The following is a 56622-nucleotide window of genomic DNA, read 5'->3' on the forward strand; positions in this document are numbered from 1 at the left end:
CCGCGCGGTCAGGCTCAATTCCTGCGCAGCGGCGACACTCTCATTCTGGCTCGCCGCCAGCGTCGCCATATTGGCCTGCAAATCGGCCAGATGCGCCGAATCCCCCTGAATGCGAAGATTGAGCTCGCTCAGATATCCAGCCGTTTCGCTGCACTGCAATGCGATGTCGCCTGACCGTTCCCCCAGGTCAGCCAACAAGTCCCTGTTTTCCAAGTGCGCCCCGCCGAAATCTATTATGACTGGATGATGACGGATTAACCATGCGCTGCAACACTTAATATTCGGACAATCCCGGCTCGCCGCAGCAGCTTGCATCCCCGCTGCCGCTGGCCGACAAGCGACCCATGCTGCTCAACTTTCTCGACGCGCTTCGCGCCGCCGGCATCAACGCCAGCATCAAGGAGCATCTGCTGCTGCTGGAGGCGCTGGACCGCGACGTCATCGCCCGCCGGCCGGAGGATTTCTATTATCTCGCCCGCGCCACCTATGTGAAGGACGAAGGGCTGCTGGACCGCTTCGATCAGGTGTTCGCCAAAGTCTTCAAGGGCGTGCTCGATCAGGACGGCCTCGAAGCCGACATTCCCGAAGAATGGCTGCGTCTCGTCGCCGAAAAATATCTCAGCCCGGAGGATATGGCGCAGATCAAGTCGCTGGGCGACTGGGACACGATCATGAAAACGCTCAAGGAGCGGCTGGAGGAACAGAAGGAGCGGCATCAGGGCGGCAATAAATGGATCGGCACCGGCGGCACCTCTCCCTTCGGCCATGGCGGCTATAATCCGGAGGGTATCCGGATCGGCGGCGAAAGCCGGCACAAGCGCGCGATCAAGGTCTGGGAAAAGCGCGAATTCGCGAACCTCGACAGCATGAAACAACTCGGCACCCGCAACATCAAGGTGGCGCTACGCCGCCTGCGCCGCTTCGCGCGGGAGGGCGCGGCGGACGAACTGGACCTCGACGAAACGGTTCGCGGCACCGCGCGGCAGGGCTGGCTGGACATCCGTATGCGCCCGCAGCGCCATAATGCGGTGAAACTGCTGCTCTTCCTCGACGTCGGCGGCTCGATGGACCCGTTCATCACCCTGTGCGAAGAACTTTTCTCCGCCGCGACCGGCGAATTCAAGAATATGGAATTTTTCTACTTCCATAATTGCCTGTATGAAGGCGTGTGGAAGGATAATCGCCGCCGTTTTTCGGAACGCACGCCGACTTGGGATATCCTCCACAAATATGGCCATGACTATAAGGTGATCTTCGTCGGCGACGCGGCGATGAGCCCCTATGAGATCGCCCATCCGGGTGGCTCTGTCGAACATATGAATGAAGAAGCCGGCGCCGTCTGGCTGGACCGCGTCACCCGCACCTATCCCGCCACCGTATGGCTCAACCCCGCGTCACAGGCGCATTGGGGCTATAGCCAGTCGACGCAGATGATCCGCGACCTGATGAACGACCGCATGTACCCCCTCACGATCGAGGGCATTGACGCCGCGATGCGGGAATTGACGCGCAAGCGGTAGCGGCTTGCCGTCCAACAACTTATATCCCGCCAGACCCGTTTTCCGGAGGAAGTTCGCCATGTTCACCCGCCAACAGGCAGCCCGCGCAGCCTTCGCCCTCCTCGCTTTGACGCCAGCCGCCGCGCTCGCCGCCGCTCCGCCCACCGAAGGCACCATGGCCGTCGAGGCAAACGGCATCGATGCAGGGCAAGACCTGTTCCGCGACGCCACCGCCAGCGCTTTGGCGGACAAGGGCTTCACCCTGCTGGACGGCGCCGGCCACGCCGCTTTCACGATGGATCTCGCAGTGTCAGTGACGCAGGTCGGGACCGTAGACGCAAAGGTCGCCACCACAGGCCCGAAGATCGAGAATGGCGGCCTGAGGAGCGGGGTCGGATCGGCGGTCAAGATACAGGTGCCATCGGGCAAATCCCGCCGCGTGGCCCTGGAACGCACCCAACTCGACATGACCCTGCGCAAACGCGGCGAAACGGACGTGATCTGGCGCGGCTCCGCCGTAACGGTCCGCAATTCCGCGACGCCGGGCAATATCGCGGCCGACCTTTCCACCGCCCTGCTGCGCCAATATCCGGCCCAATCCGACGCCGTCATCGGCGTACCCTGAGCGCCAACTCCACCATTTTCGTTCCCCGGCGTAGGCCGGGGCCCAGTCCCACGGCTTCAACTGGACCCCGGCCTGCGCCGGGACTTCCCGACAGGATCAGCCCGGCATAACGAAATGTCGCATCCGGCGGGAAATATGCGAAGTTAAGCCCGAAACAAGACCCCGCCGGTCATCGGCTCCGGCACCCCGGTCGTCCCCGGAAAGCTGATCGCCAACCCCCGCAAATGCCGCACCGCCATATAGGCGAAACCCTGTGCCTCCAGCGCATCGCCATCCCAGCCAAGGCCATCGACGCTCAACACCTGCGCCCCGGTCCGCGCCGCCAGCATCGCCATCAGCGTTGCATTATGCCGCCCGCCGCCCGCGACATGGATCTGCGCCGGCCGCTCGGGCAAATGGTCCACGGCCCGCGCCACCGCCTCAGCGGTGAAAGCGGTCAGAGTCGCCGCGCCATCCTCCAGGCTCAGCCCCCGCACCGCCTCGATACTGAACTGCTCGCGGTCGATGCTCTTGGGCGGCGGCACGGCGAACCAGGGATCGGCCATCATCGCCGCCAGCCGCGCCGCATCGACCTGCCCCCGCGCAGCCGTGGCGCCGCCCTCATCATAGGCCGCGCCACCATGCGTCTGCATCCAATTGTCGATCAACCCGCTCGCCATGCCGGTATCGAACGCGATCAGCGTCCCGTCCGACCCGATGAAGCTGATATTCGCCACCCCGCCCAGATTGAGGATCGCCGCCGGCTTGACCAGCCCGTCGGCCAGCGCCCGATGATAGACCGGCATCAGCGGCGCGCCTTGCCCGCCCGCCGCGACGTCAGCGCTGCGCAGGTCGGCCACGACCGGAATCCCGAACCCGCCGGCCAGCCCCGCGCCATCGCCGATCTGCCAGGTCCAGCCCCATTCGGGCCGATGCGCGACGGTATGGCCATGAAAGCCGATAACGCCCACATCTTCGGCAATATGCCCGCTGCGCCCCAGCAGGTCCGCGACCGCCTGCACATGCCGTTCGGTCAATTCCACCTCGACCGACGCGATCAGCGGTTCGAAGCCCGGCTTCTCCATCGCCATCGCCCTCTGGCACGCCTCGGCCAGCCGCAACCGGAACCCGTCATCATAGGCCATGGCATGGAAAGCGACCGGCCGCGTCACCCCTTCCCCATCCGTCTCGATCAACGCCGCGTCGATCCCGTCGCGCGAAGTGCCGGACATCAATCCGATGGCGAGCATGGGGGCGTTGGTCACGGATGATCCTTATCAAAGCGGAGATGAACGGGATGACTTCCCCTCCCGTTCGCCCTGAGCCTGTCGAAGGGCCGTACTTCCTTATGAAAACTGCCAGGCTTCGACAAGCTCAGCCCGAACGGCCGGGAGGGAAGGCGCCTCGCACTCCAGCCGCACCGCCTCCATCTCCGCGAAGAAACAATCCCGCGCCTCCGCCGAGAATGGATTGGCCTGCTCGATCGCCCGGCTCACTCCCACCGCATCATGGCGCACCATCTCCACCGCCTGCCGGATCAGGTCGAAACTGCGCGTGGTGATCCGCTCGGGCAGATGCTCCATCCGCAGCATCGCCTTGGCGATCAGGTGCGTCAGCCCTTGGGTGAAGGCCGCCTCGCGATCATGCTCCTCCGGCGTGGCGAACAGCACCGCCAGCCCGAACGCCCTGCGCAGGAAAGTCGCCACCCGTCGCGCCCTCGTCCCCCGCAACGGGCACAGCACGATCTTCAACCCCGCCATCCCCTGCCCCACGCTCTGCGGCCCGAACAAGGGATGAGTGGCGATCAGGTCGACATGCGCGGGCAACTCTTCCCGCAATATCGCCGCCGGCTCGACCTTCACCGACCCCACGTCCATCACCAGCGCGCCGGGTTTCAGATACGGTGCCATCTCCCGGCAGACCGCCCGCATCGCCGCCACCGGCACCGCCAATATCACGATATCGCACCCACTCACCTGCGCCAGCGACGCCGGCTCGACACCCACCGGCATCTCAACCGCCCGCGGATCATGGGCCAGCACCGCAACATGCGGCGCCAGATACTCCGCCATCAACCGCCCGAAGGCGCCAAGGCCGATAATGCCCAAGCTGGGCCGGACAGGAGGGGAAAACAGGATCACGCAAAGCCTCGCTTCTTTTTGAAGAGAGCCGCGCAAATCTTTGGTCAGGGATTTTTCAGGATCAACCGCTGATTGGCGCAGCGGTTGAAAGGACGACAAGAAACCCACCGCTTATGTCAGCGGCGGTAATAGCTCCGGAACAGGGCGCAAAATGAAAGGGGGTTTCTGGCCATGGCCGCCGGGCTAGGCCGTTCGGCGAACCATGTCAACGCGAAGCCTTTTCGTCGCCCGGCCGCGATGCTACAGGCCCGCGCCATGAGCAACTATCAGTCCGATCTCCTCCGCCTGCTGGAAACACGCGGCTACATCCACCAGATGACCGATGCGGAGGGGCTTGACGCCCTTGCCGGCAAGCAGGTGGTGCCGGGCTATATCGGTTTCGATCCGACCGCGCCGTCGCTGCATGTCGGGCATCTGGTGTCGATCATGATGCTGCGCCAATTGCAGAAGGCGGGCCACAAGCCCATCGTCCTGATGGGCGGCGGCACCGGCAAGATCGGCGATCCCAGCTTCAAGGACGAAGCGCGCAAGCTGCTGACGACCGATATCATCGCGGACAATGTCGCGAGCATCAAGCGCGTGTTCGAACGCTTCCTGACCTTCGCGCCTGAAGGTGAAGAGGGCGGCCCGACCGACGCGATCATGCTCGACAATGCCGAATGGCTCGACCGCCTCGAATATATCCCCTTCCTGCGCGACATCGGCCAGCATTTCTCGGTCAACCGGATGCTGAGCTTCGATTCGGTCAAGACACGGCTCGACCGCGAACAATCGCTCAGCTTCCTCGAATTCAACTATATGATCCTCCAGGCCTACGACTTCCTCGAACTGTCGCGCCGCTCGGCCTGCCGCCTGCAAATGGGTGGCTCGGACCAGTGGGGCAATATCGTCAACGGCGTCGAACTCGCGCGCCGCGTCGATGGGCAACAGGTGTTCGGCCTCACCACGCCTTTGCTCACCAATGCCGACGGCACGAAGATGGGCAAGACCGTGGGCGGCGCCGTCTGGCTGAATGAGGATCAGCTTTCGCATTACGATTATTGGCAATTCTGGCGGAACACCGCCGACGCCGACGTCGCCAATCGCCTGCGCCTCTTCACCGACCTGCCGATGGACGAGGTGAACCGTCTCGCCGCGCTGGAAGGCGCGGAAATCAACGAAGCGAAGAAGATCCTCGCCAACGAAGCCACCGCGCTCTGCCGTGGTCTCGACGCCGCGCAGGCTTCGGCAGAAACCGCGCGCAAAACCTTTGAAGAAGGTGCGTCGGACGCCAACCTGCCGACCGTCAGCCTGGGCGCCGAAGGCCTGACCGTGGTGCAGGCCGTCACGGGCCTGGGCTTTGCGACGTCGAACAAGGAAGTGCGCCGCAAGCTGGGCGAAAATGCGATCAAGCTGAATGGCGAGGTCGTCACCGATCCCGCCGCGACGCTCAAGGCCGGCGACAAGCTCAGCTTCGGCGCGAAGAAGCACGGCCTGATCGTCACCTGACCACAGAATCGGGAAAGAGCGTTAGCCGGCGGTTAACGCTCTTCTTTGGTAAAGCATCCATTTTCGAAGGCGTAGAGGATGGATCATGTCCGTCTTCGCCAATCTCGGCCACGTCCTGCGCTCCCGCGACCCTGGGGTCGATCAGCGGCGCGCGGCGCGCGATCTGGTCGATATGCTCAGCCATATCACCACCGGCGGCCGCACCCATGGCATCCGGATCATCAATATCTCCGCGCTCGGCCTGATGTGCCGCAGCGACAGCAGCTTCATGGCGCACGAACAGGTCAGCGTCTGGCTGCCGATCGTGAAGGATATCGCGGCTGAGATCCGCTGGGTCGAGGATGGCCGGCTCGGCATGGAATTTCTGGAGCCGATCACGCCACAAATCTACGACGCGATGCTCGGCCTCATCCCGCCGCGCCGGACGGCATGGTGATTGCGGGGCTGGTAAAGCCCTCCTCCGCCTCCAGCTTCTGACGCCCGCGGACCAGCGCTTCGGGCATTTCGGTGCGCAGGAATGTCAGCATCACTTCCCGCACCTCGCAGCGCAGGTCGAACGCGATGCCCGCATTGCGCGCCGACAACAGCCCGCGTAGTTCCAGCGCATCGGCGCGATGATCCGTCACTTGCAGGATCGCCACCCGCCCGTCCCAGCGCCCGTTCGCCTTCACCGCCTCGACGAAGCGCGTACGTATCCGCTCGATATCGGCGGTCGGATCGACATAGAGGAACACCGTGCCCAGCAGGTCGGACGTCTTGGTCGTCCAGTTCTGGAAAGGCTTTTCCAGAAAATAGGATACCGGCACCACCATCCGCCGATCGTCCCAGATGCGCACGATGACATAGGTCAGCTTGATCTCCTCGATCCGCCCCCATTCGCCTTCGATGATGACGACATCGTCCAGCCGGATCGGTTCGGAAAAGGCCATCTGGATGCCCGCGATCAGGTTCTTGAGCGCAGGCTGCGCCGCCGCGCCCACCGCCAGTGCTGCCAGACCCGCCGACGCCATCAACGACACGCCGATCGTGCGCACACCCGGAATGGCGATCAGCATCATCGCGATCACCAGGAACCCGACGATACATTGGCATATGCGATAGAGGATGCTGATCTTCGTCCGCCGCCGCCGGGCTTTCAGATTATCCTCGACACTGATGTCGGCGCGCACCTCCAGCATCGCCTTGCCCGCGCGCATCAGGCGGAACACCAGCCATCCGACCAGCCATGCGAAGACCATCCGCCCGCCGATCGACCATATATCCTCGGTGCGCGGCGCCAGGTCTAGCGACTTGAATCCCGCCCCCAGCGCCAGCAACACCACCAGCCAGCGCGTCGGCTGAAAGATGGCGGGCAACAGCACCGGCTCGATCTTGGAATGTTTCGCGACCCGTAGCGCGATCCAGTAGAGCGCCCAATGGATCAGGAACGCGGCAGCCACCGAAATGGCGATCGACATCACCGCCATCGGCGTGATGTGGGTTAGGCTGATATCGGTCATGCCAGGGGCAACGCAGGCGCGCCGCAGTTTGTTTCGCAAGTGCGAGATGTTTCACCATCATCCCTCTCCCCATGGGGGAGAGGGATGCGCAGACTTGGCAGCCTGCTGCCTAGTCGGAGCTGGGTGAGGGGGTCAGCGCCCCATCGAACACACGCGCCGAAGTCACCCCCCCCTGAGCAACCCCACAGCCGCATCCTTCTCGAACAGATACAGGCACGTCCGCGCCGCCTGCCCGCGCGCGCTGTCCAGTCCGCCGTCCCGCTCGATCAACAGATGCGCGTCATCCCGCGCGCTATCCACCAGTGCGGCGACATGTTCCGGCGTCGCGACCTTCAGCTCCGCCTCGCCCGACTGGCGCGTGCCCAACACCTCGCCCGCGCCGCGCAGCTTCAGATCTTCCTCCGCGATGCGGAACCCGTCATTCGTCTCCCGCATCAGCGCCAGCCGCGCCCGCGACGTCTCGCCCAGCGCATTGCCGCGCAGCAGCAGGCAGGTAGACGGCTTGTCGCCACGCCCCACCCGCCCGCGCAACTGGTGCAACTGCGCCAGCCCGAACCGGTCCGCACCCTCGATGATGATCAGGCTGCTGTTGGGCACGTCCACGCCCACTTCGATCACCGTGGTCGCCACCAATATCTGCGTCCGATTGGCCGAAAAGGCCTCCATAGCCGCGTCCTTGTCCGGTCCCTTCATCCGGCCATGGACGAGGCCGACCCGCTCCCCGAACCGCGCACGCAGCGACTCCGCGCGCATTTCCGCCGCCGCCTGGTCGCTCGTCTCGCTTTCCTCGACCAGCGGGCACACCCAATAGGCCTGCCCCCCGCCCTCGACATGGCGGGCCAGCGCCTCCACCACCTCGTCCAGCCGCGTGGCGGCCATCACCAATGTCTGGATCGGCTGGCGCCCCGGCGGCATCTCGTCCAGCCGCGACACTTCCATCTCGCCATAATAGGTCAGCGTCAGCGTGCGGGGGATCGGCGTCGCCGTCATCACCAGCAGATGCGGCGATCGCTCCGCCTTGCTCGCCAGCATCATCCGCTGCGCCACGCCGAAGCGATGCTGCTCGTCGATCACCGCCAGACCCAGCGCCTTATATTGCACCGCTTCCTGAAAAATGGCGTGCGTGCCGACGAGAATGTCGATGCTCCCATCCGCCAGCCCCATCAGCGTCGCCTCGCGCACCTTGCCCTTCTCACGCCCCGTCAGAATCGCAATCTCGATCGGCAGGCCCGACCCCATTTTCCGCAGCGTCTCATAATGTTGCCGCGCCAGGATTTCGGTCGGCGCCAGCATCGCGCCCTGCATCCCGGCCTCGACCGCGTTCAGCAGCGCCATCAGCGCCACCAAAGTCTTGCCCGACCCGACATCGCCCTGAAGCAGGCGCAGCATCGGCGTCGCCTGCGCCATGTCGCCCTCGATCTCGCCGATCGACCGCCGCTGCGCGCCCGTCGGCGCGAAGGGCAGCTTGAGCATATCGCGCAGCCGCCCGTCGCCCTGGATCGACACGCCCCGCCGCCGCCGCGACGATTGCCGCACCAGCATCAGCGCCAGCTGCCCCGCGAAAATCTCGTCATAAGCCAGCCGCTCGCGCGCCTTGGCGTCCGACGGATCGGCATGAACCCGCCCCAGCGCCTCGCGCCACGCGGGCCAGCCCTTGCGCGCAAGCAAGCTCGGCTCGATCCATTCCGGCAATTCCGGCGCCCGCGTCAGCGCCTGCGCCGCAATGTCGCGCATCCGGTTGTTGGTCAGCCCTTCGGACAGGCCATAGACCGATTCGCGCGCCGGCACCGTGTCCGCTTCTTCGGGCGGCAGCACATAGTCGGGATGCACCATCTGGAGATTGTCGCCATAGGCCTCCAGCTTGCCCGACACGAATTTGGGTTCGTTCAAAGGCAACAGCTTGCGCGGCCAGCCGCTATTCTTCCCGAAATAGACGAGGGACACGACATTAGCCCGCTTGTCGATCGCCTGCACCCGAAACGGGGCGCGCGGGCTGCTGCTCGCCTTATAATCCACCGGCGTCAGCATCGTGCCGATCACCCGCCCCGCGTCGGCCATATCCAGTTCGTCGGTCAGGTGCCGGTCCACCCAACTGACCGGAATATGGAAGGCGACATCGGCCGCGCGCGCCAGCCCCAGCCGCTCCAGCGGACGGGCAAGCGCGGGGCCGATCCCCTTGAACAGGGATATTTCGGCAAAGAGCGGATTGAGAATATCGGGTCGCATGGCTATCTGCTGCGCTCTAACCTAGCCGGGGCGGTCATACAAATCCCCGATCGGCCATTTTGCCATGCCCGCAAAAGGAACAAATTGTGAACGACAATCCCCAGATGCGCCGCATCAAATTCCGGGCCTGGCATCGCGGCACGCGGGAAGCGGACTATACGGTCGGCGGTTTCTTCGAACGCTATTACACGACATGGAACCCGGAAGACATCGCCTGGTTCGAACGCTTCATGGAGGAGCAGGATGCCGACATCATCGGCTGGGCGCTCGGCACCATCCCCGTTCCCGAAGAATGGAAAGGCCCGATGATGGACAGTTTCCTGAAACTCGATTTCGTGAAGATCGAAAATTGACACATCCTCCCCTGCAAGGGGAGGTGGCAGGGCGCAGCCCTGACGGAGGGGTAGCAACCTCTCGATAGCATGACACCCCTCCACCGCCTGCGGCGGTCCCCCTCCCCTTGCAGGGGAGGAATGATGAGCGAAATGATATGACCGATCTCCAGAAAATCCTGAAGGCGAAGGCGCCGCTCACCTTGTCGGGCGTGCCCGCCGGTTTCCAGCCCTGGTTGCTGGCCGACATCGCCCGCGCCGCCGGCGCTGCGGGTGGCCGCGCCGTCTTCATCGCGTCGGACGAGCAGTTGATGCGCGCCGTCGCGGACACGGCGCATTATTTCGCGCCGGAGATCGAAATCATCGAAATCCCCGCCTGGGACTGCCTGCCCTACGACCGCGCCAGCCCTTCGCTCCGCGCCGCGTCCGCCCGACTCGCGGGCCTCCACGCGTTGCAGGCCAAGCCCAAAGGCCCGCAACTGGTCGTCACCACGCTGGCCGCCATGACCCAGCGCACCCTGACGCCCTTCCGCGTCCGCCAACTGGTCGCCAAACTCGCGCCCAAGGAACGGATCGCGATCCAGAAGCTGGCCGAAATGCTGCAAGCGAACGGCTATGTCCGCACCGACACGGTGCATGACCGGGGCGAATTCGCCATTCGCGGCGGCATCGTCGACCTCTTCCCCGGCGGCGAGGAGATGCCGCTGCGCCTCGATTTCTTCGGTGACGAGATCGAAACCGTCCGCCGCTTCGACCCGTCCGACCAGCGCACGATCGAGAATGTCGACGGCTTCACCCTCCTCCCCGCGTCGGAAGCCCTGCTGGACGAAGACACGATCAAGCGCTTCCGTGGCCGCTACCGCGAAACATTCGGCGCGACCGCGACCGGCGACCCGCTCTATCAGGCGGTCAGCGACGGCCGCCGCCTGGCCGGCATGGAACATTGGCTGCCCTTGTTCGAGGAAAAGCTGGTTCCCCTGACCGATCACCTCGGCGACGGCACCGTCCTCATCCGCGACCATGGCGTCGCCGGCGCGGCGGAGAGCCGGTTCGAGGCGATCCGCGACTATCACGCCAACCGCGTACAGGCGAAATCGTCCGACCCCGGCTCCTACCGCCCGCTAAAGCCCGACGCGCTCTACCTGAACGCCGCCGAATGGGACGCCGCCGTCGCGACGCTCCCCATGCACGGCACCACGCCCTTCCATGAACCCGACAGCGCGACCGTCCTCGACTTCTCCGTCGATGGCCCCCGCGACTTCGCCCCCGAACGCGCGCAGAACACGAACATCTACGAAGCGGTCGGCAAGCACATCGCCACGCTCCGCCGCGACAAGAAGAAGGTCGTGATCGCCAGCTATTCCGGCGGCGCGCGTGAGCGCCTGTCGGGCCTGCTCGCCGACCATGGCGTCGCCCGCCTCGCCGCCGCCGACAACTGGCAGGAAGCGTTGGGCACCGCCGCGAACGGCAGCGTCACGCTCACCGTCCTGCCGCTCGACCATGGCTTCACCGCGCCCGACGTCGCCGTCCTCACCGAACAGGATATGCTGGGCGACCGCCTCGTCCGCCGCGCCAAGCGTAAGAAGAGCGCCGATGCTTTCCTGCAGGAATTGGCCACCCTCTCGCCCGGCGACCTCGTCGTCCATATGGATCACGGTATCGGCCGCTATGAAGGGCTGACCCAGATCCCGGTGGCGAAGGCCCCGCACGACTGCGTCGCGCTCACCTATGCCGGCGGCGACAAACTCTACGTCCCTGTCGAAAATCTCGAAGTCCTCTCCCGCTACGGCTCCGAAAACGAAGGCGTCAGCCTCGACAAGCTGGGCGGCGAAGCCTGGCAGCGGCGCAAGGCGAAGATGAAGGAGCGCATCCGCGAAATCGCGGGCGAACTCCTGAAAACCGCCGCCGAACGCGCCCTGCGCGCCGCCACCGTCGCTGAACCCGATCAGGCCGGCTATCCCGCCTTCGTCGACCGCTTCCCCTATCAGGAAACCGAGGATCAGGACCGCGCTATTACCGATGTCGTGGAGGATCTGGGATCGGGCAAGCCGATGGACCGCCTCGTCTGCGGCGACGTTGGCTTCGGCAAGACCGAGGTTGCTTTACGCGCCGCTTTCGTCGCGGCGATGGCGGGGATGCAGGTCGTGGTCATCTGCCCCACCACGCTCCTTGCGCGCCAGCACCACATGAATTTCGAGGAGCGCTTCCGCGGCTTCCCCGTCAATATCGGCCGCCTTTCCCGCCTCGTCCCCGACAAGGAAGCGAAAGCGACCAAGGCGGGTCTGGCCGACGGCACGATCGACATCGTGGTCGGCACCCATGCCCTGCTGGCCAAGGGGCTGGAGTTCAAGCGCCTCGGCCTCGTCATCGTGGATGAGGAACAGCGGTTCGGCGTCACCCACAAGGAACGGCTGAAGTCGCTGAAAACCGACGTCCATGTCCTGACGCTCACCGCCACGCCGATCCCGCGCACGCTGCAAATGGCGATGTCGGGCCTGCGCGAACTCTCCGTCATCCAGACCCCGCCGGTCGATCGCCTGGCGGTGCGCACCTACATCATGCCCTGGGACGGCGTGGTGATCCGCGAAGCCTTGCTGCGCGAACATTATCGCGGCGGCCAGAGCTTCTTCGTCGTGCCCCGCATCGCAGACCTCACAGAAGTCGAGGAGTTCCTGCGCACCGAAGTCCCCGAAATCAAACCCATCGTCGCCCATGGCCAGATGAGCGCCACCGATGTCGAAGAACGCATGTCCGCCTTCTACGACAAGCGCTACGACGTGCTGCTATCGACGACCATCGTGGAATCCGGCCTCGACATCCCCAGCGCCAACACGCTGATCATCCACCGCGCCGACCGTTTCGGCCTTGCCCAGCTCTACCAGCTGCGCGGCCGCGTCGGGCGCTCCAAAACGCGCGCCTATGCCTATTTCACGACCCCCGCCAACCGCATCATCACCGAAACGGCGGAAAAGCGGCTCAAGGTTCTCTCCGACCTCGACACGCTGGGCGCGGGCTTCCAACTGGCCTCCCACGATCTCGACATTCGCGGCGCGGGCAACCTCGTCGGCGACGAACAGTCGGGCCATATCAAGGAAGTCGGCTTCGAACTCTACCAGTCGATGCTGGAGGAGGCGATCATGGACGCAAAGGCTGGCGGGGTCGGTATCGAGCGCCGCAGCGACAGCTTCTCGCCCCAGATCAGCGTCGATGCGCCGATCCTGATCCCCGACGATTATGTGCCCGACCTTGACCTCCGCATGGGCCTCTATCGCCGCATCAACGAACTGGAGGATCGCAACGGTTTGGAATCCTTCGCGGCCGAACTGATCGACCGTTTCGGCAAGCTGCCGTTGCCGACGCAAAACCTGCTCAAGATCATAGAGATCAAGCAAAACTGCCTGATCGCCAACATCTCGAAGATCGACGTCGGGCCGAAGGGCGCGCTGGTCAGCTTCTTCGAGGATCGCTTCCCCAAGCCCGCCGGCCTCGTCGCCTATGTCCAGAAACTCAACGGCGTGGCCCGTCTGCGCCCCGACAGCAAGATCGTCGTCGAACGCGCCTGGCCCGACCCGCAAGCCCGCCTCAACGGCGCGCTGCAATTGTCGAAGGGGCTGATGAAGGCAGCAGGGTAACAACTGACAATGGCGTGAACCTATCGCTCCATGTTCCCTATGACGCAAGCCGATCGCGTGTCGCTATCCGAGCGCAGACATCTTCCTCTGTCCTACTCGACATTTCTCTGATCTATCCTGCCGGATGGACCAGCCCCGCCATAGCCCCGGCCCGACCCGCCGCCCCAGCCAAAGCTATGACCTGCCTGTGACCTATCCGGCGCGCAGATGCCGCGTTCCGATGATCCAACCGACGCCTCGATGCCGCACCACAGGCGCATTGCCGTCGCACACCCGTCGCACTTGCTCTGAAAAACGGCGAAAACACGTCACCAGCGACGCTGTGAACTTCGCCGGTGACGCGCCACGATGACCTTCCGATCCGACCCCCATGTCGCCATTCCTCATCGTCGGGAAACGCGACAGCAACAGTGGAAATCTAAATCTTGCCCTGACGACCGGGCGGCAAAGTCCGGCGTCGCAGCAGGAGAATGAATATGAGCATCACCCTCATCGCGCTGGCCGCCGCCGCCGCGTCGCACAGCGTCACCATCGACCATCAAGGCCAGCAACTGGGCGCAACCTACACCGCGCGCACCGAAATGCGCACCAAGACGATCGGCGCCAAGACCCCCAACCGCATGGACAATCAGCGTTGCCAGTGGACCGCGACCGTCGTCGTCGACCGCAAGCTGGATCATGGCCCGGCGCTGGCCCGCACCATCGCCACCGACAAGCAATTTTCGGGCAGCGAAGCCGGCGCCTGCACGCCCGGTCGCAATTCGGGCGCGCGCAACCTTGCCCAGCATCGCGAAAAGATAGAAGCGCATCTGGTCGCAGTCGCTCAGGCCGACCGCGCGCCTCTTCTGGCTGAACTGGACTCGGTACGTAATCTTGCATCCAACTGATCGTCTTCGCCGCTCGGCATGGCTGGGAGCGCTCCTGCTCGCCGGCCATGCCCATGTGGCCACCGCCCAAAACGCACCCGGCATCACCGCCACGCTCGAAGCCGCCAGCGACGAACGCCGTCGCGGCCTCAGCTGGAGCGATGGCGAAGCGGTGCTGCGCGGCTCCGTCTCCGTGCCCGTCGCCGATGGCCTCAGCCTCGACGGCACGGCCACCACGCTCTGGGGCAGCAACCGCCATGGCGGCGCTGACGCCGTGCTGGATCTTGGCGCCACCTATGCCAGGGATCTGGGCGGTTTCCGCCTGACCGCCGAAGGCCGCTACCACCTCTTCCCCGGCGCCTCGAACCAGGGCTATGGCGAAGTCGGCGCGATCGCCGGTTTCACGCTCGGCCCGGCCAATCTCGATCTCGGCGCCCGCTACGCCCCGCGCCAATCGGCGATCGGCGGCGACAATCTCTATCTCTCGACCAGCGCGGCGGTCGGCATTCCCGGTACGCCCTTCACCCTGTCCGGCCATGTGGGTCGGTCATCGGGCGACGTGCGCGATCCCCTCCGCGCCGCCCGCCTGCGCCCGGACGGCAACTATTGGGACCATGGCGTCGCGCTCGACTGGTATCAGGGCCGCTGGTCCGCCGGCCTGCGCTACGCCGATACGGACATAGACGCGCCCAACAGCGTGCATGCCGGCGCCAGCCTGATCGCACGGGTCGGCTTCACGCTCTAAGCCACCCCGTTCGTTTCGAGCCTGTCGAGAAACGGAAAGCACGGCCCTGTCCTACATCCTCCCGCCTTGCTACAAGTGCGGCGGGAGGACATCATCATGCCTGTAGAACTGACCATCATCGCCTGGGGCATGATCCTGCTCCTCGTCCACATCTTCGCCGCCGCGCATGTGAAGACGAAGCAATATGGCCCCAAATGGAATATGGGCGCGCGCGACGAAAGCCTGCCGCCGCTCAACCCCATCGCCGGCCGCCTCGCCCGCGCGGAAGCCAATTATAAGGAAACCTTGCCCATCGCCATCGTCGCGCTGATCGGCGTGGTCGTGGCCGGGCGGACGAGTGAATTGACGGCGCTGGGCGGCTGGATCTGGCTTAGCGCGCGTGTCGTCTACCTACCGCTCTACGGCTTTGGCGTACCGGTCGTACGCACCATCATCTTCATGGCCAGCCTTGTCGGGCTGCTGATCGCCCTCTGGCCGCTGCTTGGTTTCTAACCCGCCAGCACCAGATTGATGAGGTCGGCGGAAGACACACCCGCCGACCGCAGGAAGCCCTGATAATAATCGCAACCTTCCCGCGACAGCAGCGCCAGCTGCTCTTCCGTCTCGACCCCTTCGGCAATCACCTTCAGCCCCAGAGACTTGGCCATGTGGATGACCCCGCGCACGATGATCCGGTCCCGCGCGGTCCCGGCGATATCCTGCGCCAGTCCGCTATCGATCTTCAGATAATCGAGCGGCAGGTTCTTCAGGTAAGCCAGACTGGAATAGCCGGTGCCGAAATCGTCGATCGCAACCCCCAGCCCTTCGGCCCGCAGCGCCGTCAACAGTGCAGACGCCGCGCCGACATCCTCGATCAGCCCGCTCTCGGTTATCTCCACCGTCAACCGCGACCGGGGGAAGCCGCTGCGATCCACCAGCCCCAGAAAATCGACCATGAAACCCGGCTGCGCGATATCCGCCGCCGTCACGTTGATCGACAGCCGCAACTCCGCCAGCGCCCGTGGCCAGGCCGCCGCCTGCCGCAGCGCCTCGGCCTGAATATGCGCCGACAGCGGCAACATATAGTCGGACCGCTCCGCCGTAGCGAACAATATGCCCGCGCCCAGCGGGCCATAATGCGCATGATTCCACCGGGCCAGCGCCTCGACACCGCTGATCTTGTCGGAATCGACCGGATATTGCGGCTGGAACACGATGCTGATCTCGCCCCGGTCCAGCGCCAGCCGCAGGTCGGTTTCCAACCGGTCGGCATCCACCTGCCGGCTCTGCTTTTCGGCCGACAGGATGCGGATGCCCTCGCCCCCTGCCTGCCGCGCGTCTGACAGAGCGGTCCCGGCGCGGCGCAGCAATTGCGTCACATCATCCTCCGCCCGCGCCTGCGCGATGCCGCAACGGGCGATCAGGCGAATGAGGTGATCCCCGGCGCTGAACGGCTGCCCGACCGCGCCGATCAACTGCCGCGCCAAAAATGTCGCCCGGTCGCTGCCCGCCACTTCGCCGGTCAGGCCGACCAGAAATTCGGTCCCGGCGATGCGCGCGACCATGGTGCCGGGCGCGACATCGTCCACCATCCGCTCGATCCGCCGGGCGATCCGCCCCAGCAGCGCGTCGCCCACCACCTGCCCATAGGCCGCGTTCATCCGGTCGAACTGGCTGATCGACAGCAGCAGGATCGTCGTCGGCAATCCCGCCCGCCGGTCCAGCCAGTCGAGCGCCGCCTGCCGCGACCGCAATCCGGTCAGGTGATCGCGGCTGCCGCCATCCTGCGCCTGCCCGTCCGACAGCCATTCGACATCGGCGGCAATGGCGCCATCGGCCTCCCGCAGATGATGCACCAGCCGCTGCCCCGGCCGCGCGGGCAATCCATGCGCCAGCACCGCCGGGCGGCCCGACAGCCGCATCATCCTGAGCGCCGCCAGCAGCGTCCGCCGCTCCACCCTTGGCAGCCGCCGCACAAGAGCCGCCGGCGCGATCCGCGCAGCATCCACGCCCAGATGCTGCGCCAGACTGTCGCTCAGCCGCAGCAACCCGTCATGCCCCAATGCCCAATAGAGCGCGTCCCCGCGCCTTATGCGCTGCGCCCGCTGATTATGGGCGACCCCGCCGCCCAGCCGCTCCACCAGCCGATGCGCGGACGTCAGCGCGGCATTCAGCCGCAGGTCCGTCACCGGCCCGGCCAGATAATGGGTCGCCCCCACCGCCAGCAGCGCGGGCACCTGGTCCAGATGGCGTTCGTCGATCAGGATCAGGATCGCGCCGCCACCAGCCTCCATCGCCGGTACCAGCGGCGCCAGCAGATTGCCGACGTCGCCGCCGCCACGCAGGTCGACCAGCGCGATCTGCGCCTCGCTATGCAGGTACCGTTGCGGCGCATCCTTGGCCCGCCGCGCGCCGATCGCGCGCCAGCCAAGGCTCTGCGCAATCTGGATCAGCCCGTCCCGGTCGCCCGGCGACAGGATGAACAGGCTGCGCTGGCCTTCCGCGCTCTGATCCCCGCTTGTCAATATATGTCCCCGGCACCGCGCATCGCGACGTCTTTATCAAACAGGCGTTACCGACCTCTTGCCCCGCCTGCAACTTCCGTGACGCGCGACCGGGGCAGCTGCGCTGGCCCTTGCACCGGCCCTGTCCATCGCCTAGCTAGTCGGCATGGTTATGGCCGACCCTTCGCGCGCGCCGATGACCGACGGCCTTGGCCGCCGGATCAGCTATCTGCGCATATCGGTCACCGACCGCTGCGACCTGCGTTGCCGCTATTGCATGGCCGAACGGATGCAGTTCCTGCCCAAGAATCAGGTGCTGACGCTGGAGGAGATCGCGCTGCTGGCCGATCTCTTCGTCGCGCGCGGCATCGACAAGATCCGCCTGACCGGTGGCGAGCCGCTCATCCGCCGGGACATCGGCGATCTGGTGCACCGTATCGGCCGACATCTGGGCCATGGCCTCAACGAACTGACGCTGACCACCAACGGCACGCGACTGACCGAACATGCCGCCATGCTGGCCGATGCCGGCGTGCGGCGGATCAATGTCAGCCTGGACAGCCGCGATCCCGCCCGCTTCGCCCATGTGACGCGCGGCGGCCGGATCGAACAGGTGATGGACGGTTTGAACGCCGCGCGCGCCGCCGGTCTCGCGATCAAGATCAACATGGTCGCGCTGAAGGGCGTCAACGACGACGAAATCCTGCCGATGCTGCGCTGGTGCGGCGAGCAGGGGTTCGACCTGACCCTGATAGAAACGATGCCGCTGGGCGATACCGGCGAAGACCGCACCGATCATTATCTGCCCCTGACGCAGGTGGCCGACATGATTCGCGCGCAGCATGCACTTACCCCGCTCGCCCACCGCACCGGCGGCCCCGCCCGCTATCATGCCGTGGAGGGCATGGACATCCGGCTCGGCCTCATCACCCCGTTGACGCAGAATTTCTGCGCCGACTGCAACCGCATCCGCATGACGTGCGAGGGCAAGATCTTCATGTGCCTGGGTCATGAAGACCATGTCGATTTCAAGACCGCCTTGCGCGAACAGGGCGTTGCTGCCGTGCACCCGCTGATCGACCGGGCGCTGCGATTGAAGCCCGCCGCCCACGACTTCCGCATCGGCGTCGGCATGGGCGCCGCCACGCAACGGCATATGAGCGTCACCGGCGGATGAACAGCGAACCACGGCGCGCACTGGTCGCGTCCCCCACGCAAGCGGCCCGCGCGGCGGAAGAGCGGCTCCGCGCCGCCTATGATTTCGTCCCGTTCGAACAGGCCGACATGATCATCGCCCTGGGCGGCGACGGCTTCATGCTCCAGACGCTCCATTCCATGCTGGAGGCGCGGCGGATCATCCCGATCTTCGGCATGAACCTGGGCACCGTCGGCTTCCTGATGAACGAATGGCGGCTGGAACGACTGGACCAGCGACTGGAAAAGGCCAAGAGCTTCAAGGTCAATCCGCTGCGCATGACCGTCGACACGGTGGATGGCGAACGTTTCTCCATCCCCGCCATCAACGAAGTGTCCTTGCTGCGCGAAACCCGTCAGACCGCCAAGCTGGAGGTGCAGGTTAATGGCCGCCCCGTCCTGCCCGAACTGGTGTGCGACGGCGTGCTGGTGGCGACGCCGGCCGGCTCCACCGCCTATAATCTGTCCGCCCATGGCCCCATCCTGCCGCTCGGCTCGGGCCTCGTCGCGCTCACCCCGATCAGCCCCTTTCGCCCGCGTCGCTGGCGCGGCGCGATCCTGCCCGAAAATACCGCCATCCGCTTCACCGTGCTCGATCCGGTCAAGCGGCCGGTCAGTGCGGTGGCCGACCAGCGTGAAGTGCGCGATGTCGCGCAGGTGGAAATCGGCATCGACCGTGCGACGCCGCTGACCCTGTTGTTCGATCCCGAACATACGCTGGACGACCGCATCGCCGCGGAACAATTCATCGCGTAAAAATTCCGTCATTTCGCGCTTGCCATATTTGGAAAACCGCTGCTATAGGCGCGGCCTGCCCAGCGGAAGCGGGTTGCTCCCCGATAGCTCAGCGGTAGAGCATTCGACTGTTAATCGAATGGCCGTAGGTTCGAATCCTACTCGGGGAGCCACATTTTTCCGGACACAGCTTCCGGCCTCCTGACATGTCCGGCGCCTTCGACAATGCAAGGCAGCTCATCCCAGCACCCCCATTCCATCGTCTTGCTTTCGCGTGGAATTTTTTGCGAATTTAACCATTTAAGCCCCTTGCCATTCCTGTCGGGCCAAGGCATAGGCGCGGCCTGCCCGGCGAAAGCCGGCTGTTCCCCGATAGCTCAGCGGTAGAGCATTCGACTGTTAATCGAATGGCCGTAGGTTCGAATCCTACTCGGGGAGCCACCTTTTCCACCAGCATCGACACACGCAGCGCCCGGCCCTCGCCGCCGCACCTCCAGTCACGCCCAAGAAAAAACGCGCGAAGCCCGAAGGCCCCGCGCGTTTTCAAGGTCATGCTTGGGAGATCAAATCAGCGCGATGCGAACTGGCGCCCCCGGCTGGCCACGGCCCAGCGCTGCGGGGTGGCACCAGCGGCACCTTCCCGCACGAAACACTGGCCATGCTGGGCACGGATCGTCCGGCACGCCACCATCGCATCCGCCCGGCTGCCAAAGCCGCTAATGGCCAGGCGGTGATAGGCCTTGCCATTCACCGTCGCCTGGCTGGTCAACACCGGGAAAGCCGCCAGCGTGCTGCTACGCCCGGCCATGCCCTGCCATTTTTCCTTGGCGATCGCCGCATTGTCATAGGCGCCCAGTTGCACCACCCAATTGCTGGCGCCATTGGCGACCGGCTTGATGAAGGCGGCCTGCTGCATCCGTGCGACCGGCGCGGCGACGGCATATTGCGCCGACGACGTCTTGGCGCGGCCCTTGGGCGCGTTATGATCCTCGACGATGAAATCGCGCGCGGCAACGCGCACCGGCTTGGCCGACGCCTTGATGATCGGTGCGGCCGCGACCGACGGCTGAGACACCGAAGCAGCCTGCACCATCTGGACCGGCACGGCCGGCTCAGCAGCCGGCACAGGCACAGCTTCCGGCGCTGCCTCCGCCATCTGCACCGGCGCATCAGCGGCGGCGGGCGCCAGCGCCAATGAGACCGGCTGACCGGCGTCCGCTGCGTTGATCGTAACGCCCATCAAAGCGGCAACACGCATCGGCGCCAGCGACGGCTCGGCCATTTGCGCCCAATCGGAAATACGCTTGTTCGCGTCCAGCGCGGCCATGTCCATGCCCACGATCATGCGGGCATCCTTCCAGCGGCCGCCCAGCGCATAGGCATAGGCCAGATTCTGGCGCGTGCGCACCGTTGCGGACGGATCATGGATCGCTTCGGACAAGATCCGCACGCCTTCGGCCGGATCGCCCGCCATCGCCATCGCCAGACCATAATCGCTGGCCGGCACGGTGTCGGCATGGGCGACCAACAGGCTGCGCGCATCGTCGGCACGACCCTGCGCCACTTGCACCAGCGCCAGGCTGACGATGGTGCTGGCATCCGTATTGCCCAGGCTTATCGCATCGCTCAGCGCCGTTTGCGCCGACGCAAAGCGACCGGCCAACACATAGGCGCGGCCGAGAATCTGGCGATAGGCGGCATTTTGCGGCTGCAACTGCACCGCCGCTTCGGCCGCTTCCACAGCCTTGTTCCCGTTACGGTCGGCCAGCGCCTTCTCGGCGGCAATGGCCAGCTTGCCCGGATCACCCTTTTGCTGAACGGCCGACGCCGACGGGCGGAATGCCGCGCCGGTGCAACCGACCATGGTGGTGGCGACCAGCAGGGATGACAGGGCCGCCTTTCCGAATGTCGTGCGTTTCATGATCTTACCCACCCTTCGTTCACTGGCCGTCGCGCATATGCGGCAGCTGCTGAGTCAGCCGGTCGATCTCCGGCAGGTCATTAAGAAAATCGTCCAGCGCCTTCGTCACGATCTGCTGGGCCGAACGGCCCGTAATCGCGCAGGCGAGGCGCAGCTTCAGGTGCCGCTGCGCATCCAGGCGCAGCGTAAAGGCCGCCTTGCGTTTACCGACGGGCGCAGCGATCGGCGCAGCCTGCTCGACCACGACCTTTTCAGCCTTGGCCTTCACCGGTTTGGCGGCCAGCCGCTTGGCCAGCGCCTTGCGCTCCTCCACCACCGGCGGCACGGGTATGACCGGCGTCATCGGCGTCAGGCCGATCGGTGCGGCCGGCTCCTCGACGGGTTCATAGACCGGCTCCACATCGAAGCCCATGTCGTTCCAGCCCAGATCGTCCTGTTGCACGGCGGCCATCTGCGCCCGGCCAAAGCCGAGCATGGGGCGGCGCATCGCCGGCTGGGCCGCACCCTTGCGGGCCAGCAGGCCGGATGTCAGCGACGCGAGCGGTTTGGGTTCGGCCATGTGACGTTCTCCCTTACTGGCTCACGCGGCGGCCGAAGCCACCACCGGCGGGACGCGCGGCACCCAGGGTACCGACACTGCCCTGGGGCACGGAAAAGACCGTGCGGCGGAAATTCTTCTCCAGCCGATCCGACACATAGGACCAGAGCGCCTCCACCTCGGCGGCGGAGCGGCCCTTGGGATCGACCTCCATCACGGTGCGCCCGTCGATCATCGACGCGGCGAAATCGGTGCGGTGATGCAGCGTCACCGGCGCCACAGTGCCATGTTGCGACAGGGCGACGGCGGCCTCGGACGTGATGCGCGCCTTGGGCGTGGCGGCGTTGACGACGAAGATCAGCGGCTTGCCGGCCCGTTCGCACAGGTCGACCGTGGCGCCCACGGCACGCAGGTCGTGCGGGCTGGGGCGGGTCGGCACGACGATCAGTTCGGCCACGGAAATCACGCTCTGGATCGCCATGGTGATGGCAGGCGGCGTGTCGATGACGGCCAGCTTGAAACCCTGCTGACGCAGGATTTCGAGGTCGGCAGCCAGACGTGCGACGGTGGTCTGGGCAAAGGCGGGAAATTCCGCCTCACGCTCGTTCCACCAGTCGGCGAGCGATCCCTGCGGATCGATATCGATCAGGACCACCGGGCCGGCGCCGGCACGCTGCGCCTGCACGGCCAGATGACCCGACAGGGTCGTCTTGCCCGATCCGCCCTTTTGCGAAGCCATTGCCAAAATCCGCACCTATTCCCCCCAGGAAAATCCAGTTCCGGAAGGGATTGGCACGACTGCCGCTAAAAATTGGTTAATTACGCGCGAAACTTCATGGCCGGCACGCCCCGCCATGGTGAAGTCGCTATCCAGTCTTTTGCCGTTACGCTAACAACAGCTTAACCTTATTTCGCCATTGCGGTCGTCAATTATTCTTTCGCACTGGAGCCTGTGCATATGAAGCATGTGTTGGGAATGGCAGCGCTGGCCGCGATGCTGGGTATGACTTTGCCTGCACAGGCGGACGTGAAAACCGGCGTCGACGCCTGGCAGCAGGGCGATTATGCCAAGGCGATCGCAGAATGGCGCCCCCTCGCCCAATCCGGCGATCCCGACGCGCAGTTCAACCTGGGTCAGGCCTATAAGCTGGGTCGCGGCGTGCAGCCCGACGTCAACACCGCGATCGACTGGTATCGCAAGGCCGCGGCGCAGGGGCATATGCGCGCCGAAGATAATCTGGGCCTGCTGATGTTCCAGCAGGGCGACCGCGCCGCCGCCATGCCCTATCTGCAACGCGCGTCCATGCGCGGTGAAGCCCGCGCCCAATATATCGTGGGCACCACCCTGTTCAACGGCGACACGATCGGCAAGGATTGGGTCCGCGCCTATGCGCTGATGACCCGCGCTTCCGCATCCGGCCTGCCGCAGGCTGCGACCAGTCTGGAGCAGATGGACAAATATATTCCGGAGGATCAGCGCAAGCAGGGACTGGCCATGGCCGCCGGCATGGAAAAGGGCGATAACAGCACCGCACTCGCCGTAGCGACGCCCGCCCCTGCGCCCGCGCGCAGCGGATCGGCGGTCCGTAACGCCGAACTCCCGCCCTCGACCAGCATCCCACAGGCACCCAAACCGATCCCCGCCCCGGCCAAGCCGCCGGTGCAGGTTGCGGCGGCCAAGCCGAAACCAGCGCCCGCAGCGCCCACGCCCACCCCCGTCCGTCAGGCCGCCGCCACGCCGGCTCCGGCTGCATCTGGCGGATGGCGCGTCCAGCTCGGCGCCTTCAGCGAAGATGCCCGCGCCCGTGCGCTATGGACTCAACTCAGCCGCAAGGTCGGCGGCCTGTCCGCCTATCAGCCCTATCTGGTGAAGGCCGGCGCCGTCACCCGGCTTCAGGCCGGCCCCATCGCCAGCAGCAGCGACGCCACCCGCCTCTGCGGCGCGATCAAGGCCGCCGGCGGCGACTGCATGCCCAAGAAGATGTAAGGGGCTTTCAGTTCACCTTTCCTCAAAACAACCCGTTCGCCCTGAGTAGCCGCTGAGCGAAGTCGAAGCGGCGTATCGAAGGGCTCAGCCCCTACTCAGGACGAACGGGGTTTATCACTCCCTCACCCTCGCCTGCTCCACCATTCAGTCGCGGAACTGCGCCAGCGGCCCCGCCCCCAGCGCGCCTTTCGGATAGACCAGATAATAGGCCTGCTCGGTCGATAGCGGCCGGGCGAAGGGGATGACCAGCGTCCCCGCCTCCAACTCTGGCCGAATGAGGAAGCTGGGGATCAGCGCCACCCCGACCCCGGCCGCGCAGGCCTGCGCCAGCATCAGGAAATGCTCATAGGCCGGCCCCTGCGCCAATCCGCTCGCGTCCACGCCCGCCATCGTCAGCCAGCGCGCCCAGGCATCGCGCCGCGATATCTGGCTGAGCAACGGCGCATGCAGCAGGTCGGCCGGCTCGCGCAGCGGGTGCGCCGCCAGCCAGCCCGACGAACAGACCGGCACCGCCTCTTCACGAAACAGAAAGTCCATATCCACGCCGGGCCAATCGGCTGCGACACCGAAATGGACAGCCGCATCGAAATCCTCATGCCCGAAATCGAAGGGCTGCGACCGGGCGGCAAAATCGATCACCAGGTCGGGATGCCGCGCCGTCAATTGCGGCAGGCGCGGCGCCAGCCAGCGCATGCCGAAACTGGGCAAGGTCGCGACACGCAAGGCCGTCTGGGATGGCCGCGCCGACACCCGCGCCGTCGCCCGGCGAATGGCGTCGAGCGCCGGCAACAACTCGTCGGCATAGGCTCGCCCCGCTTCATTCAATCGCACCCGCCGGCCGATCCGATCGAACAGGGGCGCCTGCAACATATCCTCCAGCTGCGCGATCTGGCGACTGACCGCGCTCTGGGTCAGGCCGATTTCCTCACCCGCGCGGGAAAAGCCGCCATGCCGCACCGCCGCCTCGAACGCGACCAGAGCCTGCATCGGTGGCAGATATCTACGCGCACCACTCATTCTTAACTCGCATCAACAGATGACAGGTCGCCATTTTGAATATCCCGCATATCCTGCGATAAGGGCACTGTCATCCGGAGCATATCATGTCGAATGAGAATATGGGTACGATAGAGACACTGGTCATAGCGACGCTGGGCGAGGAGACTGGCCGGCAGACGCTGGACATGCTGGCGATCGACCCCGCCCTGTTGGCACAGCGCGGCGATACCGTCTCCCGCGCCGCCTTCGCCATGGCCATGAACGTCGCCCTGTTCGACGATCTACTGCGCCGGGTGCCGAGCGGCGACGCCTATGTCGCCGACACGCTGGCCCGCGGCGGCAAGGTCGTGTTCGACCATGGCGCGCTGCGCTCCATCCGCTTCCCGGCCGGCCCGACCGGCGCGCTTCCGGGTGGCGAAGATGCCTTCACCCGCATCTTCCTGCCCCTGGGATACGAGATGGCCGCGCTCTATCCGCTCGACCGCCTGCGCATGACCGGCCGCGCCTATCGCCACCGGGACTTCCCCGAAGCGATCCCGCAATTCTTCCTGTCCGAATTGCATGTCGATCGTTTCGACGATGAATTTGCCGACGCCGCCGCCCGCATCTTCGGTACCAGCCGCGACCCGCTGGACGAACCGACCAAGGCCCTGCTGGCGCAATATTCACGCGATATACCTGTCCAACTCGCTGTCGCCATCGCCGCCCTCCCGGTGATCCTCACCGCTTTCGACCGCCAGCATGAACCGCCCGCTTTCGAGGATTATCAACTGCTCCTCTCCCGCTCCAACGAAGCCGCCTGGATCGCGACCGAAGGCAACGGCTTCAACCATGCCACCGACCGGGTCGCGGATGTCGCGGCGCTGGCTGACCGATTGAAGGCGGAAGACAGGCCGATGAAGGCGAAGCTGGAAATCTCCGCCACCGGCCGCGTGCGCCAGACCGCCTTCCGCGCCGACAGCGTGGAGCGCCCCTTCGCCGACGGCGAATGGCGACAGGTGCCCGGCTCCTTCTATGAATTTATCAGCCGCGATATCGATCCGGAAACGGGCCGGCTCGACTTGGCCTTCGACACCGGCAACGCCACCGGCATATTCGCCATGACCAGTGCCCAAAACGGAGCGAACCGGTGAACGCCATGCTACAGTCCTTCGATCCGGCCTCGCGCGAACTCATCTGGGAAGGCCCGGTCGCGAGCGCGGATGATTGCCATCTTGCCATCGCCGCCGCGCGTACCGCCCTGCCCGGCTGGCGCGCGCTGCCGGTGGACGATCGCATCGCCGTCGCCCGCCGCTATGCCGCCGTGCTGAGCGAACGCCGCGCCGCGCTGGCCGAACTCATCTCGCGCGAAACGGGCAAGTTGCTCTGGGAAAGCGACGCCGAAATCGGCTCCATGATCGCCAAGGTCGATGTATCGATCAAGGCACATGCCGAACGCTCCGGCGAACGCTCCGCCGACATGCCCTTCGGCCGCGCGATCTTGCGCCATCGCGGCCATGGCGTGATGGCAGTGCTTGGCCCCTATAATTTCCCCGGCCACCTGCCCAACGGCCATATCGTCCCGGCGCTGATCGCGGGCAACGCCATCGTCTTCAAACCGTCCGAAATCACGCCTGCCACAGGCGCGGCCATGGCCGATGCCTGGACGGCGGCGGGTCTGCCCGATGGTCTGCTGACCGTGGTGCAGGGCGGTCGTTCGACCGGTGAAGCGCTGGTCGCCGGCGACATTGACGGCTTGCTGTTCACCGGATCTGCGGGCGCGGGGGCCGCATTGCGCCGCGCGCTGGTCGATCGCCCCCATGTCGTCATGGCGCTGGAACTGGGCGGCAATAATCCGCTGATCGCCTGGGACAGTCCGGAGGCTGCCGCATCGATCATCGTCAATTCGGCCTTCATCACCACCGGTCAGCGCTGCTCCTGCGCCCGCCGCCTGATCGTACCGCAGGGCGCGACCGGCGATGCCATCGTGGAGGCGACCGCCGCCCTGGCCGCACGCTTGCCGATCGCCGCCTGGAACGAAACGGGTGACGCCTTCATGGGGCCACTCATATCGGATCAGGCGGCCGCAGCCTCCCATCGCGCCGTCAGCGACCTGATTGCGCGCGGGGCACGCACCATCCGCCCCTTTGAAGGGGTAGCCGATCGCAGCGCCGCGTTTGTTACGCCGGCTATACTGGATATGACCGGCGTGACGGCCCCCGACGCGGAGATTTTCGCGCCCGTGCTTACGGTGATCCGCGTACCAGACTTCGACGCCGCGATCGCTGCCGCCAACGCCACCAGCTTCGGCCTGTCGGCCGGCCTCATCTCGCAAGATGAAGCGCTATGGCAGCGCGTGGTCGAGGAAAGCCGCGCCGGCGTCGTCAACCGCAACCGGCCGACCACCGGGGCTGCCGGCAACATGCCCTTCGGCGGCCTGGGCGCATCGGGCAATCATCGCCCCAGCGCCTATTATGCGGCCGACTATTGCGCCTACCCCATCGCCAGTTTCGAAGCGGAGGGGGTCGCGGCTGTTCCGATCAACGGGCTGGACGGTTAAAGCCCCAGCCGCGCCCAGAAATCGGCCGGCGCGATCACCTTGTTTGCGGCCGGCTTGCGCTCGACGCGCGTCCAGCTGCTATGGGGAAGATAAAGAGCGTCGGCCGGCTGAGTGATCCGGGACTGGCGGCGGTTTTGGGTCGTGCGGGTCATCGTCTTCTCCTTTGCAAGGGAACACGAAACCTGGCGTGGTCGCTTCGGCACCGTGCGCTTTAGCCGTTGGTGACGCGGAGCAAGCTGACATCCTTCAAAAGCCGCGGAGCGCAAGGCTCGCGGCTATATCTACCGATTGAGTCGAGAAAATCGACATAGCTTTGCTTGGGCCGTCTCCAGCCCTACTTGCCTGCCGGATCGGGTCAGACGGTCAGGCGATCCGATGCAGGGCGCACAGCTTGTTGCCGGCCGGATCGCGCAGATAGGCAAGATAGAGCTTGCCGAACCCGCCTTCGCGCACGCCTGGCGGGTCTTCGCAGGCAGTCCCGCCCGCTGCCACACCCGCCGCATGCCAGGCATCCGCCTCTTGCGGCGACGCCATCTTGAAACCGATGGTCCCACCATTGGCATGACAGGCCGGCGCCCCGTCGATCGGCGTCGTCACGAGGAACAGCGCGCCGTCATGCAGATAGATGGCCCGCCCCTTGTCATCGAAGAAGCCGGGCTTGGCACCGATCGCGCCGAAGGTCGCGTCGTAAAAGGCTTTCGACGCCGCCATATCGCTGGCACCGACCATGACATGGCTAAACATCAGCCCTCCTATGCATGAAATATCGACGAAGACGCGCCATCGCCATGCCCGGATATGGCATGTTGACCACGCAGATGTCGGACGCCTGCGTCAGGCGACCGTCGGCCGGGTCGGGATCAGAAGATCGTGCTGTAGAGGAACCAGCCCACGATCAGCAGGCTCGACACGATGCAAATACGATCACCAAAGACGTCGATACGAGACATCAGATAACATCCTTCCAAATGGGGCGATCTGCGTCGCCTCTGAGGAAAGATTACATCAGTTTTTACCGCGTCGGAATAGGAAAGTTACGATGGGACGCATGAAAAGGGCGGTGAACCGACATTCACCGCCCCTTGAACGATCGTTCCGTGATCTTAGCCGCTTATTGCGAACGATAACGGCTGTTATTTTATCGAAAGTCGGGCCCGCGATGCGCCAGGAAGGCCCGAGTCGATTCCTGTGGACCGCGATAGGCCTCCTGAAATTCGGCGCTCCAATATTTCAGGTCATGCAGGTCGATCCGCGCGCCCGACACGGCACAAAGCACGAACTGCCCCGACCGCACGATATCGAAATCGGCGGCGCCATAGTGCAGCACCGCCAGCCCCGGAAGGTCCGCCACCGTCAGTCGCCCGTCAGGATGCGGTCGACCAGCTGCTTTACGGTCGGCACGAACCCGTTCGAATAGAAAGGATCCTGCTTGAACCGATAGGCGGCATGGCCGGCGAACAGCAGATTCTTGTCCAGGTCGCCGCCATGGACCGATTCCTGCAACGACTTCTGAATGCAGAAGCTGCGCGGATCGGCCAGACGCCCGGTCGAATTGGTTTCGCTGTCCATCCAGCTGGAGAAGCTGCACTGCGACAGGCAGCCCATGCAGTCGGTCTGGTCCTTGCGGATTTCCGCTTTCTCTTCTTCGGTGACGAAGACCAGCGTATTGTCCGGCGTCTTGAGCGCGGAGGTGAACCCGGCCCCGAACCATTCGCGCGCACGCTGAAGGTCGCCCAGCGTCACCCAGAAATTCTTGCCCTTCACGCCCACATCCAACTGGTGGGTATGGTCGCCCGCCTGTTCGGTGCTGAACGGGATCTGCCGGTCCGAACGCCCTTCCAGCGAACGCAGGAAGGGATTGCGGATCGCCGAGCTGTAAAAGCCGGTGGGCGAAAATTTGTGCAGCAGCACGTCGCCCGGCTCCAGCTGCATCAGCCGGTCCTTCCAATCCTGCGGGATCGGGCTTTCCTGCGTCAACAGCGGGCGGGTGCCGAACTGGAACATGATCGATCCCAGCTCGGGATTGTCGATCCAGTCGTTCCAGTCCTTGAGCGCCCACACGCCGCCGGCCATCACGATCGGCACATCGTCTGAAATGCCGCCTTCGCGCATGGTGGCGCGCAGGTCGCGGACGCGGGGATAGGGGTCTTGCGGTGCGCGCGGATCTTCGGCGTTGGACAGGCCGTTATGACCGCCCGCCAGCCAGGGATCTTCATAGACCACCGCCGCCAGCCATTCCGCCGCCTTGGAATAGGCACGCTTCCACAGCGCGCGGAAAGCGCGGCCGGAGGACACGATGGGCAGATAGCTGACATTGTAGGATGCCGCGATTTCGCTCAGCTTATAGGGCATGCCCGCGCCGCAGGTGACGCCCGCCACCATGCCGCGCGTCTTGTCCAGCACGCCGTGCAGCACCCGCTGCGCGCCGCCCATTTCCCACAGAACGTTGATGTTGATCGCACCCTTGCCGCCGGCAATCTCGAACGCGCGCTTCACCTGCTCGACGGCGCCGTCGATGGCATAGGCGATCAATTCTTCGTGCCGGTCACGACGCGTGCGGCCGTGATAGAGTTGAGGGATGACATTGCCGAAGCTGTCATAGCTGTCCGCGTTTACCGCCGACACGGTGCCGATGCCGCCAGCCGCCGCCCAGGCGCCGGAGCTGCTATGGTTGGATACGGCAACGCCCTTGCCGCCCTCCACGATCGGCCACACTTCACGGCCACCATAGACGATGGGCTTCAACCCCTTGAACAACGACATCTCCTGCACATGCCCCGGCCCCCTCGACCGGGTAAAAAGCGACCCTATAGCAGCTTTGGCTGTCTATGACGAATTGCGGGCGCCCTAGCGCAAAATCATGGGGCTGGCCAGAGCCTCGCCGTACAGCTTTGCATAAGCATTTACCATGTCGGCTTCCGCATAGTCGCGCATCGCACGCTGGCGGTTGGCCATGCCCAGCCGGGCGCGCAGATCGGCGTCGCCCGCCAGCACGCCCAGCGCGTCGGCCAGTGCCTGCTCATCCTCCACGACGAAGGGGCGATTTTCCGGCGCGACCATGTTGGCGACGTCCCCCACATCCATGGACGCTGCCGGTACGCCGGCCGCCATCGCTTCCACCAGCGAAATGGGAAATTGCTCGCTGTCTGACGACAAGGCGAAAATATCGAACAGGCCGACGAAGCGCCAGGGCCGATCCATGAAGCCCGCCATATGGATGCCTTCCAGGCCATGAGCCGCCGCCTCCGCCAGGATCGCTTCGCGCTCCGGCCCCTCGCCCACCACCACCAGTTGCAACCGATCCTTGTGCGCGGCAACGGCACGAACCAGACGCGGGATATTCTTGACCGCGCGCAGTCCTGCCAGCGTACCGACCAGCAGCTTGCCAGGCGAGCGAACGAGGCCGGCAATCGCATCGGGCGCTGGCGCCTCGCCATAGCGATCGACATCGATCCCGTTGCGGATCAGGTGCAACCGTTCCGCCGGCTGTTTCCACACCGACCGGGCAATCTCCTCCAGCCGGACCGACGGCACCACCATGGCATGCGCGCGGTGCAGCGCGAGCCGGCGAAACAGGTTCCGCTTGGTTTTCAGGCCATTATTCTCGTCCGCGTTGAAGCCATCTTCATGATGGATCAGCGGTGGAAGGCCGGCCGATGCCCTCGCCAGCCGGTGCGCCATGACCGCATCCATCGATCCCCAATTATAGGTGAGGACAAGATCGAACTGCTTGAGGAAAGCGGTGATGACCCGATAGCGCGCCAGCCCCGGCTTGCCGGCAAAGGATGGGCCATCGGGATAGTCCACCCTGACCGACGGATCGATCGCATCGCGGGCGCTCATCGCCTGCGGGTCGGCGCTGGCGATACTGTGCCGCGCCTTGTCGCCCCAGATGTTCATCAGGCGCACCGCCCGCGCTTCCTTGCCGCCCAGCGTGAAGCTGCCATGGACATGCAGGATATGGGGCGGTCTATCCATGCAGCACCCGCGTCAGCAGACGGTCGATCGCCGCGACGCTTTCCGGTTCATCCAGCGCCGGCGCATGGCCTACGCCCGGCACGGCGACGAGTTCGGCGGTCGCACCGATCCCGTCCGCCATACGCTGCGCCGACGCAGCCGACAGCAGGTCGGATCGCTCGCCCCGCAGCAACAGCGTCGGAATGCCCTGAAACGCCTGCATCACCGGCCACATATCGACGCCCGCTTCGCTGCCCATGGCGCGGATCGGCTCGGCGATCTTCATATCGTAATCCAGCACGACGCGCCCGCCGCTGTTCAGCCGATACAGGCGCTTGGCCATGGCCAGCCATTGTTCCAGATCATAGCCGGGATAGACGTCCGCATTGGCCTCCGCCAGCGCGCGCGCGGCATGAACCCAGGTGGGGTGCGACTGCCCGACCCCGACATAGGATCGGATACGATCCAGCCCGCCTTCATCCAGCGCCGGCCCGACATCGTTGAGCAGCGCGCCGGCCAGCCATTCCTTGTGGGTCGCGGCGATCAGCATGGTGATGATCCCGCCCAGCGACGTCCCCACCGCAACGAATCGGGTGATGGCCAGATCGGCCAGCAAGCGGCTGATATCCTGCAAATAGGTCAGCGGGACATAGGTCATCGCGTCCTTGGCATAGGCGCTTTCGGCACGGCCGCGCATGTCCGGGCAGATCAGCCGCCACTCCCCCGCCAACCGCCCCGCCAGCGGCTCGAAATCGCGCGCATTGCGTGTCAGCCCCGGCAGGCAGAGCAAGGGCGGACGGCCATCGTCGCCGCCTTCATAGTCGCGATAATGGAGCCGAAGTCCATCGGGCGACCACCAATATCCGTCCTTATAGCCGCTCAAGCTTGATCCTTCAGGTGACCTTCCCCCATATCGCCATATGATCCAGATGCCGCAAGCCGCCAAATATCGCCCCGCCACCGAAATCGACGCACTGATGCCGGACATCGCCGCACCGGTCGCGGCGGCGGACTTTCCGCAGACCATCCTGCGCTATCGCAACGACCGGGCCGCCGCCTCGGTCGGGCTGGATGGGCTGAGCGACGAGGCATGGATCGCCCATTTCGGCCGCTTCGTACCGCTGGAAGGCAGCCTGCCCCAGCCGCTGGCGCTGCGCTATCATGGCCATCAGTTCCGCCATTATAATCCCGATATCGGCGACGGGCGCGGCTTCCTGTTCGCGCAATTGCGCGACGATCGGGACCGGTTGCTGGACCTGGGCACCAAGGGATCGGGCCAGACACCCTATAGCCGTTTCGGCGATGGACGGCTGACGCTCAAGGGGGGCGTGCGCGAAATATTGGCGACCGAAATGCTGGAGGCACTGGGCGTCAACACGTCCAAGACCTTCTCCATCATCGAAACGGGCGAAGCGCTGGAGCGCAATGACGAGCCATCCCCCACGCGCGGCGCGGCGATGGTGCGCCTGAGCCATTCGCATATCCGCATCGGCTCCTTCCAGCGCGCGGCTTTCCATGAAGACAAGGCTCTGCTGGAAAAGCTGACCGACTATGCCCTCACCCGCCTTTATGAAGAGGCGCCCGGCGACAATCCGCCGGCGCAATTGCTGGGCCATGTGGTGGAGCGCACCGCCGACCTTGCCGCCAGCTACATGGTGGCGGGCTTCGTCCATGGCGTATTGAACAGCGACAATATCAACGTGACGGGTGAGAGTTTCGACTATGGCCCATGGCGCTTCACCCCGCTGTGGGACGCCAATTTCACCGCCGCCTATTTCGACCATCAGGGCCTCTACGCCTTCGGGCGACAGGCAGAGGCGATCCATTGGGACGTGGCGCAACTGGCCATATCCTTGCGCGCGCTGACGGATGCGCCGCCGCTGATCGCAGAGCTGGAACGCTTTCCGAACCTGTATGCGCAGGCGATGCAGCGCCGATTCTGCTGGCGGCTGGGCGTGGAGCCCGGCGCCGATCCCGGCCCGATGATCGAGGCCGCCGTCCGCGCCATGGTGACGACCGGCACCCCGATCGACAGCTTCTTTCACGACTGGCGCGGGGGCGCACCGCGCGACGACGCGGCCTATCCCGACGCGGCCTGGGCCACCTTGCACATGGCGCTCGCCGATTTCACGCCCGTGTCCGGTGCGAAGGATCATGCCTATTGGACCGACCAGGCCCCCTGTTCCATGCACATCGACGAAGTGGAGGCGATCTGGAGCGCGATCGACAGGGACGACGACTGGACCCCGCTCCAGGCAAAGGTTGCCGCGATCCGGCGCATGGGCGATGCCATGCAAGGCCCCGGCGCCCCCGGAAAATAACCAGGGTAAAGAACCGATGTTAATGACGCGAAGACCAAAGCGGGTTAGTCCATCGAAGATTATGCAATTTTGGTGGGACCATGATCGAGCGTGATTTGTCTGATCCGGATGGGATCATCACCGTCCGATCGTCCGGCGACTGGACCCGCGCAGAAATCGACGAACATTTCGCGGCGCTACGCGAAATCGTCGCGAGCAGGCGCCGAAATGGCGATCCCATACGTGTCCTGTCGGACCTGAGCAGCGCGTGCACCGATGATATGGGCATAAACGACCATATTCTGGACGAATGCCACCGCACCTATCAGCCCGGTGACCGTGTCGCGATCCTGACGCCTGGACCATCGTCGAAGCGATGGCTGCGCGAACGGCTGCGCGGGTCGGAAGTCGCGGCCTTCAGTTCGCGCCTGCCCGCTGAAATGTGGTTGATGGCCGACGACCTCCCGCCGCCGGAATGAAGGGCGCGGGCGCTTTGCGCCATCCTGCCATTGCCACCTTTTCGTTAACCAATTTCCGCCATACCGTTCCCCAAATGGTCGCGCCGCTTACATCCCATGAACCTGCCACCGGCACCCTGCTCTGGCAGGGCGAGCCCGGAAACGTCGATGCAGAGGTCGCCCGCGCCCGCGCCGCCTGGCCCAGATGGGCGGCCCAACCGATCGCCTATCGCATCGAAACGCTGCGCCGCTTCGTCAATGTCGTGCGCAAGCATGAGGATGCGCTGGCGGACCTGATCGCCCGCGAAACCGGCAAGCCTTTGTGGGACGCCCGCAACGAAGTCGCCGCCGTCATGGGAAAGGTCGACGTCAGCGTCGCCGCCTATTCCGAACGCACCGGGCAACGCCGGCTGGAAGCGGCGCTGGGCGCGCGCCAGTCGGTGCGGCACAAGCCCCATGGCGTCATGGCGGTGCTCGGACCCTATAATTTTCCCGCGCATCTGCCCAACGGCCACATCATCCCCGCCCTGCTGGCCGGCAATGCCGTGATATTCAAACCGTCGGAAAAAACCCCGGCGGTCGGCGAATATCTGGTCAAACTCTATCATGAGGCCGGCGTGCCGGTGGACGTCGTCCGCCTGCTGATCGGCGCGGCCGAAACCGGCAAGGCGCTGGCCGCCCATCCCGATATCAGCGGCATCCTTTTCACCGGATCGGCGCAGACCGGCATCGCGATCAACCGGCAATTCGCAGCCCAGCCTTCCAAGATCCTCGCGCTCGAAATGGGCGGCAACAACCCAATCATCGTCTGGGACACGCCCGAAATCAACGCGGCGGCCACTTTGGTTGTGCAATCCGCCTTCATGACCAGCGGCCAGCGCTGCACCGCCGCCAGCCGCCTGATCGTGCGTGACAGCATCGCCGACAAGCTGGTGGGCGAGATCAAGAAGCTGGCCGACCGGCTGATCGTCGATCATCCCCATGCGGACCCTGCCCCCTATATGGGACCGGTCATCGACAATCAGGCGGCCGACGGGCTGACCGAAAGCTTTCTCTATCTGATGAGCAACGGCGGCAAGCCGATCAAGCATATGGTGCGCCCGCACAAGGGCCTGCCCTTCCTGTCGCCCGCCATCATCGACGTCACCGCCATGAAGGAGCGGCCCGACGTCGAACTGTTCGGTCCGTTGCTTCAGGTAATCCGCGTATCGGATTTCGGCGATGCCATCGCGGAGGCCAATAATACGCGCTACGGCCTGTCCGCTTCGCTGATTGGTGGGTCGCCCGAACAATATAATCAATTCTGGGCCAATATCCGCGCCGGCCTCGTCAACTGGAACCGCCCGACCAACGGCGCCTCTTCCTCCGCCCCGTTCGGCGGCACCGGCATATCGGGCAATCACCGGCCCAGCGCCTATTATGCCGCCGACTATTGCGCCTATCCGGTCGTTTCGGCGGAAATCGAGACGCCGCGCGCCTCCATCGGCGTTGGCCTCAAGGATATCGACGTCAGCGTGATGGGCGATTGACGCAAAAACATTTCCTAATCCCCTGCATACCCATTCTGAATTGAACTACAGGCGCGCTTTCGCCATCTGGCCATCATGGCTGATACAGCACCCTCGACAGTCTATCTCGTAGGCGCAGGCCCCGGCGATCCGGACCTGCTGACGATCAAGGCCGCGCGCCTGATCGGCGCGGCCGATGTCATCGTGCATGATGGGCTGGTGTCCGACGCCATCCTGGCTTTGGCCTCCCCCGACGCGGACCTCATTTCCGTCGCCAAGCAGCGCAGCCGCCATTCCATGCCGCAGGAGGCTATCAACGCCCTGCTGGTCGACCTTGCCCGCGAAGGCCGCAATGTCGTGCGGTTGAAGGGTGGCGACCCCTTCATCTTCGGCCGGGGTGGCGAGGAAGTCGAAGTCTGCCGCGCCGCCGGCGTGCCGGTGGACGTCGTGCCGGGCATCAGCGCCGCGATCGGCAGCGCCGCTTCCGCTCAACTCCCCCTCACCCATCGCGCCGCATCCAGCGCCGTCAGCTTCGTCGCTGGCCAGTGCAAGGGGCTGACGGATCAGGACTGGTCCGGGCTGGCGGGTACAGGACGCACGCTCGTCATCTATATGGGCGTTGCGACCGCTGCCGACATCGCCGACAAGCTGATCGCGGACGGTGTATCGCCCACGCTGCCCGTGGCGGTGCTGGAAAACGGCACCCGCGCCGACATGCGGACGCTGCGCACGCTGCTCGCCGACCTTGGCGACATGGTCGCGCGGGAACAGGTGATCAGCCCGGCGTTGATCGTGGTCGGCGACGTCGCCGCGCATGCGCTGGCACAGGACGTGCTGATGGCCTATCGGGACACGACATTGAATATCGAAGATCCGGCATCGATCGGACCGAACGGGAAAAGGGTAGAATGAAGATACTGACGGGCAATGACCTGGTGACCGGCGACGTCATCTGGTGGGCGGGTGACGGCTGGTCGCGGCAGGTCGGCGACAGCGCCGATGTCGGCGACCATGGCACAGACCTCGCCCGCACGGAGGAAGCCGCGCTGCGCGTCGTGGGCGCCTATGTGATCGACGCGACCGTTACCGACGAAGGTGTTCGCCCGGCCCATATCAAGGACCGCATCCGTGCCCTCGGCCCGACGGTGCGCCCCGACCTGACCCTGAAACCGAATGATGCCGACGCCGGCAACTGGGTGATCTGACCATGTATCGCTATGACAGCTACGACCAGTCCATCGTGAACGCGCGGGTGGAGGAATTTCGCGATCAGGTGCAGCGCCGCCTGACCGGCGCGCTCACCGAAGACCAGTTCAAGCCGCTGCGGCTGATGAACGGCCTCTACCTGCAATTGCACGCCTATATGCTGCGCGTCGCCATCCCCTATGGCACATTGTCGGGCAAGCAGATGCGCAAGCTGGGCGAAATCGCGGCGAAGTACGACAAGGGTTACGGCCACTTCACCACGCGCCAGAACCTGCAATATAACTGGATCAAGCTGGCCGACGCGCCCGACATCCTGGCCGAACTGGCCACGGTGGAGATGCACGCCATCCAGACCAGCGGCAATTGCATCCGCAATATCAGCTCGGATCAATATGCCGGCGTCAGCGCTGACGAAGTGGCGGACCCCCGCCCTTGGGCTGAGCTGCTGCGCCAATGGTCGAGCTTCCACCCGGAATTCACCTATCTGCCGCGCAAGTTCAAGATTTGCGTGATCGCATCGGACGACGACCGCGCGGCGATGCGCCTGCACGATATCGGCCTGAAGCTGGTGGAACGCGACGGCGTCATCGGCGCGGAAGTCTATGCCGGTGGCGGCATGGGCCGCACCCCGATGGTCGCCCCGCTGATCCGCGACTTCGTGCCGGAAGAAGAGATCGTCTCCTATCTCGAAGCCTGCCTGCGCGTGTACAATCGCTACGGTCGCCGCGACAACAAGTATAAGGCGCGGATCAAGATCCTGGTCCACGAAATCGGCGTCGAGGATTATAAGCGCCAGGTCGAGGAAGAGTTCGCCCATATGCGGACCCTCGGCCTCAACCCGCCGGTCGAGGAACTGGCCCGCATCCGCGCCTTCTTCGCCAATCCCGCCTATGAAGCGGGCGCAAGCGAGGATATCGACCGCGCCGATCCGGCCTTCGCCTTGTGGGTCGACCGTCAGGTCGCGGCGCACAAGCAGCCCGGCTATGCCATCGTCAATATCAGCCTGAAGCCGCTGACCGGTATTCCGGGCGATGCGTCGGCCGAGCAGATCGACCTGGTCGCCAGCCTTGCCGAGCAATATTCGCTCGACGAACTGCGCGTCACCCATGCGCAAAATCTCGTCCTGCCGCATGTGAAGAAGGCGGACCTGTACGCCATCTGGCAGAAGCTGGAGGAAGCGGGTCTGGCCGAAGCCAATCTCGACCTTATCACCGACATCATCGCCTGCCCTGGCCTGGATTATTGCGCGCTCGCCAATGCGCGGTCGATCCCGCTGGCGCAGAAGATCGCGCAGCGCTTCGCTGCGGCCGAGCGCCAAGCGGAATTGGGCGAGCTGAAGCTGAAGATTTCGGGCTGCATCAACGCCTGCGGCCACCATCATGCCGGCCATATCGGCATATTGGGCGTGGACCGTAAGGGTGTGGAGAATTTCCAGCTGCTGCTCGGCGGATCGGGCGCTGAGGATGCCTCGCTCGGCCAGATCACCGGCCCCGGTTTTTCCGAGGACGGCGTGGTCGATGCGATCGAGAAGGTGACGGACATCTATCTGGCGGAACGCACCAGCGGCGAACGCTTCCTCGACACCTATCGCCGCATCGGCATGAAGCCTTTCAAGGAGGCGATCTATGGCTGATCGCGACGTCGTCTATCCGGCGAATCCCCATGCCCTGTACGATCATCATCGCTATTCGCCCGCCGTCCGGTCGAAAGGCTTTCTGTTCGTGTCGGGTCAGGTCGGTGCGCGTCAGGACGGTTCGCCCGAACCGGATCTGGCCGCGCAGGTCCAGCTTGCCTTCGACAATCTGAACGCGATCCTGAGCGCGGCGGGCAGCAGTTTTGCGAACGCCGTGGACGTCACCCTGTTCATGATCGATCCGGAGGCGGATTTCGACACTATCTGGCCGGTGCTTCAGGCCAATTGGGGCGAAAAGCCCTTCCCCAACATCACCGCCGTCGGCGTCAACTGGCTCGCCGGCTTCCAGTTCGAGATCAAGGTTATCGCACGTATCCCGGAGGAAGCGGATCATGGTTGAATTTCTGTCCTTCCGGGATGGCGAAGCGGGTCAGGAACCGGCCGTCACGGTCGAATCCTTCACTGGCCAGTCGAACGCCACCGCCGTGCGCATCGAACCGGGCGAGGATGCCCGCGAATTGCTGCCCCATCTCGATCGCCTGTCGCTGGTGGAGGTGAACTTCCCGGCCTATGGCGACGGCCGCGGCTATTCCGCCGCCCGCATCCTGCGGGAATCGGGCTATCAGGGCGAATTGCGCGCCGTGGGCGATGTGCTGGTCGATCAGATCAACGCCATGCGTCGCTGCGGCTTCGACAGTTTCCACCCCGCAAAGCCGCTGGATGACGCCGCCGTGGAGCGTGCGCTCACCCGCTATGACGACGTCTATCAAAAGGCGATCGATGGCCGTCAGCCCGTTTGGGCCAAACGGCATCCGGAGAAAATACATGGCTGAACCTGCCCGCCAAATCGACATGATCGACACTCGCCCCGCCTTCACCCAGGCAGAGGCCGACGCGCTGAACGCGCGGTTCGAGGGTGTCGACACGCTGACCATGCTCAAGACCGTGTTTGCGGAGAAACTCGCCGGCAATGTCGCCGTCGTCTCCTCCTTCGGCACGGAAAGCGCGGTCTTGCTCGATCTGGTGGCCAAGGCGGACAGGAGCGTGCCGGTCATCTTCGTCGACACGATGAAGATGTTCGCCGAAACGCTGAATTATCGCGACACGCTGATCGCCCGTTTCGGTTTCACGGACAGCCGCACCGTCGCGCCGATCGCCGACGTGATCGCCAAGAAGGACGAAACCGGCCTGCGCTGGTCCTACGACCCCGATGGCTGCTGCGAAATCCGCAAGGTCGAACCGATGAAGCGCGCGAAGGATGGCTTGGACACCTGGATTTCGGGCCGCAAGGCCTTCCAGTCGGTCACGCGCCAGAACCTCCCCCGTTTCGAGGTGGAGGATGGCCGGTTGAAGCTCAACCCGCTGGGCGACTGGACAAAGGGCGATCTGGAAGTCTATTTCGACCGCGAGAATCTGCCCCGCCACCCGCTGGAGGCGCAAGGCTATCTGTCGATCGGCTGCGAACCCTGCACGTCGAAGGTGAAGCCTGGCGAAGATCCGCGCGCGGGACGCTGGCGCGGGTGGGATAAGGTGGAGTGCGGCATTCATTCGCCCGTCACGCCGATTCCGGTGGCCGATCCCGAAGATCCGGCCAACCTGCCGTCCTTCTGACACGCACCTCTGCGCCGATCGAAAAGATCGCGGTACCGTAACAATATTGCAAGCGGCTGGACGGATGGTGCCAGCCGCGCAATATACTCGGCCCCATTGTCAAAGACATAAGGGAGTCGTCCATGGACCGCCGTCAATTCCTCGCCACCAGTGGTGCAGCCGCCCTTGCCGCTGCAACGCCCCGCGCTCTTGCCCAGACGGCTGGCGCCGACGACGCCCGGCTATCCGCGACCTTCGCCGCCATCTTCGATCGGCAGCTGGATCTTTCGCCCGCTTTCGTCACCAGCCTCGGCCTCGACAAGGGCGGCCGTGCCGGCGCGAAGAGCCAGCTGGACGACAATAGCAAGTCGGCGATGATGAAGCGGCTGGCCACGACACAGACCGCGATCAAGGAACTGGAGGGGTATAAGACCGCCAGCCTGTCCGACGCGCAGCGGTTGAATCTGGACGTCATTCTCTACGCGCTGGACCAGCAGACCGTCGCCCCCGCCAAATTCGGCCTCAACAGCGCGGTGCGCCCCTATCGCATCTTCCAGCAGGGCGGCAGCTATTTCTCCACGCCGGATTTTCTCAACACCGCCCACACCATCAACGCCACGGCCGATTGCGACGCCTATGTCGCACGGCTGGAGGCCTTCGCCCGCAACCTGCGCACCGACACCGCACTCCAGCGGGATGAGGCGGCGCGCGGCTATCTGGCGCCGGGCTGGTCGCTCGACCTGACGCTGGGCCAAATGAAGAAACTGCGCAGTCAGAGCGCCGCCGACAGTTCGATGGTCCAGTCGCTGGTCAAGCGCGCCGCGGCCAAGGGGCTGACCGGCGACTGGCAGAGCCAAGCCGCAGCGGTGGTGGAAAAATCCATCTACCCCGCACTGGACGAGCAGATCGCCGCGATCGAATCGCTACGTGGCAAGACGGCGGCGGGCGACGGCGTCTGGCGCACGCCGCGCGGTGATGAAATCTACGCCGCGGCGCTCAAGAGCGCGACCACGACCGACCTGTCGGCCGACCAGATTCACGCCGTGGGGCTGGAGCAGGTGGCGGACCTCTCCGCCCAGCTGGACGTGATCCTCAAGGGCGCCGGCCGCACCAGCGGGTCGATCGGCGAACGATTGGCCGCGCTCAATGTCGATCCGGCGCAGCTCTACCCCGACAGCGCGGAGGGCCGCGCTGCCCTGCTCGCCCAGCTCAATCGCGATATCGACGCGATGAAGGCCAAACTTCCCAATGCCTTCACCACCATTCCTGACACCGCGCTGGAAATCCGCGCGGTGCCGGTCGAAATTCAGGATGGCGCGTCCAACGGCTATTATAACCGCGCCGCGCTGGATGGATCGCGTCCCGCCATCTATTTCATCAACCTCAAGGATGTGGGCGACTGGCCGAAATATGGCCTGCCCTCGCTCACCTATCATGAAGGCGTGCCGGGCCATCACCTCCAGATTTCGACCGCGCAAAATGCGGGCGACGTGCCGATGCTGCGCAAGACCGCCTTCATGAGCGCCTATACCGAAGGCTGGGCGCTTTATGCCGAACAGCTGGCGGACGAGCTGGGCGGCTATGCGACGCCGATCGACCGGGCCGGCTATCTCCAGTCCTTCCTGTTCCGCGCGGCACGGCTGGTAGTCGATACCGGCATCCATGCGAAGAAATGGGATGTGAAGCAGGCAACCGACTATATGGTCGAAAAGACCGGCTTCGCCCGGCCCCGCTGCCAGCGCGAAGTCGAACGCTATTGCACCCAGCCGGGTCAGGCGACCAGCTACAAGGTCGGTCATGGCGTGTGGAGCAAAGCGCGCCAGGACGCGCAGGCATCGCTCGGCAAAAACTTCGATATCAAGCAGTTCCACGCCATCCTTGAGGAAGGCGCGATGCCGCTGTCGATGCTGGAAAAGCGGGTCGCCGCGCGGGCGAAGGCGGTAAAGGGCTAACCGCCCTAGCCCGCATCACCTCGTCATCCCCGCGCAGGCGGGGATCCATCTCCCCTGCGTTGATCTTGGTGCAAGGTAAGGGGATGTATCCCCGCCTTCGCGGGAATGACGGATGTTTAACTGCCGCGATTATTCGTAATCCAGATCCTGATAGCTATCATCCGCCACGTCGGAGAAGCGCGTGATCTTGGCGTCGAATTTCATGCGGATGCGGCCGGTGGAGCCGTGACGCTGCTTGGCCACGATCACCTCGGCGAGGCCGTAGATGCGCTCCATATTTTCCTTCCACGCGGCATAGGCGGCCTCGTCGTCGGGCTTGGGCTCCTTGGCGGCTTCATAATAATCCTCGCGGAACACGAACCACACCATGTCCGCGTCCTGCTCGATCGAGCCGGATTCGCGCAGATCGGACAGCTGCGGACGCTTGTCCTCACGCTGCTCCACCGCACGGCTGAGCTGCGACAGCGCCAGCACCGGGACATGAAGTTCCTTAGCCAACGTCTTCAAACCGCGCGAAATTTCCGAAATTTCGTTTACGCGATTTTCGTTGCCGCGCCCGGTGCCCTGCAGCAGCTGGAGATAGTCGACGACGATGAAGCCGATATCATGCCGCCGCTTCAACCGCCGTGCGCGGGTGCGCAGCGCCGCGATCGTCAGGCCCGGCGTATCGTCGATGAACAGCGGCAATTCCTGCAAGTCGCGCGCGGCGCGGGACAGGTTCTGGAAGTCCGCCCGGCTGATCTTGCCCATGCGCAGCGCTTCGCCCGAAATACCCGACTGTTCGGCCAGCACGCGGGTGGCCAGCTGGTCCGCCGACATTTCCAGGCTGAAGAAAGCCGTCTTGGCCCCCATATTCTTTTCCGCCGGAATGCCATCGCCATTGTCCCGCAGCCAGCGCGACGCCGCATTATAGGCGATGTTGGTCGCCAGCGACGTCTTGCCCATGCCCGGACGACCGGCCAGGATCATCAAGTCGGAATTGTGCAGACCACCGATCTTGGCGTTCAGGCTGTTGATGCCGGTCGTGATCCCCGACACATGGCCGCCGCTGTTGAGCGCGCGTTCCGCCACCTGCACGGCGGCGGTCGAAGCCGTCAGGAAGCTCTTGACCGACCCGGACTCCCCCTCGCCTTCGGATACCTTGTAAAGCGCGACTTCCGCCGCCTCTATCTGCTCGCGGGGATTCACATCCTCGCTGGTATCCATCGCATTTTCAACCAGTTCCCGCCCGACGCTGACAAGCTGGCGCAGCAGGGCCAGGTCATAGATCTGCGTCGCGAAATCGCGCGCGCCGATCAGCGCCGCACCATTGCCGGTCAGTTGCGCCAGATAGGCCGCGCCGCCCAGTTCCTTCAGTGCCGGATCCTGCTCCAGCATGGGCTTCAGCGTCACCGGATTGGCGACCATGTCCTTGTCCAGCAAGCGCATGATCGCGTCGTAAATGCGGCCGTGCAGCGGCTCGAAATAATGTTCGGCCTTCAATTTCAACTGCACATCTTCGGCGATGCGGTTGTCGATCATGATCGCGCCCAGCAGCGCGGCCTCCGCCTCGACATTGCGCGGCAGTTCGGTTCCGCTGCTTTCAGCGGGGTTGATTTTCAGCAATTCGACCATGGCCCCTCTTTCCTCCGCCGGCGCGCGGTGCGCAAGGGCCAGAACGGAAACCATCTGTGGATAAGTCCCGCTTGCTTTTCGGCGCGCGCCACCGCACTGACTAAATCCTGCATCATGGCCGATCCGCGCATCATAGACATCCAGCTGGACCAGCGCACGATCCTGTGGCGCAACGCCGACGTGGAGCAGGAACGGCGCATCGCGATCTTCGACCTGCTGGAGGATAATCATTTCGCGCCGCAGCGGGTCCATGCCGACGGCTATGCCGGTCCCTACAAGGTGATGCTGCGGGTCGAGGATGGACGGCTCGGCATCGAAATCAACCGGGAGGATGATACGCCGCTGGAAGCGATCATCCTCAGCCTCGGTCGCTTCCGCCGGCCGATCCGCGAATATTTCGCCATTTGCGACAGCTATTATCAGGCGATCAGCAACGCCTCCCCGCAACAGATCGAGACGGTGGACATGGCCCGACGCGGCATCCACAACGACGCGGCGGAGGTGTTGAAGGAACGGCTGGAGGGCAAGATCGAGGTCGATTTCGACACGGCGCGCCGACTTTTCACGCTCATCTGCGTGCTGCATATCAAGGGGTAAGACGATCAGGGTTGTGACTTTGGGTGGCCTGCTGGTCCGCATCGGGGCGGGACTGGCGGTGGTCGCGGCGCTGGCTTTGGCGCTGTGGCTCTATGCGCGCGCCTGGGCGCCCGATCGCGATCAATATCCGGTACAGGGCGTCAGCATCAGCGCGGACAACGGCCCGGTCGACTGGGGCACGCTGGCGGCGCAGGGGGCGGATTTCGCCTATATCCGCGCCGGCGACGCCGCCGATCATCGCGACCCCGCCTTCGCCGCCAACTGGCGCGGGGCGCGCGCGGCTGGGCTGCGCTACGGCGCGCTGATCGAATTCACCCCCTGCCGCCTCGCCAGCGACCAGGCGACCCGCTTCATGACCACCGTCCCGCGTGACAATGCCGCGCTGCCCCCGGTCATTCGCCTCGCCTTCACGCCCGCCTGCACTGCCCGGCCCAACCGCGACCTGCTGCTGTCGGAACTCAACACGCTGGTCAATCTGGTGGAGGGGCATGCCGGCAAGACCGTGCTGCTCAACGTCAGCGAGGATTTCGACAAGGCCTATGATATCGGCTCCGGCATCAACCGGACGCTGTGGCTGGACGGCAATTTCTTCCCGCCCGATTATGCGACCAAGCCGTGGGTGATGTGGACAGCCAGCGACATGCGGCATATCGACGGCGTCGATGGTCCGGTCCGATGGAATGTGGTGACGCCCTGATGCAAGACGAACAACAATTTGGACAGCTGATCGCGGCAGCCCGCGCAGCGATGGCCAACGCCCATGCGCCCTATAGCCGCTTTGCCGTGGGCGCCGCCGTGCGCCTGACCGACGGCAGCATTGTCACCGGCTGCAATTTCGAAAATGCCAGCTACGGCCTGTCGCTCTGTGCCGAAACGGTCGCGCTCGCCACGGTCAATGCACAGGGTCGTTTCGCAGACATAACGGATATCGCGGTCGTCGGTGGCGCCATGGACGCGGGCGAGGAAGCGCTCGTCACCCCCTGCGGACGCTGCCGCCAGATCATGAATGAGGCCGAGCAGATGGCTGGCCGCACCCTTGGCATCTATTGCGCCACGCCCAGCGGCGACCGCATCCTCGACCTCACGGTCGCTGACCTCCTCCCCCATGCCTTCGGTCCCGCGGACCTGGGCATCGGCCCCACGACGAAGAGCTGAAAACGACATGGCCATTCTTTCCGACAAATGGATCCGCGAACAGGCGCTGAGCACCGGCATGATCGAGCCGTTCGTGGAGAGCCAGCGGCGCGAGGGCTGCATCAGCTACGGCCTGTCCTCCTACGGCTATGACGCGCGGGTGGCGGACGAATTCAAGATCTTTACCAATGTCGACAGCACCATCGTCGATCCCAAGGATTTCGATCCGAAAAATTTCGTCGATCGCAAGACCGACTGCTGCATCATTCCGCCCAACAGCTTCGCGCTCGCCCGCACGGTGGAATATTTCCGCGTGCCGCGCGACGTGCTGGTCATCTGCCTTGGCAAGTCCACCTATGCCCGGTGCGGCATCATCGTGAACGTGACCCCGCTGGAACCGGGCTGGGAAGGGCATGTGACGCTGGAATTTTCCAACACCACGCCCCTGCCCGCGAAAATCTACGCCAATGAAGGCGCCTGCCAGTTCCTGTTCCTTCAGGGCAATGAGCCATGCGAGGTCAGCTATGCCGACCGCGCGGGCAAATATATGGGGCAGCAGGGGGTGACTCTCCCCCGTCTGTGATGCGACAATCCCGGCCATGACATTCTGGCGCAGGACAGCGCGCAATGCCGCGCCGCCGCCCGATATCGGGCCGGACCGGCGGGTCTATGCGATCGGCGACGTGCATGGCTGCGCCGACCTGCTCGACCAATTGCTGGCCATGATCGCTCAGGATGATGGCGACCGCCCGGCCAAGCCGATCAGCCTGATCCTGCTGGGCGACCTGATCGACCGTGGCCCCCACTCGCGCGGCGTGGTCGAACGGGTGATGGCGCTCATGGCATCGGGCGGCGACGTCCGCTGCCTCAAGGGCAATCATGAGGAAGTCTTCATCCTGGCCGCGCGCGGCAATGCGCAGGTCATGCCGGTCTTTCGCCGCATGGAGGGGGAGGCGACGCTGGCCAGCTACGGCCTGGACCCCGCCCTGTTCCGGGTCATGACCGATGCGGAAATCGTCGCGTGGATGGTCAGGCATGTGCCCCGCGCCCATGTCGATTTTCTGGACGCCCTGCCCGACAGCATCGCCATGGGCGACTATCTGTTCGCCCATGCCGGCATCCGCCCCGGCGTGCCGATGGATGCACAAAGCCCGGCGGACCTGCGCTGGATCAGGCGCGAATTTCTCGACCATCGCGGCGCACACAGCCATATGATCGTGCATGGCCACAGCATCAGCCCCGATGTGGACGAACGAGCCGGACGTATCGGCATCGACACCGGCGCCTTCCTGTCGGGCCGGCTGACCGCCATCGGGCTGGAGGGCACGGATCGCTGGTTTCTGCACACCGGCGACTGAGGCGATTCGCATGGAGCGCAGCGCGCGGAAGGACGCTTCTTCGCGCCATTTTCCCCTTTATGGCTGATCCAGATCAACCAGGGCCGCTACATCGTCGCAATAGCTGCCAACTTCCTGCAATCTTGCCCTTCGTCCGCTGCTTTCGCTTCTGTTTTCCATCGGACAGTCTAGCGTGTCCGGCATAGACGAGAGACGAGACATAAGATGAACCTCAAGATCATTTCGACCGGCAATGTGGGCCTGGACAAGATATTGGGCGGCGGCATCCCCGCCAGTCGTCTCTATCTGCTGGAAGGCGCGCCGGGATCGGGCAAGACCACGCTCGCGCTGCAATTTCTGCGCGAGGGCATCCGCAAGGGCGAGCGGGTTCTGTACATCACCCTGTCCGAAACCCGCGAGGAACTGGGCGCCGTCGCCGCGTCCCATGACTGGACGCTCGATGGCTTCGACGTGTTCGAACTGGAATCCGCCGATGACGTGTTCGGCAATGGTCGCGAACAATCCATCATCCACCCGTGGGAAATGGAGCTGGGCGAAACCATCCGCCTGATCCAGGACGAAGTGGAGCGGGTCCGCCCGACCCGCGTCGTGTTCGACAGCCTGTCCGAAATGCGCCTGCTGGCGCAGGATCCGCTGCGCTATCGTCGTCAGGTTCTGGCCCTGAAGCAATTCTTCTCCGGCCGGGACAGCACCGTCATCCTGGTCGACGACATGACCGGATCGGCCGACGCGCGCGACGCCCATCTGCACAGCCTGTGCCATGGCGTCGTCACGCTGGAACGGCTGACGCTGGACTTTGGCGCGGCGCGCCGGCGCATGCAGGTGCAGAAACTGCGCGGCATAGACTTCACCGCCGGCTATCATGACATGATGATCCGCAAGGGCGGCGTGGATATCTTCCCCCGCCTGATCGCCGCCGATCATCATAGCGATTTTACCGGCGACATGGTGCAAAGCGAAGTTGTCGAACTCGACGCCTTGCTGGGCGGTGGCCCGATGCGCGGCACCAGCACGCTGATCACCGGACCGGCCGGGTCGGGCAAGACCACCATCGCCCTGCAATATCTCTATGCCGCCTGCGAACGGGGCGAACCAAGCACCCTGTTCGAATTTGACGAGCGCGTCGGCACATTGCTGACCCGGTCCAACGCCTTCGGCCTGGATATCACCCGCCATGTCGATCAGGGCTGCCTGACGATCCAGCAGATCGACCCGGCCGAAATCTCTCCCGGCGAATTTGCCGCGCGCGTCCGGCACGAGGTGGAGGAACGCGGCGTCCGCATGATCGTGATCGACAGCCTGAACGGCTATATGGCCGCCATGCCGCAGGAACAGCAATTGCTGCTCCAGATGCACGAACTCCTCTCCTATCTCAGCCAGCGGGGCGTGGTGACCTTCCTCATCAATCCCCAGCATGGGCTGGTGGGCACGATGTCGACCAACCTCAATATCTCCTACGTCGCCGACACCGTCGTGCTGCTGCGCTTTTTCGAAGCGGAAGGGCGCGTGCGCAAGGCCATTTCCGTGCTCAAGAATCGCGGCGGCGTGCATGAAGACGCCATCCGGGAATTTCGCATAGACAAGGATGGCGTGCGGGTGGGCGAGCCTTTGCGCGCGTTCCGTGGGGTGTTGACCGGCACGCCCGAATATCTGGGCGCCACCAAACCCCTGATGGAAGATCGCACCGGTGATGCCTGACTCCTTGCAAGAGGGTCATCGCCTTCTCATCTGCGCGCCATATGGGCGCGATGCCGACAGCGTCACCAAACTCCTCGTAGCCGAGGGTTATGACCTCCATATCTGCGCGGATATCGGCGCGGTTGCGGCTGCGCTGAACGAAAATGTCGGCGCCGTCCTGGTCACCGAAGAGGCGCTGACCGGCGACCTTACCCTGTTGCGCACGGCGATCGGCGCGCAGGCCGACTGGTCCGACGTGCCCTTCATCCTGCTGCGGGCGCAGCGGACCAGCCGAACCCCGCCCGGCCCCTGGATGCCCGGCCGCCTGCTCGACCTCGTCACCAATACGGTGGTGCTGGAGCGGCCGCTGGGCGTGGCATCCCTGGTCAGCGCGATCGCTTCGGCCATGCGCGCGCGCCGCAAGCAGTTCGAGATGCGCGATCGCATCGAGGAACTGGCGACCAGCGAAAATCGGCTGCGCCTGGCTACGGCGGTCGCCAATATCGGCACCTGGGATTTCGACATCGTCGCAAACCAGTTGCGCTGGGACGAGCGGTGCAAGGCGATGTTCGGCGTCCCCGCCGATACGGCCATCAGCTATGAAGCCCAGTTCCTCCCCGGCCTGCATCCTGACGATCGCGAACCGGCGGCCGCAGCCGTGACGGCCGCGCTCGATCCGCTCGGCGACGGCCAGATCGACATCGAATATCGCACCATCGGGCCGAACGATGGCGTGGAACGCTGGATCGCGGCCAAGGGCGGCGCGATCAAGGAGGATGGCCAGGTCGTCCGCCTGATCGGCACCGTCATCGACATTTCGGAGCAGAAGCGCGCCGCCGCCGCCCTTGCCGCGTCGGAAGCCGCCCTGCGCGAGGAAAGCCTGGCGCTGGACATTCTCAACCGGACCGGCCGGCATGTGGCGGCCGAACTGGATCTAGACCGCCTGGTCCAGACGGTGGTGGATGCCGGCCGCGAACTGACCGGGGCGGAAATCGGCGCCTTCTTCTACAATCGGATCGACGATGCGGGCGAAAGCTACCTGCTCTACAGCCTGTCGGGCGCGTCGATGGACGATTTCAGAAATTTCCCCATGCCGCGCAATACCGACATATTCGCGCCGACCTTTGCGGGGACCGGCGTGGTGCGATCGGCCGATGTCACTCTCGATCCCCGCTATGGCCGCCACGACACCTATCATGGCATGCCCAAGGGACATTTGAAGGTCGTGTCCTATCTGGCCGTGCCGGTCATCGCGCGATCGGGCGAAGTGATCGGCGGCCTTTTCTTCGGCCATGCGCAGCCCGGCCAGTTTGACGAGCGCGCCGAGCGACTGGCGCTGGGCCTGTCGGCGCAGGCGGCGATCTCGATCGAAAACGCCCGGCTGGTGCAGGCCGCCCAGCGCACCAACCAGACGCTGGAACAGAAGGTCACCGAACGCACCGCCGCGCTGGAGGCCGAAATGGTCAGCCGCGCCCGGGCCGAAGCCGCCCTGCGCCAGAGCCAGAAGATGGAGGCGGTGGGCCAGTTGACCGGCGGTATCGCCCATGACTTCAACAATATGCTGACCGGCGTGATCGGGGGCATCGACATCGTCAAGCGCCGGATCGCGTCCGGCCGGCTGGACGATCTCGACCGGTTCATGGACGCCGCCTCCACCTCCGCGCAGCGCGCCGCAGCGCTCACCGCCCGGCTGCTCGCCTTCTCCCGCCGCCAGTCGCTCGATGCCCGGTCGGTGGATATCAACGCGCTCGTCACCGCGCTCGACGATCTGCTCGCGCGCTCCATCCATGAAAATATCCGGCTGACCATCGTGCCCGGCGCCGATGCACCCCATGCGGTGGTCGATCCCAACCAGCTGGAAAACGCCATATTGAACCTGGCGATCAATGCCCGCGACGCCATGCCCGACGGCGGCGACCTGACGGTGGAGGTCGGCACGATCGAACTGGACGACGCCTATGTCGCGGCCAAGCCGGATATGGCGGCGGGCCATTATGTCGTGATCGCCGTGTCCGACAGCGGCGTCGGCATGGCCCCCGACATGATCGACAAGGTGTTCGAACCCTTCTTCACCACCAAGCCGATCGGCCAGGGCACCGGCCTTGGCCTGTCGATGGTCTATGGCTTTGCGCGGCAATCGGGCGGGCAGGTGCGCATCCACAGCCAGCCCGGCGTCGGCACGTCGGTCAAACTCTACCTGCCCGCAGGCGAGGTCGCGGGTGAGGCCGAAGGCCAGGTGGCGCAGGCGATACAGGAAGGCCATGGCCAGACCGTGCTGGTGGTGGAGGATGACCCATCCGTCCGCCTGCTGGTACGCGACGTGCTGGAGGATCTGCGCTATGTCACGCTGGAGGCGGGCGACGCGGCCGAAGCGATACCGATCCTGCAATCGGGCCGACCGATCGACCTCATGGTATCCGATGTCGGCCTGCCGGGGATGAACGGCCGCCAATTGGCCGAAGTCGCGCGCGAACATCGCCCGCATTTGCCGATCCTGTTCGTCACCGGCTATGCCGAAAATGCGGCTGTGCGCGCCGGCTTCCTGGGCGAAAATATGGGCATGATCACCAAACCCTTCGCGCTCGACGCGCTGGCGGCCAAGATCGACGAGATGATGGCAGGCGCGAGCAGCTGATCGCTCCCTCATTTTGAAGTAGACATCGGCGCCGCCCTCGCCTACCCGCTCCTGCGAACTATTATCATTAATACCGCAGAGTGGACCGACGTCATGGCTTCCAGAGCTTCCCCCGCACCACGCTACAGGCTGGCCGTCGCCAGCCGTGTCCTGGCGGCGATTCCGCTCAACTATGCCCTGACCGCGATCGCCACCGCGCTGCTCGCCCGCCATTTGCCGCTCAGCCGTGCGGAGGCCACCATCGCGGCCACCCTCACCTCCTTCCTCATCTTCGCGCTGATCGCCATGGCGATCTTCCACGCCCGTTCGACGGCCAAGGTCTGGCTTTGGATGGTCGGCAGCACCGCATTGCTGGGCGGCCTCCTCGCGCTCTCGCTTCAGTTGGGAGGCCGCGCATGAAGGACGGTTTCCGCCAGTCCATGGCCTGGCTCCACACCTGGACCGGGCTGCTGCTGGGCTGGCTGCTTTTCGCCATGTTCGTCACCGGCACCGCCGCCTATTTCCAGGAGGAGATCAGCCGTTGGATGAAGCCGGAAGTCATCGCCGCGCCCGATCGGGAAGCCGCGACGCAGGCCGCCATCACCTATCTTAACCGCACCCAGCCGGATGCGGAAAACTGGTTCATCTCCCCCCCTTCGGCGCGTACCCCCACCGCCAATGTCTTCTGGCAACCGCGCAAGGTGGAAGGCGAAGAACCCCGCAAGCGGCGCGGTCGGCGCGGCGACACCAGCGCCACGCTGGACGGCCAGGGTCAGCCCGTCACCGCACGCGAAACGCAGGGCGGCTTCTTCCTCTACCGCTTCCATTTCGACCTGCATTATATCCCGGTCCATTGGGCGCGCTATCTGGTCGGCGTCGCAGCGATGTTCATGCTGATCGCGATTTTCAGCGGCATCGTCACCCACAAGAAGATCTTCGCCGACTTCTTCATGCTGCGCTTCGGCAAGGGGCAACGCAGCTGGCTCGACGCGCATAATGTCACGGCGGTCTTCGCCCTGCCCTTCTATCTGATGATCACCTATACCGGGCTGGTCACGCTGGCGACGCAATATATGCCCTGGGGCATCGCGGCCAATTATAGCCAGCCCGACGCCTTTTTCGAAGAGGTCTTCCCCGGCCGGGCGGAGGTGGAACGCTCCGGCATCAGCGCGCCGCTCGTGCCCGTGACCCCGTTGATGGAGGTCGCGCGTCAACGCTGGAACGGAGCCGATGTCGGGTCGGTGCGCGTCGCCCTGCCCGGTGACAGCAACAGCACCATCACCCTGACCCGCGCGTCCAGCGGCGCGATCGGATCGCGCGGCGAAAGCATCGTCTTTTCCGGCACGTCCGGCGACCTGATCGAAGCAAGCGCACCGCAGGGCGGCGCCATGGCGACGCAAAGCGTGATGATCGGCCTGCATGCCGGCCGCTTCGCCGGCTGGGGTCTGCGCTGGCTCTATTTCCTGTCCGGCATGGGCGGCACGATCATGGTCGGCAGCGGCCTTGTCCTGTGGACGGTCAAACGCCGCGCCAAGCTGGCCGATCCTGCACGCCCGCATTTCGGCTTCCGCCTGGTCAGCCGGATGAACGTCGCTACCATCGCCGGCCTGCCGGCGGGCATCGCCACCTATTTCCTCGCCAATCGCCTGTTACCGCTGGGCATGGAGGCGCGTGCGGACTGGGAAATCCACAGCCTCTTCATCGTCTGGGGCGCGACGCTGATCTGGGCGATCGCCCGTCCCGAAAAGCGGGCCTGGGTGGAAAGCCTGGCGCTGGCCGGTGGCCTGTTCGCCGCCGTCCCGGTCATCAATGCGCTCACGGTGCCGCGTAACGGCATCACCGGCTTGCTGTCGGGCGACTGGCTGTTCGTCGCCTTCGACATCGCCATGCTGATCCTCGCCATCGGCCTCGGCTTCGCCGCGCGCAAGGCGGCCCGCGCCACCACCGCAAAGCCCCCGCGCCGCGCCCGCGCGATCAAGGAAGAATTGGCCACCGCATGACCCACATCATCGCCATCGCGCTTTGCATCGCCGGTTTCGCTTGCCTGTGCGCCGCCATGGTGCGGCACCAGCCCGATTTCGTCGGGCGCAAGCTGGATGCGGGAACCAGCCGCCTGTTGCGCCATGCCGGCTTCGCCCTGTTGCTGGCGGCACTGGCGGTCGACATGATCGGCCTGGGTGCCGGCTATGGCGCGGTCGCCTGGTGCGCGCATCTGACGCTGGGCGCCGGGCTGGTCCTGTTCCGCCTCAATCGCACGATCGCCCGCCAACCGGTGAAGGCGAAGCCGGCGCGGAAAGGGTGATATATCCGGGCTGAGTAGGTCGACCGCTGGCGAGTGGATATCAAGCGTTCCCCGGCGCAGGCCGGGGCCCAGTTCAGAGGGTGAAACTGGACCCAGGCCTGCGCCGGAGAACGCAAAGCCATAGGCTCACATCATCGCGCGTTACTGTAAATCCAGCCTCTCACCGCCACCCCTTCGCCACCGCCGCTTTCTCGCCAACGGCATCGACCGGCCCGCCGGCCATCAGCGCATCGACCGTCGCCATGACCCGCGCATCGGCGGAGGACGCCTGCCGATAGGCCGTTTCCCGCCCCGCCCCCGGCAAGACCTGCTGCACCTGCCAGCCTTCGCCTTCGCGGCAGGCAACGCCCGCCATCGCGCCATCGAAGCTGCGGCACCAGCCGCCGCCCTTGCGCTGGAAAGTCAGGCCGATGCGGATCCCCGCCCCATCCTGCGCCGACGCCAGCTGGCTATCGAGCGCGGTGGCAAGCGGACCCTGCGCCACCATGACGCCATCCTCCATACCGATCGGCCCGGCCGCACCACCGGAAAAGCGCCCAACGCCCAGCCCCAGCACCAGACTGGCCGCAATCGCGCCACCCATGGCCCAGCCACCCCAGCGGCGGACTGGCCCCTTCATCGGCACCACCGCCTCGCTTTCTTCCAACAGGCTGCGCAACCGATCGGGCACCGGCTCCTGCGCCACCGGCGCATAATGGCCCGCCAGCCGCTCCCGCAATCGGCGATGCTGCGCCAGCCGCTCGGCCAGCGCCGGATCGCCTGCGACGGCGCGCTCCACCCGGCGCCGGTTCACCTCGTCCAGTTCGCCGTCGACCATCGCGATCAGCATGGCTTCATCGATATCCGTCATGCCGCCTCTCCCATCAGTTCCAATAATGCGCCACGCCCCCGGACCAGCCGCGACGTCAAAGTCCCCATCGGTATGCCCAGCACCGCCGCCGCTTCCTTATAGGACAGCCCCTCGACCAGCACGAGCGCGATCGCCTCGCGCTGTTCGTCGGGCAATGCCTGCATCGCCCGGTCGACGTCGGACAGCATCATATGCGCCTCCACATCGCGGTCGCCGGCATGGCCGACGGTCAACCCCGCCTCTTCGGGGGCAAAGGTCTTCGCGGCGCGTTGCCGGGCACGGGCTTCGTCGATCCACAGGTTGCGCATGATCCGATACATCCAGCTGTCCAGACGGGTGCCCGGCTGCCACTGATCGCGCGCCTTCAGGCCGCGCTCCAGCGCCGCCTGGCACAGATCGTCCCCATCGGCGCGATCCCGCGACAGGCTGGCGGCAAAACGCCGCAGCCGGGGCAGGATATCCAGCAGGTCGCGTTCGAATGACATCCATACTCCGTCGCTTGTTCGAAGGATGAAACGTGCCAGCCCATCCGTTTCATCCCGCAGACAGATGACGAATGGACATTTTTTCGCAATGGATGATTTTGCACGCGAACGGAACGGTGAGGCGGACATGAAGCTGACGCGCCCATGGATGATGGCGGGCCTGATCCTGCTGGCGCCGACGACCCTGTCGGACGCGCAGGCGCAATTGCTGCCGGGCGGCGGCGGCCTTGGCCCAGTTAGTCAGGGTGGCATAGGTCAGGTCGTGCCCGATACGCTTGGAAAGGTTGGGGATCAGGTCGGCGACCGGGTCGGCTCGGCCGTAGACGCGACCGGGCTGGATCGCCTCAGCCCCGCCCGGCTGGCCGATCGGCTGGCGGCCGCCCGCGCCGCGCGAGTGAGCGACCTGCTGCGCCGGCATGGCGACCGGATCGAACTGGACGACCGGCGCGAACCGGCCCGACGCGGCGTCATCCTGCTGACCGGCGCGGACGATGGCGCGCTCGCCGCCCTGCGCGCGGCAGGCTATGGCGTGGACAGTGAAACGGTCGAAGGCATAGACCTGCCCATCGCCCGCCTGACCCCACCCAAGGACAAAAGCCTGCCCCGCGCCCTGCGCGATGTGCGCAAGCTCGCCCCGCAAGCGCAGGCAAGCGCCGACAATCTCTATTTCCCCAGCGGCCCGGCGCTGGCGCTGACGAACGCCGCGCTTGCCGGCGGGGGCAAGATGGACGGGCGCGTCGCCGGCCTGATCGACGGCGGCGTGGGCCGCCACCCCTCGCTTGCATCCGCCATCGAACAGCGCGGCTTCGCACAGGGCGCCCCCCGCGCCAGCCCGCACGGCACCGCCGTCGCCTCGCTCATCAGCGGCGAAGGTGCTGTGCGAGGCGCGGCACCGGGCACCCCCTTACTGGTGGCCGATGTCTATGGCGACGATCCGGCCGGCGGCGGCGCCTTCGCCATCGTCCGCGCGCTAGGATGGATGGCGGCGCGCGGCGTGCGCGTGGTCACGGTCAGCCTGGTCGGGCCGGCCAATCCCCTGCTCGACGGCGCGATCCGGCTGGCGCGGGACAAGGGCGTGACGGTTGTCGCGGCGGTCGGCAATGATGGCCCGGCCGCGCCGCCCGCCTATCCCGCCTCCTACCCCGGCGTGATCGCCGTCACCGGCATAGACGGGCGCGGGCGGCCTTTGCCCGAAGCCGGGCGCGCGCTCCATATCGATTTCGCCGCCCCCGGCGCGGACATGCAGGCGGCCGATATGCAGGGTGGCAAGGCGGCGGTGCGCGGCACCAGCTTCGCCGCGCCGCTGGTCGCCGGCCGGCTGCTGGCGCGCGGCACGCTGGCCGCCCTGCGCGCCGAAGCCGGAACGGCTCGGAAGGGACAGGCGCCCGTCATCTGCGGCGCTTGCAGAAATAACGACTGAATTTCCGTAACTTGAAATTATTTCACAGGCATCGGGATTAAAGCGACCACGCCTCCCGTTCTCCTTTCATCACGACGATATTGATGAAGGAGATATGAGATGAAAGCCAAATATCTGATCGCCGCAGCCTGCCTCGCCGCCCTGTCGGTGGCCCCTGCCTCGGCCCAGTTGCTCGGCGGCGGCGGTGGCGGCCTGGGCGGCTCGCTCGGCGGCGCGCTGGGCGGTGGCGGCAGCGGCGGCTTTGGCGGTTCGCTCGGCGGCACGCTGGGCGGCGCCGGCAGCCTCGATCGCAGCATCGACCTCGACAATGGCCGCGTGGGCGCCAGCGGATCGAGCCGCAGACGGGCCGACGGCGCCGCCAGTGGTTCCGCCACCCGCAACAGCAAGAGCCGCAGCGCCAGCGCTTCGGGCTCGGCCGACGGTTCGGCCACTGGCAGCCTCGCGGTCGATACGCTCGGCACCAATGACGCCCGCAATGCGGTCGGTTCGGTCCGGGACCGCGCCACCGATACGGCCGGCACCGTCCGTGATCGTACCAC

Annotated in this window: 55 protein-coding genes and 2 tRNA genes (2 of these 57 only partly in view); 38 read left to right on the top strand and 19 right to left on the bottom strand. The window is 65.1% G+C overall.

Annotated elements, in window-relative coordinates:
- On the bottom strand, positions 1 to 198 hold the beginning of the coding sequence (locus tag F4U95_RS02880) for a methyl-accepting chemotaxis protein (protein WP_211363934.1). The gene continues 1167 nt to the left of window position 1, outside the view; only the first 198 of its 1365 coding nucleotides appear in the window; the start codon lies at positions 196 to 198; the stop codon falls past the left edge of the window.
- Positions 199 to 344: 146 nt separating this feature from the next.
- On the opposite strand from F4U95_RS02880, the gene F4U95_RS02885 reads away from it, so the two are divergent.
- Both F4U95_RS02885 and F4U95_RS02890 read left to right on the top strand, forming a co-directional pair.
- Positions 345 to 1520 (top strand): vWA domain-containing protein, encoded by a 1176-nt coding sequence (locus F4U95_RS02885; RefSeq protein ID WP_150424505.1) that lies wholly within the window; start codon positions 345 to 347, stop codon positions 1518 to 1520.
- Positions 1521 to 1578: 58 nt separating this feature from the next.
- Positions 1579 to 2124: a DUF4136 domain-containing protein gene (locus F4U95_RS02890; RefSeq protein WP_150424506.1), complete on the top strand. Its 546-nt coding sequence runs from the start codon at positions 1579 to 1581 to the stop codon at positions 2122 to 2124.
- A gap of 143 nt (positions 2125 to 2267) precedes the next feature.
- On the opposite strand, the gene F4U95_RS02895 is transcribed toward F4U95_RS02890, so the two are convergent.
- Positions 2268 to 3353: an anhydro-N-acetylmuramic acid kinase gene (locus F4U95_RS02895; RefSeq protein ID WP_150424762.1), complete on the bottom strand. Its 1086-nt coding sequence runs from the start codon at positions 3351 to 3353 to the stop codon at positions 2268 to 2270.
- A gap of 96 nt (positions 3354 to 3449) precedes the next feature.
- Positions 3450 to 4244, bottom strand: a complete 795-nt coding sequence (locus F4U95_RS02900; RefSeq protein ID WP_211363935.1) for a prephenate dehydrogenase — start codon at positions 4242 to 4244, stop codon at positions 3450 to 3452.
- A 255-nt stretch (positions 4245 to 4499) separates the two neighbouring features.
- Between F4U95_RS02900 and tyrS the strand changes: the two genes are divergently transcribed.
- Both tyrS and F4U95_RS02910 read left to right on the top strand, forming a co-directional pair.
- Positions 4500 to 5732 carry a tyrosine--tRNA ligase gene (gene tyrS / locus F4U95_RS02905; protein ID WP_150424764.1) on the top strand — a complete coding sequence of 411 codons (1233 nt, stop codon included), beginning with the start codon at positions 4500 to 4502 and terminating at the stop codon, positions 5730 to 5732.
- An 82-nt stretch (positions 5733 to 5814) separates the two neighbouring features.
- Positions 5815 to 6168 carry a PilZ domain-containing protein gene (locus tag F4U95_RS02910; protein WP_150424507.1) on the top strand — a complete coding sequence of 118 codons (354 nt, stop codon included), beginning with the start codon at positions 5815 to 5817 and terminating at the stop codon, positions 6166 to 6168.
- Here F4U95_RS02910 and F4U95_RS02915 read toward each other — a convergent pair.
- Together F4U95_RS02915 and recG are read right to left on the bottom strand one after the other, a co-directional pair.
- On the bottom strand, positions 6140 to 7231 hold the full coding sequence (locus tag F4U95_RS02915; protein WP_170267467.1) for a mechanosensitive ion channel family protein: 1092 nt from the start codon (positions 7229 to 7231) through the stop codon (positions 6140 to 6142). The two genes, F4U95_RS02910 and F4U95_RS02915, sit on opposite strands and share 29 nt — an antisense overlap.
- Positions 7232 to 7393: 162 nt before the next feature.
- Entirely contained in the window at positions 7394 to 9457 is a 2064-nt protein-coding gene (recG, locus tag F4U95_RS02920; protein ID WP_150424508.1) for an ATP-dependent DNA helicase RecG, read from the bottom strand.
- A gap of 86 nt (positions 9458 to 9543) precedes the next feature.
- Between recG and F4U95_RS02925 the strand changes: the two genes are divergently transcribed.
- The 5 genes from F4U95_RS02925 to F4U95_RS02945 all read left to right on the top strand — a co-directional run bounded on the left by F4U95_RS02925 (position 9544) and on the right by F4U95_RS02945 (position 15524).
- Positions 9544 to 9810, top strand: a complete 267-nt coding sequence (locus F4U95_RS02925; RefSeq protein WP_150424509.1) for an FAD assembly factor SdhE — start codon at positions 9544 to 9546, stop codon at positions 9808 to 9810.
- 137 nt (positions 9811 to 9947) lie between these two features.
- Positions 9948 to 13421, top strand: a complete 3474-nt coding sequence (mfd, locus tag F4U95_RS02930) for a transcription-repair coupling factor (protein ID WP_150424510.1) — start codon at positions 9948 to 9950, stop codon at positions 13419 to 13421.
- A gap of 476 nt (positions 13422 to 13897) precedes the next feature.
- Entirely contained in the window at positions 13898 to 14308 is a 411-nt protein-coding gene (locus F4U95_RS02935; protein ID WP_120249661.1) for a hypothetical protein, read from the top strand.
- Positions 14309 to 14363: 55 nt separating this feature from the next.
- On the top strand, positions 14364 to 15032 hold the full coding sequence (locus tag F4U95_RS02940) for a TorF family putative porin (RefSeq protein ID WP_246171476.1): 669 nt from the start codon (positions 14364 to 14366) through the stop codon (positions 15030 to 15032).
- Positions 15033 to 15128: 96 nt separating this feature from the next.
- Complete coding sequence (locus F4U95_RS02945) at positions 15129 to 15524, top strand: MAPEG family protein (RefSeq protein WP_150424512.1); 396 nt, start codon at positions 15129 to 15131, stop codon at positions 15522 to 15524.
- Here the strand turns inward: F4U95_RS02945 and F4U95_RS02950 are convergent.
- Entirely contained in the window at positions 15521 to 17536 is a 2016-nt protein-coding gene (locus F4U95_RS02950) for a putative bifunctional diguanylate cyclase/phosphodiesterase (RefSeq protein WP_120249658.1), read from the bottom strand. The two genes, F4U95_RS02945 and F4U95_RS02950, sit on opposite strands and share 4 nt — an antisense overlap.
- Before the next feature lie 145 nt (positions 17537 to 17681).
- Between F4U95_RS02950 and moaA the strand changes: the two genes are divergently transcribed.
- From moaA to F4U95_RS02970, 4 genes are all read left to right on the top strand, one after another.
- Entirely contained in the window at positions 17682 to 18692 is a 1011-nt protein-coding gene (gene moaA / locus F4U95_RS02955) for a GTP 3',8-cyclase MoaA (RefSeq protein ID WP_150424513.1), read from the top strand.
- Positions 18689 to 19465 carry an NAD kinase gene (locus tag F4U95_RS02960; RefSeq protein ID WP_120249656.1) on the top strand — a complete coding sequence of 259 codons (777 nt, stop codon included), beginning with the start codon at positions 18689 to 18691 and terminating at the stop codon, positions 19463 to 19465. The genes moaA and F4U95_RS02960 overlap by 4 nt, the downstream gene beginning before the upstream one ends.
- Positions 19466 to 19542: 77 nt before the next feature.
- Positions 19543 to 19617 (top strand) — tRNA-Asn (locus F4U95_RS02965).
- A 193-nt stretch (positions 19618 to 19810) separates the two neighbouring features.
- A tRNA-Asn gene (locus F4U95_RS02970) sits at positions 19811 to 19885 on the top strand.
- Between the two features lie 127 nt (positions 19886 to 20012).
- Here F4U95_RS02970 and F4U95_RS02975 read toward each other — a convergent pair.
- From F4U95_RS02975 to F4U95_RS02985, 3 genes are read right to left on the bottom strand one after another with little or no spacing between them, the layout of a single operon-like run.
- A complete protein-coding gene (locus F4U95_RS02975; RefSeq protein ID WP_150424514.1) occupies positions 20013 to 21365 on the bottom strand; it encodes an SPOR domain-containing protein in 1353 nt (450 codons plus the stop codon).
- 19 nt (positions 21366 to 21384) lie between these two features.
- On the bottom strand, positions 21385 to 21924 hold the full coding sequence (locus tag F4U95_RS02980) for a hypothetical protein (protein WP_120249654.1): 540 nt from the start codon (positions 21922 to 21924) through the stop codon (positions 21385 to 21387).
- A gap of 13 nt (positions 21925 to 21937) precedes the next feature.
- On the bottom strand, positions 21938 to 22657 hold the full coding sequence (locus F4U95_RS02985; RefSeq protein WP_120249653.1) for a ParA family protein: 720 nt from the start codon (positions 22655 to 22657) through the stop codon (positions 21938 to 21940).
- Between the two features lie 204 nt (positions 22658 to 22861).
- On the opposite strand from F4U95_RS02985, the gene F4U95_RS02990 reads away from it, so the two are divergent.
- Positions 22862 to 23890, top strand: a complete 1029-nt coding sequence (locus F4U95_RS02990; protein ID WP_150424515.1) for an SPOR domain-containing protein — start codon at positions 22862 to 22864, stop codon at positions 23888 to 23890.
- A gap of 144 nt (positions 23891 to 24034) precedes the next feature.
- On the opposite strand, the gene F4U95_RS02995 is transcribed toward F4U95_RS02990, so the two are convergent.
- Positions 24035 to 24907, bottom strand: a complete 873-nt coding sequence (locus tag F4U95_RS02995; RefSeq protein WP_150424516.1) for a LysR substrate-binding domain-containing protein — start codon at positions 24905 to 24907, stop codon at positions 24035 to 24037.
- 86 nt (positions 24908 to 24993) lie between these two features.
- On the opposite strand from F4U95_RS02995, the gene F4U95_RS03000 reads away from it, so the two are divergent.
- Positions 24994 to 26022 (top strand): DUF1338 domain-containing protein, encoded by a 1029-nt coding sequence (locus F4U95_RS03000; protein WP_150424517.1) that lies wholly within the window; start codon positions 24994 to 24996, stop codon positions 26020 to 26022.
- 5 nt (positions 26023 to 26027) lie between these two features.
- Entirely contained in the window at positions 26028 to 27428 is a 1401-nt protein-coding gene (astD, locus tag F4U95_RS03005) for a succinylglutamate-semialdehyde dehydrogenase (protein ID WP_150424766.1), read from the top strand.
- Here the strand turns inward: astD (F4U95_RS03005) and F4U95_RS24735 are convergent.
- The 6 genes from F4U95_RS24735 to F4U95_RS03030 all read right to left on the bottom strand — a co-directional run bounded on the left by F4U95_RS24735 (position 27425) and on the right by F4U95_RS03030 (position 32268).
- Positions 27425 to 27580, bottom strand: a complete 156-nt coding sequence (locus tag F4U95_RS24735; protein WP_170267468.1) for a hypothetical protein — start codon at positions 27578 to 27580, stop codon at positions 27425 to 27427. The two genes, astD (F4U95_RS03005) and F4U95_RS24735, sit on opposite strands and share 4 nt — an antisense overlap.
- A gap of 211 nt (positions 27581 to 27791) precedes the next feature.
- Positions 27792 to 28172 carry a VOC family protein gene (locus F4U95_RS03010; RefSeq protein WP_150424518.1) on the bottom strand — a complete coding sequence of 127 codons (381 nt, stop codon included), beginning with the start codon at positions 28170 to 28172 and terminating at the stop codon, positions 27792 to 27794.
- 394 nt (positions 28173 to 28566) lie between these two features.
- On the bottom strand, positions 28567 to 28779 hold the full coding sequence (locus tag F4U95_RS03015; RefSeq protein WP_150424519.1) for a DUF2093 domain-containing protein: 213 nt from the start codon (positions 28777 to 28779) through the stop codon (positions 28567 to 28569).
- A gap of 2 nt (positions 28780 to 28781) precedes the next feature.
- Positions 28782 to 30185, bottom strand: a complete 1404-nt coding sequence (locus F4U95_RS03020; RefSeq protein ID WP_120251978.1) for an NAD(P)H-dependent flavin oxidoreductase — start codon at positions 30183 to 30185, stop codon at positions 28782 to 28784.
- Positions 30186 to 30275: 90 nt separating this feature from the next.
- Complete coding sequence (locus F4U95_RS03025; protein WP_150424520.1) at positions 30276 to 31406, bottom strand: glycosyltransferase; 1131 nt, start codon at positions 31404 to 31406, stop codon at positions 30276 to 30278.
- Complete coding sequence (locus F4U95_RS03030; RefSeq protein ID WP_120249646.1) at positions 31399 to 32268, bottom strand: alpha/beta fold hydrolase; 870 nt, start codon at positions 32266 to 32268, stop codon at positions 31399 to 31401. Before F4U95_RS03030 ends, F4U95_RS03025 begins: the two co-directional genes overlap by 8 nt.
- A 37-nt stretch (positions 32269 to 32305) precedes the next feature.
- Between F4U95_RS03030 and F4U95_RS03035 the strand changes: the two genes are divergently transcribed.
- The 10 genes from F4U95_RS03035 (at position 32306) to F4U95_RS03080 (ending at position 42032) form a co-directional block, all read left to right on the top strand.
- The gene (locus tag F4U95_RS03035) at positions 32306 to 33706 is read left to right on the top strand and encodes a protein adenylyltransferase SelO family protein (protein WP_150424521.1); all 1401 of its coding nucleotides are present in this window, start codon (positions 32306 to 32308) and stop codon (positions 33704 to 33706) included.
- Between the two features lie 80 nt (positions 33707 to 33786).
- Complete coding sequence (locus tag F4U95_RS03040; RefSeq protein ID WP_150424522.1) at positions 33787 to 34164, top strand: hypothetical protein; 378 nt, start codon at positions 33787 to 33789, stop codon at positions 34162 to 34164.
- 74 nt (positions 34165 to 34238) lie between these two features.
- Positions 34239 to 35672 carry a succinylglutamate-semialdehyde dehydrogenase gene (gene astD, locus F4U95_RS03045; RefSeq protein WP_150424767.1) on the top strand — a complete coding sequence of 478 codons (1434 nt, stop codon included), beginning with the start codon at positions 34239 to 34241 and terminating at the stop codon, positions 35670 to 35672.
- Positions 35673 to 35747: 75 nt separating this feature from the next.
- A complete protein-coding gene (gene cobA, locus F4U95_RS03050) occupies positions 35748 to 36563 on the top strand; it encodes a uroporphyrinogen-III C-methyltransferase (RefSeq protein ID WP_150424523.1) in 816 nt (271 codons plus the stop codon).
- Positions 36560 to 36856, top strand: a complete 297-nt coding sequence (locus tag F4U95_RS03055) for a DUF2849 domain-containing protein (protein WP_120249642.1) — start codon at positions 36560 to 36562, stop codon at positions 36854 to 36856. The genes cobA and F4U95_RS03055 overlap by 4 nt, the downstream gene beginning before the upstream one ends.
- A 2-nt stretch (positions 36857 to 36858) precedes the next feature.
- The gene (locus F4U95_RS03060) at positions 36859 to 38490 is read left to right on the top strand and encodes a nitrite/sulfite reductase (protein WP_150424524.1); all 1632 of its coding nucleotides are present in this window, start codon (positions 36859 to 36861) and stop codon (positions 38488 to 38490) included.
- Complete coding sequence (locus tag F4U95_RS03065) at positions 38483 to 38890, top strand: RidA family protein (protein ID WP_150424525.1); 408 nt, start codon at positions 38483 to 38485, stop codon at positions 38888 to 38890. Before F4U95_RS03060 ends, F4U95_RS03065 begins: the two co-directional genes overlap by 8 nt.
- Positions 38883 to 39323: a DUF934 domain-containing protein gene (locus tag F4U95_RS03070; RefSeq protein WP_120249639.1), complete on the top strand. Its 441-nt coding sequence runs from the start codon at positions 38883 to 38885 to the stop codon at positions 39321 to 39323. The genes F4U95_RS03065 and F4U95_RS03070 overlap by 8 nt, the downstream gene beginning before the upstream one ends.
- The gene (locus F4U95_RS03075) at positions 39316 to 40101 is read left to right on the top strand and encodes a phosphoadenylyl-sulfate reductase (RefSeq protein ID WP_150424526.1); all 786 of its coding nucleotides are present in this window, start codon (positions 39316 to 39318) and stop codon (positions 40099 to 40101) included. Before F4U95_RS03070 ends, F4U95_RS03075 begins: the two co-directional genes overlap by 8 nt.
- A gap of 122 nt (positions 40102 to 40223) precedes the next feature.
- Positions 40224 to 42032 (top strand): DUF885 domain-containing protein, encoded by a 1809-nt coding sequence (locus F4U95_RS03080; RefSeq protein ID WP_150424527.1) that lies wholly within the window; start codon positions 40224 to 40226, stop codon positions 42030 to 42032.
- Between the two features lie 129 nt (positions 42033 to 42161).
- On the opposite strand, the gene F4U95_RS03085 is transcribed toward F4U95_RS03080, so the two are convergent.
- Positions 42162 to 43646 (bottom strand): replicative DNA helicase, encoded by a 1485-nt coding sequence (locus tag F4U95_RS03085; protein WP_150424528.1) that lies wholly within the window; start codon positions 43644 to 43646, stop codon positions 42162 to 42164.
- Between the two features lie 114 nt (positions 43647 to 43760).
- Here F4U95_RS03085 and F4U95_RS03090 point away from each other — a divergent pair, with 114 nt between their 5' ends.
- From F4U95_RS03090 to F4U95_RS03135, 10 genes are all read left to right on the top strand, one after another.
- Positions 43761 to 44243, top strand: coding sequence for a UPF0262 family protein (locus F4U95_RS03090; RefSeq protein WP_120249635.1), 483 nt, complete (start codon positions 43761 to 43763; stop codon positions 44241 to 44243).
- 13 nt (positions 44244 to 44256) lie between these two features.
- A complete protein-coding gene (locus F4U95_RS03095; RefSeq protein ID WP_425505029.1) occupies positions 44257 to 44940 on the top strand; it encodes a GH25 family lysozyme in 684 nt (227 codons plus the stop codon).
- A complete protein-coding gene (locus tag F4U95_RS03100; protein WP_150424529.1) occupies positions 44940 to 45398 on the top strand; it encodes a cytidine deaminase in 459 nt (152 codons plus the stop codon). Before F4U95_RS03095 ends, F4U95_RS03100 begins: the two co-directional genes overlap by 1 nt.
- 7 nt (positions 45399 to 45405) lie before the next feature.
- Positions 45406 to 45960 carry a dCTP deaminase gene (gene dcd, locus F4U95_RS03105; RefSeq protein ID WP_056682258.1) on the top strand — a complete coding sequence of 185 codons (555 nt, stop codon included), beginning with the start codon at positions 45406 to 45408 and terminating at the stop codon, positions 45958 to 45960.
- A 16-nt stretch (positions 45961 to 45976) separates the two neighbouring features.
- Complete coding sequence (locus F4U95_RS03110) at positions 45977 to 46735, top strand: metallophosphoesterase family protein (RefSeq protein WP_150424530.1); 759 nt, start codon at positions 45977 to 45979, stop codon at positions 46733 to 46735.
- 204 nt (positions 46736 to 46939) lie between these two features.
- Positions 46940 to 48433, top strand: a complete 1494-nt coding sequence (locus F4U95_RS03115; RefSeq protein ID WP_150424531.1) for an ATPase domain-containing protein — start codon at positions 46940 to 46942, stop codon at positions 48431 to 48433.
- Positions 48426 to 51047, top strand: a complete 2622-nt coding sequence (locus tag F4U95_RS03120) for an ATP-binding protein (protein WP_150424532.1) — start codon at positions 48426 to 48428, stop codon at positions 51045 to 51047. The genes F4U95_RS03115 and F4U95_RS03120 overlap by 8 nt, the downstream gene beginning before the upstream one ends.
- 93 nt (positions 51048 to 51140) lie before the next feature.
- Positions 51141 to 51446 carry a hypothetical protein gene (locus tag F4U95_RS03125; protein ID WP_120249631.1) on the top strand — a complete coding sequence of 102 codons (306 nt, stop codon included), beginning with the start codon at positions 51141 to 51143 and terminating at the stop codon, positions 51444 to 51446.
- Positions 51443 to 53026, top strand: coding sequence for a PepSY-associated TM helix domain-containing protein (locus tag F4U95_RS03130; RefSeq protein ID WP_150424533.1), 1584 nt, complete (start codon positions 51443 to 51445; stop codon positions 53024 to 53026). Before F4U95_RS03125 ends, F4U95_RS03130 begins: the two co-directional genes overlap by 4 nt.
- Entirely contained in the window at positions 53023 to 53328 is a 306-nt protein-coding gene (locus tag F4U95_RS03135) for a DUF3325 domain-containing protein (protein WP_150424534.1), read from the top strand. The genes F4U95_RS03130 and F4U95_RS03135 overlap by 4 nt, the downstream gene beginning before the upstream one ends.
- Positions 53329 to 53488: 160 nt before the next feature.
- Here the strand turns inward: F4U95_RS03135 and F4U95_RS03140 are convergent, their stop codons facing one another.
- Positions 53489 to 54178: an anti-sigma factor family protein gene (locus F4U95_RS03140; protein ID WP_150424535.1), complete on the bottom strand. Its 690-nt coding sequence runs from the start codon at positions 54176 to 54178 to the stop codon at positions 53489 to 53491.
- Positions 54175 to 54663 (bottom strand): RNA polymerase sigma factor, encoded by a 489-nt coding sequence (locus F4U95_RS03145; protein WP_150424536.1) that lies wholly within the window; start codon positions 54661 to 54663, stop codon positions 54175 to 54177. Before F4U95_RS03145 ends, F4U95_RS03140 begins: the two co-directional genes overlap by 4 nt.
- 88 nt (positions 54664 to 54751) lie before the next feature.
- Between F4U95_RS03145 and F4U95_RS03150 the strand changes: the two genes are divergently transcribed.
- Together F4U95_RS03150 and F4U95_RS03155 are read left to right on the top strand one after the other, a co-directional pair.
- Complete coding sequence (locus F4U95_RS03150; protein ID WP_150424537.1) at positions 54752 to 56083, top strand: S8 family serine peptidase; 1332 nt, start codon at positions 54752 to 54754, stop codon at positions 56081 to 56083.
- Positions 56084 to 56182: 99 nt separating this feature from the next.
- Positions 56183 to 56622 carry the 5' portion of a hypothetical protein gene (locus tag F4U95_RS03155; RefSeq protein ID WP_150424538.1) on the top strand. 253 nt of this gene lie beyond the right edge of the window, so the window shows 440 of its 693 coding nt (coding positions 1–440); the start codon lies at positions 56183 to 56185; its stop codon lies beyond the right edge, outside the window.

Origin of the sequence: Sphingobium limneticum (assembly GCF_008710165.1) — a bacterium.
GTDB classification, from domain to species: domain Bacteria; phylum Pseudomonadota; class Alphaproteobacteria; order Sphingomonadales; family Sphingomonadaceae; genus Sphingobium; species Sphingobium limneticum.

Bases quoted from the DNA above. Each gene is read 5' to 3' on its own strand.
- F4U95_RS02885 (WP_150424505.1), top strand. From the start codon at position 345: ATGCTGCTCAACTTTCTCGACGCGCTTCGCGCCGCCGGCATCAACGCC.
- F4U95_RS02890 (WP_150424506.1), top strand. From the start codon at position 1,579: ATGTTCACCCGCCAACAGGCAGCCCGCGCAGCCTTCGCCCTCCTCGCT.
- F4U95_RS02895 (WP_150424762.1), bottom strand. From the start codon at position 3,353: ATGCTCGCCATCGGATTGATGTCCGGCACTTCGCGCGACGGGATCGAC.
- tyrS (WP_150424764.1), top strand. From the start codon at position 4,500: ATGAGCAACTATCAGTCCGATCTCCTCCGCCTGCTGGAAACACGCGGC.
- F4U95_RS02915 (WP_170267467.1), bottom strand. From the start codon at position 7,231: ATGACCGATATCAGCCTAACCCACATCACGCCGATGGCGGTGATGTCG.
- recG (WP_150424508.1), bottom strand. From the start codon at position 9,457: ATGCGACCCGATATTCTCAATCCGCTCTTTGCCGAAATATCCCTGTTC.
- mfd (WP_150424510.1), top strand. From the start codon at position 9,948: ATGACCGATCTCCAGAAAATCCTGAAGGCGAAGGCGCCGCTCACCTTG.
- F4U95_RS02935 (WP_120249661.1), top strand. From the start codon at position 13,898: ATGAGCATCACCCTCATCGCGCTGGCCGCCGCCGCCGCGTCGCACAGC.
- F4U95_RS02945 (WP_150424512.1), top strand. From the start codon at position 15,129: ATGCCTGTAGAACTGACCATCATCGCCTGGGGCATGATCCTGCTCCTC.
- moaA (WP_150424513.1), top strand. From the start codon at position 17,682: ATGGTTATGGCCGACCCTTCGCGCGCGCCGATGACCGACGGCCTTGGC.
- F4U95_RS02960 (WP_120249656.1), top strand. From the start codon at position 18,689: ATGAACAGCGAACCACGGCGCGCACTGGTCGCGTCCCCCACGCAAGCG.
- F4U95_RS02975 (WP_150424514.1), bottom strand. From the start codon at position 21,365: ATGAAACGCACGACATTCGGAAAGGCGGCCCTGTCATCCCTGCTGGTC.
- F4U95_RS02980 (WP_120249654.1), bottom strand. From the start codon at position 21,924: ATGGCCGAACCCAAACCGCTCGCGTCGCTGACATCCGGCCTGCTGGCC.
- F4U95_RS02990 (WP_150424515.1), top strand. From the start codon at position 22,862: ATGAAGCATGTGTTGGGAATGGCAGCGCTGGCCGCGATGCTGGGTATG.
- F4U95_RS02995 (WP_150424516.1), bottom strand. From the start codon at position 24,907: ATGAGTGGTGCGCGTAGATATCTGCCACCGATGCAGGCTCTGGTCGCG.
- F4U95_RS03000 (WP_150424517.1), top strand. From the start codon at position 24,994: ATGTCGAATGAGAATATGGGTACGATAGAGACACTGGTCATAGCGACG.
- astD (WP_150424766.1), top strand. From the start codon at position 26,028: ATGCTACAGTCCTTCGATCCGGCCTCGCGCGAACTCATCTGGGAAGGC.
- F4U95_RS24735 (WP_170267468.1), bottom strand. From the start codon at position 27,580: ATGACCCGCACGACCCAAAACCGCCGCCAGTCCCGGATCACTCAGCCG.
- F4U95_RS03010 (WP_150424518.1), bottom strand. From the start codon at position 28,172: ATGTTTAGCCATGTCATGGTCGGTGCCAGCGATATGGCGGCGTCGAAA.
- F4U95_RS03025 (WP_150424520.1), bottom strand. From the start codon at position 31,406: ATGGATAGACCGCCCCATATCCTGCATGTCCATGGCAGCTTCACGCTG.
- F4U95_RS03035 (WP_150424521.1), top strand. From the start codon at position 32,306: ATGATCCAGATGCCGCAAGCCGCCAAATATCGCCCCGCCACCGAAATC.
- F4U95_RS03040 (WP_150424522.1), top strand. From the start codon at position 33,787: ATGATCGAGCGTGATTTGTCTGATCCGGATGGGATCATCACCGTCCGA.
- astD (WP_150424767.1), top strand. From the start codon at position 34,239: ATGGTCGCGCCGCTTACATCCCATGAACCTGCCACCGGCACCCTGCTC.
- cobA (WP_150424523.1), top strand. From the start codon at position 35,748: ATGGCTGATACAGCACCCTCGACAGTCTATCTCGTAGGCGCAGGCCCC.
- F4U95_RS03055 (WP_120249642.1), top strand. From the start codon at position 36,560: ATGAAGATACTGACGGGCAATGACCTGGTGACCGGCGACGTCATCTGG.
- F4U95_RS03060 (WP_150424524.1), top strand. From the start codon at position 36,859: ATGTATCGCTATGACAGCTACGACCAGTCCATCGTGAACGCGCGGGTG.
- F4U95_RS03065 (WP_150424525.1), top strand. From the start codon at position 38,483: ATGGCTGATCGCGACGTCGTCTATCCGGCGAATCCCCATGCCCTGTAC.
- F4U95_RS03070 (WP_120249639.1), top strand. From the start codon at position 38,883: ATGGTTGAATTTCTGTCCTTCCGGGATGGCGAAGCGGGTCAGGAACCG.
- F4U95_RS03075 (WP_150424526.1), top strand. From the start codon at position 39,316: ATGGCTGAACCTGCCCGCCAAATCGACATGATCGACACTCGCCCCGCC.
- F4U95_RS03080 (WP_150424527.1), top strand. From the start codon at position 40,224: ATGGACCGCCGTCAATTCCTCGCCACCAGTGGTGCAGCCGCCCTTGCC.
- F4U95_RS03085 (WP_150424528.1), bottom strand. From the start codon at position 43,646: ATGGTCGAATTGCTGAAAATCAACCCCGCTGAAAGCAGCGGAACCGAA.
- F4U95_RS03090 (WP_120249635.1), top strand. From the start codon at position 43,761: ATGGCCGATCCGCGCATCATAGACATCCAGCTGGACCAGCGCACGATC.
- F4U95_RS03100 (WP_150424529.1), top strand. From the start codon at position 44,940: ATGCAAGACGAACAACAATTTGGACAGCTGATCGCGGCAGCCCGCGCA.
- dcd (WP_056682258.1), top strand. From the start codon at position 45,406: ATGGCCATTCTTTCCGACAAATGGATCCGCGAACAGGCGCTGAGCACC.
- F4U95_RS03110 (WP_150424530.1), top strand. From the start codon at position 45,977: ATGACATTCTGGCGCAGGACAGCGCGCAATGCCGCGCCGCCGCCCGAT.
- F4U95_RS03115 (WP_150424531.1), top strand. From the start codon at position 46,940: ATGAACCTCAAGATCATTTCGACCGGCAATGTGGGCCTGGACAAGATA.
- F4U95_RS03120 (WP_150424532.1), top strand. From the start codon at position 48,426: ATGCCTGACTCCTTGCAAGAGGGTCATCGCCTTCTCATCTGCGCGCCA.
- F4U95_RS03125 (WP_120249631.1), top strand. From the start codon at position 51,141: ATGGCTTCCAGAGCTTCCCCCGCACCACGCTACAGGCTGGCCGTCGCC.
- F4U95_RS03130 (WP_150424533.1), top strand. From the start codon at position 51,443: ATGAAGGACGGTTTCCGCCAGTCCATGGCCTGGCTCCACACCTGGACC.
- F4U95_RS03135 (WP_150424534.1), top strand. From the start codon at position 53,023: ATGACCCACATCATCGCCATCGCGCTTTGCATCGCCGGTTTCGCTTGC.
- F4U95_RS03140 (WP_150424535.1), bottom strand. From the start codon at position 54,178: ATGACGGATATCGATGAAGCCATGCTGATCGCGATGGTCGACGGCGAA.
- F4U95_RS03145 (WP_150424536.1), bottom strand. From the start codon at position 54,663: ATGTCATTCGAACGCGACCTGCTGGATATCCTGCCCCGGCTGCGGCGT.
- F4U95_RS03150 (WP_150424537.1), top strand. From the start codon at position 54,752: ATGGATGATTTTGCACGCGAACGGAACGGTGAGGCGGACATGAAGCTG.